The 57,671-nt window shown below is 62.4% G+C and carries 48 protein-coding genes, 1 pseudogene and 1 riboswitch (2 of these 50 cut by a window edge); of the genes and pseudogenes, 22 read left to right on the plus strand and 27 right to left on the minus strand.

Translation table 11 applies throughout. The features are described 5' to 3' along the window. The 5 genes from INQ47_RS03025 to INQ47_RS03045 form a co-directional block, all read left to right on the plus strand. Positions 1-702 carry the 3' portion of an amidohydrolase family protein gene (locus INQ47_RS03025; protein ID WP_404701051.1) on the plus strand. It extends 642 nt beyond the left edge of the window, so only the last 702 of its 1,344 coding nucleotides appear in the window; its start codon lies beyond the left edge, outside the window; it ends in the stop codon at positions 700-702. Positions 703-704: 2 nt separating this feature from the next. Further along, positions 705-1,148: a heme-binding protein gene (locus INQ47_RS03030; protein WP_049587911.1), complete on the plus strand. Its 444-nt coding sequence runs from the start codon at positions 705-707 to the stop codon at positions 1,146-1,148. Between the two features lie 225 nt (positions 1,149-1,373). Continuing rightward, positions 1,374-1,979, plus strand: a complete 606-nt coding sequence (locus tag INQ47_RS03035) for a transcriptional regulator (protein WP_104887618.1) — start codon at positions 1,374-1,376, stop codon at positions 1,977-1,979. Positions 1,980-2,072: 93 nt separating this feature from the next. After that, complete coding sequence (locus INQ47_RS03040; protein WP_404701052.1) at positions 2,073-3,062, plus strand: threonine/serine dehydratase; 990 nt, start codon at positions 2,073-2,075, stop codon at positions 3,060-3,062. Then, on the plus strand, positions 3,059-4,006 hold the full coding sequence (locus INQ47_RS03045; protein WP_404701053.1) for an ornithine cyclodeaminase family protein: 948 nt from the start codon (positions 3,059-3,061) through the stop codon (positions 4,004-4,006). The genes INQ47_RS03040 and INQ47_RS03045 overlap by 4 nt, the downstream gene beginning before the upstream one ends. 13 nt (positions 4,007-4,019) lie before the next feature. Here INQ47_RS03045 and codA read toward each other — a convergent pair whose 3' ends face one another. The 5 genes from codA to INQ47_RS03070 all read right to left on the minus strand — a co-directional run bounded on the left by codA (position 4,020) and on the right by INQ47_RS03070 (position 9,281). Then, positions 4,020-5,258: a cytosine deaminase gene (gene codA / locus INQ47_RS03050; protein WP_404701054.1), complete on the minus strand. Its 1,239-nt coding sequence runs from the start codon at positions 5,256-5,258 to the stop codon at positions 4,020-4,022. A 4-nt stretch (positions 5,259-5,262) separates the two neighbouring features. Beyond that, positions 5,263-6,480: a PucR family transcriptional regulator gene (locus INQ47_RS03055; RefSeq protein WP_404701055.1), complete on the minus strand. Its 1,218-nt coding sequence runs from the start codon at positions 6,478-6,480 to the stop codon at positions 5,263-5,265. Then, entirely contained in the window at positions 6,477-7,742 is a 1,266-nt protein-coding gene (codB, locus tag INQ47_RS03060; protein WP_404701056.1) for a cytosine permease, read from the minus strand. The genes INQ47_RS03055 and codB overlap by 4 nt, the downstream gene beginning before the upstream one ends. Before the next feature lie 229 nt (positions 7,743-7,971). Next, the gene (tenA, locus tag INQ47_RS03065; RefSeq protein WP_404701057.1) at positions 7,972-8,637 is read right to left on the minus strand and encodes a thiaminase II; all 666 of its coding nucleotides are present in this window, start codon (positions 8,635-8,637) and stop codon (positions 7,972-7,974) included. Then, positions 8,634-9,281 (minus strand): TenA family protein, encoded by a 648-nt coding sequence (locus INQ47_RS03070; RefSeq protein ID WP_404701058.1) that lies wholly within the window; start codon positions 9,279-9,281, stop codon positions 8,634-8,636. The genes tenA and INQ47_RS03070 overlap by 4 nt, the downstream gene beginning before the upstream one ends. A 78-nt stretch (positions 9,282-9,359) precedes the next feature. Then, positions 9,360-9,474, minus strand: a riboswitch (TPP riboswitch). Between the two features lie 252 nt (positions 9,475-9,726). On the opposite strand from INQ47_RS03070, the gene INQ47_RS03075 reads away from it, so the two are divergent. The 4 genes from INQ47_RS03075 to INQ47_RS03090 all read left to right on the plus strand — a co-directional run bounded on the left by INQ47_RS03075 (position 9,727) and on the right by INQ47_RS03090 (position 17,600). Next, positions 9,727-13,122 carry an Ig-like domain-containing protein gene (locus INQ47_RS03075; protein ID WP_404701059.1) on the plus strand — a complete coding sequence of 1,132 codons (3,396 nt, stop codon included), beginning with the start codon at positions 9,727-9,729 and terminating at the stop codon, positions 13,120-13,122. Positions 13,123-13,178: 56 nt separating this feature from the next. Next, positions 13,179-14,162 carry an SCO family protein gene (locus INQ47_RS03080; RefSeq protein ID WP_404701060.1) on the plus strand — a complete coding sequence of 328 codons (984 nt, stop codon included), beginning with the start codon at positions 13,179-13,181 and terminating at the stop codon, positions 14,160-14,162. Between the two features lie 81 nt (positions 14,163-14,243). Further along, positions 14,244-16,559, plus strand: a complete 2,316-nt coding sequence (locus INQ47_RS03085) for a putative bifunctional diguanylate cyclase/phosphodiesterase (protein ID WP_404701061.1) — start codon at positions 14,244-14,246, stop codon at positions 16,557-16,559. A 60-nt stretch (positions 16,560-16,619) separates the two neighbouring features. Then, a complete protein-coding gene (locus INQ47_RS03090) occupies positions 16,620-17,600 on the plus strand; it encodes a site-specific integrase (protein ID WP_252461333.1) in 981 nt (326 codons plus the stop codon). Here INQ47_RS03090 and INQ47_RS03095 read toward each other — a convergent pair. Next, on the minus strand, positions 17,590-18,636 hold the full coding sequence (locus INQ47_RS03095) for an SMP-30/gluconolactonase/LRE family protein (RefSeq protein WP_252461332.1): 1,047 nt from the start codon (positions 18,634-18,636) through the stop codon (positions 17,590-17,592). The genes INQ47_RS03090 and INQ47_RS03095 overlap by 11 nt on opposite strands. Positions 18,637-18,763: 127 nt before the next feature. On the opposite strand from INQ47_RS03095, the gene INQ47_RS03100 reads away from it, so the two are divergent. After that, positions 18,764-19,672 carry a LysR substrate-binding domain-containing protein gene (locus INQ47_RS03100; protein WP_404701062.1) on the plus strand — a complete coding sequence of 303 codons (909 nt, stop codon included), beginning with the start codon at positions 18,764-18,766 and terminating at the stop codon, positions 19,670-19,672. Between the two features lie 10 nt (positions 19,673-19,682). Here INQ47_RS03100 and INQ47_RS03105 read toward each other — a convergent pair whose 3' ends face one another. After that, positions 19,683-20,822 (minus strand): glycerate kinase, encoded by a 1,140-nt coding sequence (locus INQ47_RS03105; protein ID WP_404701063.1) that lies wholly within the window; start codon positions 20,820-20,822, stop codon positions 19,683-19,685. 141 nt (positions 20,823-20,963) lie between these two features. Then, positions 20,964-22,061, minus strand: coding sequence for a sugar diacid recognition domain-containing protein (locus tag INQ47_RS03110; RefSeq protein WP_404701064.1), 1,098 nt, complete (start codon positions 22,059-22,061; stop codon positions 20,964-20,966). Between the two features lie 260 nt (positions 22,062-22,321). Here INQ47_RS03110 and INQ47_RS03115 point away from each other — a divergent pair. The 3 genes and pseudogenes from INQ47_RS03115 to INQ47_RS03125 form a co-directional block, all read left to right on the plus strand. Beyond that, positions 22,322-22,585 (plus strand): annotated as a pseudogene (locus INQ47_RS03115) (MFS transporter); the annotation flags it as partial. A gap of 174 nt (positions 22,586-22,759) precedes the next feature. Continuing rightward, complete coding sequence (locus tag INQ47_RS03120; RefSeq protein ID WP_404701065.1) at positions 22,760-24,280, plus strand: FAD-dependent oxidoreductase; 1,521 nt, start codon at positions 22,760-22,762, stop codon at positions 24,278-24,280. Between the two features lie 72 nt (positions 24,281-24,352). Further along, complete coding sequence (locus INQ47_RS03125) at positions 24,353-25,363, plus strand: aldo/keto reductase (RefSeq protein ID WP_252461327.1); 1,011 nt, start codon at positions 24,353-24,355, stop codon at positions 25,361-25,363. An 88-nt stretch (positions 25,364-25,451) separates the two neighbouring features. Here INQ47_RS03125 and INQ47_RS03130 read toward each other — a convergent pair whose 3' ends face one another. From INQ47_RS03130 to INQ47_RS03185, 12 genes are all read right to left on the minus strand, one after another. Further along, a complete protein-coding gene (locus INQ47_RS03130; protein WP_404701066.1) occupies positions 25,452-26,144 on the minus strand; it encodes a TraX family protein in 693 nt (230 codons plus the stop codon). 3 nt (positions 26,145-26,147) lie between these two features. Beyond that, entirely contained in the window at positions 26,148-27,224 is a 1,077-nt protein-coding gene (locus INQ47_RS03135; RefSeq protein ID WP_404701067.1) for a metal-dependent hydrolase, read from the minus strand. Positions 27,225-27,297: 73 nt separating this feature from the next. Then, entirely contained in the window at positions 27,298-28,548 is a 1,251-nt protein-coding gene (locus tag INQ47_RS03140; protein WP_176684266.1) for an OprD family porin, read from the minus strand. A gap of 54 nt (positions 28,549-28,602) precedes the next feature. After that, positions 28,603-29,802 carry a benzoate/H(+) symporter BenE family transporter gene (locus tag INQ47_RS03145; protein WP_404701068.1) on the minus strand — a complete coding sequence of 400 codons (1,200 nt, stop codon included), beginning with the start codon at positions 29,800-29,802 and terminating at the stop codon, positions 28,603-28,605. Positions 29,803-29,947: 145 nt separating this feature from the next. Next, a complete protein-coding gene (catA, locus tag INQ47_RS03150) occupies positions 29,948-30,862 on the minus strand; it encodes a catechol 1,2-dioxygenase (RefSeq protein ID WP_404701069.1) in 915 nt (304 codons plus the stop codon). Positions 30,863-30,891: 29 nt separating this feature from the next. Next, the gene (locus INQ47_RS03155) at positions 30,892-32,220 is read right to left on the minus strand and encodes an MFS transporter (protein WP_404701070.1); all 1,329 of its coding nucleotides are present in this window, start codon (positions 32,218-32,220) and stop codon (positions 30,892-30,894) included. Between the two features lie 57 nt (positions 32,221-32,277). Then, a complete protein-coding gene (locus INQ47_RS03160) occupies positions 32,278-33,039 on the minus strand; it encodes a 1,6-dihydroxycyclohexa-2,4-diene-1-carboxylate dehydrogenase (RefSeq protein WP_404701071.1) in 762 nt (253 codons plus the stop codon). A gap of 193 nt (positions 33,040-33,232) precedes the next feature. Beyond that, positions 33,233-34,243, minus strand: a complete 1,011-nt coding sequence (gene benC, locus INQ47_RS03165; protein WP_404701072.1) for a benzoate 1,2-dioxygenase electron transfer component BenC — start codon at positions 34,241-34,243, stop codon at positions 33,233-33,235. Between the two features lie 72 nt (positions 34,244-34,315). Further along, positions 34,316-34,801 carry a benzoate 1,2-dioxygenase small subunit gene (gene benB / locus INQ47_RS03170; protein WP_404701073.1) on the minus strand — a complete coding sequence of 162 codons (486 nt, stop codon included), beginning with the start codon at positions 34,799-34,801 and terminating at the stop codon, positions 34,316-34,318. Then, positions 34,798-36,156, minus strand: coding sequence for a benzoate 1,2-dioxygenase large subunit (gene benA / locus INQ47_RS03175; RefSeq protein ID WP_404701074.1), 1,359 nt, complete (start codon positions 36,154-36,156; stop codon positions 34,798-34,800). The genes benB and benA overlap by 4 nt, the downstream gene beginning before the upstream one ends. A gap of 159 nt (positions 36,157-36,315) precedes the next feature. Further along, positions 36,316-37,272, minus strand: a complete 957-nt coding sequence (locus INQ47_RS03180) for an AraC family transcriptional regulator (protein ID WP_404701075.1) — start codon at positions 37,270-37,272, stop codon at positions 36,316-36,318. 300 nt (positions 37,273-37,572) lie between these two features. Next, positions 37,573-38,334 carry a hypothetical protein gene (locus tag INQ47_RS03185; RefSeq protein WP_404701076.1) on the minus strand — a complete coding sequence of 254 codons (762 nt, stop codon included), beginning with the start codon at positions 38,332-38,334 and terminating at the stop codon, positions 37,573-37,575. Positions 38,335-38,686: 352 nt separating this feature from the next. Between INQ47_RS03185 and INQ47_RS03190 the strand changes: the two genes are divergently transcribed. Further along, positions 38,687-40,072 (plus strand): hypothetical protein, encoded by a 1,386-nt coding sequence (locus INQ47_RS03190; RefSeq protein ID WP_404701077.1) that lies wholly within the window; start codon positions 38,687-38,689, stop codon positions 40,070-40,072. 73 nt (positions 40,073-40,145) lie between these two features. Here INQ47_RS03190 and hisN read toward each other — a convergent pair whose 3' ends face one another. Next, entirely contained in the window at positions 40,146-40,937 is a 792-nt protein-coding gene (gene hisN / locus INQ47_RS03195) for a histidinol-phosphatase (protein ID WP_404701078.1), read from the minus strand. Positions 40,938-41,062: 125 nt separating this feature from the next. On the opposite strand from hisN, the gene INQ47_RS03200 reads away from it, so the two are divergent. Beyond that, entirely contained in the window at positions 41,063-41,953 is an 891-nt protein-coding gene (locus tag INQ47_RS03200) for a universal stress protein (RefSeq protein ID WP_404701079.1), read from the plus strand. Between the two features lie 255 nt (positions 41,954-42,208). Next, positions 42,209-44,335, plus strand: a complete 2,127-nt coding sequence (locus tag INQ47_RS03205) for a TonB-dependent siderophore receptor (protein WP_404701080.1) — start codon at positions 42,209-42,211, stop codon at positions 44,333-44,335. 31 nt (positions 44,336-44,366) lie between these two features. On the opposite strand, the gene INQ47_RS03210 is transcribed toward INQ47_RS03205, so the two are convergent. The 3 genes from INQ47_RS03210 to INQ47_RS03220 form a co-directional block, all read right to left on the minus strand. After that, entirely contained in the window at positions 44,367-44,888 is a 522-nt protein-coding gene (locus INQ47_RS03210) for an acyloxyacyl hydrolase (protein ID WP_252461311.1), read from the minus strand. A gap of 254 nt (positions 44,889-45,142) precedes the next feature. Further along, positions 45,143-45,586 (minus strand): carboxypeptidase regulatory-like domain-containing protein, encoded by a 444-nt coding sequence (locus tag INQ47_RS03215; protein ID WP_404701081.1) that lies wholly within the window; start codon positions 45,584-45,586, stop codon positions 45,143-45,145. A 127-nt stretch (positions 45,587-45,713) separates the two neighbouring features. Next, positions 45,714-46,580: a putrescine utilization regulator PtrR gene (locus INQ47_RS03220; protein ID WP_028697444.1), complete on the minus strand. Its 867-nt coding sequence runs from the start codon at positions 46,578-46,580 to the stop codon at positions 45,714-45,716. 107 nt (positions 46,581-46,687) lie between these two features. Here INQ47_RS03220 and INQ47_RS03225 point away from each other — a divergent pair, with 107 nt between their 5' ends. After that, complete coding sequence (locus INQ47_RS03225; RefSeq protein ID WP_404701082.1) at positions 46,688-48,073, plus strand: aldehyde dehydrogenase family protein; 1,386 nt, start codon at positions 46,688-46,690, stop codon at positions 48,071-48,073. 37 nt (positions 48,074-48,110) lie between these two features. Here INQ47_RS03225 and INQ47_RS03230 read toward each other — a convergent pair whose 3' ends face one another. Both INQ47_RS03230 and INQ47_RS03235 read right to left on the minus strand, forming a co-directional pair. After that, entirely contained in the window at positions 48,111-50,021 is a 1,911-nt protein-coding gene (locus INQ47_RS03230) for an AAA family ATPase (protein WP_252461309.1), read from the minus strand. A gap of 78 nt (positions 50,022-50,099) precedes the next feature. Next, positions 50,100-50,999 carry a helix-turn-helix domain-containing protein gene (locus INQ47_RS03235; protein WP_252461308.1) on the minus strand — a complete coding sequence of 300 codons (900 nt, stop codon included), beginning with the start codon at positions 50,997-50,999 and terminating at the stop codon, positions 50,100-50,102. Positions 51,000-51,181: 182 nt separating this feature from the next. Here INQ47_RS03235 and INQ47_RS03240 point away from each other — a divergent pair, with 182 nt between their 5' ends. From INQ47_RS03240 to INQ47_RS03255, 4 genes are all read left to right on the plus strand, one after another. Further along, the gene (locus INQ47_RS03240) at positions 51,182-52,540 is read left to right on the plus strand and encodes a glutamine synthetase family protein (RefSeq protein ID WP_103444373.1); all 1,359 of its coding nucleotides are present in this window, start codon (positions 51,182-51,184) and stop codon (positions 52,538-52,540) included. A gap of 79 nt (positions 52,541-52,619) precedes the next feature. Further along, positions 52,620-53,708: a polyamine ABC transporter substrate-binding protein gene (locus INQ47_RS03245; protein ID WP_028697446.1), complete on the plus strand. Its 1,089-nt coding sequence runs from the start codon at positions 52,620-52,622 to the stop codon at positions 53,706-53,708. A gap of 13 nt (positions 53,709-53,721) precedes the next feature. After that, a complete protein-coding gene (locus INQ47_RS03250) occupies positions 53,722-55,017 on the plus strand; it encodes an NAD(P)/FAD-dependent oxidoreductase (protein WP_404701083.1) in 1,296 nt (431 codons plus the stop codon). 150 nt (positions 55,018-55,167) lie between these two features. After that, positions 55,168-55,845: a DUF3313 domain-containing protein gene (locus INQ47_RS03255; protein ID WP_252461305.1), complete on the plus strand. Its 678-nt coding sequence runs from the start codon at positions 55,168-55,170 to the stop codon at positions 55,843-55,845. 87 nt (positions 55,846-55,932) lie between these two features. Here the strand turns inward: INQ47_RS03255 and INQ47_RS03260 are convergent, their stop codons facing one another. Further along, complete coding sequence (locus INQ47_RS03260; RefSeq protein ID WP_404701084.1) at positions 55,933-57,309, minus strand: L-serine ammonia-lyase; 1,377 nt, start codon at positions 57,307-57,309, stop codon at positions 55,933-55,935. 146 nt (positions 57,310-57,455) lie between these two features. Here INQ47_RS03260 and INQ47_RS03265 point away from each other — a divergent pair, with 146 nt between their 5' ends. Next, positions 57,456-57,671, plus strand: partial view of a LysR substrate-binding domain-containing protein gene (locus INQ47_RS03265; RefSeq protein WP_404701085.1) — the start only. The gene runs 726 nt beyond the window's last position; the window shows 216 of its 942 coding nt (coding positions 1-216); it begins with the start codon at positions 57,456-57,458; its stop codon lies beyond the right edge, outside the window.

Below are 57,671 nucleotides of genomic sequence, written 5' to 3' on the forward strand. Positions count from 1 at the left end.
TACGAAGCTCATCGCCTCGGCTGCCGTGTGGCTACCCACGCCTATGGCCGAGAAGCGGTGATGTACGCGGCCAAGGCTGGCGTCGACCTGGTGTTCCACGCCTTCTACATGGATGACGCCTGCATCGAAGCGCTGCTTGAGGCTGGCAGCGTGCTCGCTCCGACCATGACCTTCCCGCAAAACACCGTGGACTTCTGCCAGCCCCATGACCCCGCGATCAGCACCGGCTACGCCGCCTACTGCGCCCGGACCCTCGAGCTCGGCGCGCCGGTACTCAAGCGCGCCAAGGCCGCCGGCGTACCCTTCGCCTGCGGCAGCGACAGCGGCTTTGCTGTGACACCCTATGGCGAATGGCACGCTCGCGAACTGGAGCTGCTGGTACGGCATCTGGACTTCACCCCGGCCGAAGCGTTATTCGCCGCAACCCATGTCGGCGCACGCTTGATGCCGCGCGGCGAGACGCTCGGCACCCTGGAACCGGGCAAACAGGCCGACCTGCTGGTGCTCGACGGTTCGCCCCTGGACGACATCCGCATCCTTCAAGACCGCGCTCGGCTGCAGGCGGTGTACAAGGCCGGCGAGCCGGTACGGCTGCAACGCACCGCCTACAACCCCAAGCAGGTGTCGGACTTCAATTCGCTGAAATGGACCGACCTCTACACCCGCGACCGCGTGTCCGAACTCGGCAAATGGAGCCTGTGAACATGACAACGCTCAACTTCGAACTGGCAGTGCAACTGGCCGTCGCGACCCTGCACCAGGCACGCGCTTTGAACCTCAAGCCTATGGCCGCAGCGGTGCTCGACAGCGCCGGCCACCCGTTGGCGGTGCTGCGCGATGAGCAGGCCAGCTTCCTGCGTCCGCAGATCGCCACCGGCAAGGCCCGCGGCTGCCTGGGCCTGGGCTTCGGCGGCCGCGAACTGGCGCGCCGCGCCCAGACCATGCCGGCCTTCTTCGATGCCATCAACAGCCTCACCGGTGGCGAGGTGATTCCGGTCGCCGGCGGCGTTCTTCTGCGCGATGCAGAAGGCCGCCTGCTGGGCGCCATCGGCGTCAGTGGCGATACCTCGGACAACGATGAGCGGTGCGCGCTGCTGGCCATCGAAGCGCTAGGGCTGATCGGCGACAGCGGCGATCTTCAGCCCTGAGCCAACGCCTTGGCCTGCTCCACCAGCAATTGGCGGAGCCAGGCCAAGGCGAGGTCGCCCCATGCTGCGGATGCCTCTGGAGGACCTGGGATGCTGCTGACGCAGTAATGGCCGAGGCGAGCGGCTCGCAGCCAGGACTTGATCCCGACCCGGTAAAGATCCGTCTTGTGCCCAGTATTCTCCAGGGCCACCATAGGCATTCTTCAACAGATCATTGGCTAATGCATGACACTGGAAAATTACCAGGCAATCGCTGAAAGCATTGCCCTGCTGCTGTACCCCCACGCGGAAGTCGTCATTCATGAGATACGCGGCCAGACAATCGTTCATATCGCCAATAATTTCTCACATCGCAAGCTCGGCGATGATTCAGCACTCGGTTCAGAACTGGGTGACCTTTTGAAGGGTACCAACCTTGGTCCCTACGAGAAGCTCAACTGGAACGGTCAGAAGGTCCGCTCGATCAGCACTGTGCTGCACAATCCGCAAGGCGAAGCCGAGTATCTGATGTGCATCAATCTGAACGTGTCGGTGCTGGAACAGGCGCGTGTGGCATTGGATGCGTTCTTCCAGATGAGTCGGCTGGAGCCGCAACCGGATGCGTTGTTCCGCAACGATTGGCAGGAGCGCATCAACACCTTCCTGCAAGCGTGGCTGCAAGCGCATAACCTGTCGCTGCAGACCTTGAAGATGAAAGACAAGCGCAACCTCGTACTGGCCTTACACGCCGAGGGTGCATTCGAGGGGCGCAGCGGCGCCGATTACGTTGCCAACGTCCTCAGCATGGGGCGGGCCACCGTGTACAAATACCTGAAGGAAGTCAGGGCCTAGGCGGTATTGCCTGGCTGTAGGCACACGCTCTTGCTGTTGGTGGAATATTATTCTATGGTGGACAAATTATCCATACACCTGCAAGGACCCGTCATGCCAGCCACCCCGTCCGTTGATGCCCAGTTCCTTGATACATTGCACCAAAACATTCAGGACGCCCATGCGGCGCTCCGTCCGGCCGTCAGCATTACCCCGCTCTTGCACAGCCCTCGTTTGTCGGCATTGACCGGCTGTGAAGTGCTGCTCAAATGCGAACACCTGCAGCACACCGGTTCATTCAAGTTTCGCGGTGCCAGCAACAAGATGCGCCTGCTGCCGGCCGAGGCGCGCAAGCAGGGGGTGATAGCTGCCTCTTCCGGTAACCATGGGCAGGCACTGGCCTTGGCCGGCAAGATGGCTGGCGTGCCAGTGAAGGTCTACACCACCACGGGCGCATCGGCATACAAAACAGAGGCAATGCGCGCGCTGGGCGCCGAAGTGGTCTGCCTGCCCACCGACCCGCTGAGTGCAGAGCTGGAAGCAGCCAGGCAAGCCAAGGCCCAGGGCGTACCTTTCGTGTCCCCCTACAACGACCTGCAAGTCATTGCCGGCCAGGGCACCATCGGCATGGAGTTGTTTGAGCAGGCGCCAGACCTGGACGCGGTGTTCGTTGCCGTGGGCGGTGGCGGGATGATTTCCGGCATCGGCGCCGCCCTGCGCGTCCTCAAGCCGGGCACTGAGATCATCGGCTGCTGGCCGGCAAATGACCCAACGCTGCAGCAATCACTCAAGGCCGGTGAAATCATCGAATTGGATGCCTGCGAAACGCTGTCGGATGGCACGGCTGGCGGCGTCGAGCCAGGCTCCATCACCTTCCCGCTTTGCCAGGCGCTGCTCACCGATACCGTGCTGGTCAGCGAGGACGAAATCCGCTGCGCCATGCGCGACATCGCCAGCAGTGAGCGCTGGATCATCGAAGGCGCTGCAGCGGTTGCGGTCGCCGGCATGCAGAAGCTCGCCGAACGCTATCAGGGCAAGCGTGTCGCGGTGATCCTGTGTGGCCGTAACATCCTGCTGGAGAAGTTCCTCGAGGCCGTTCAATGAGGGTCTTCAGCAAGGCGCAGATCATCGCTCGCTTCAACCCCGAGCTCGCGGTCAGCCAACTGGAGGAAGGCTTCATCGCCTACTCCGAAGGCAAGGTGCAGGTGCCGCCCGTGCAGGGCTTCGCATTCAAGGGCGCGAACGGTGACTGTTGCGTGAAGTCGGCCTACATCGAAGGTAGCCCGACCTTCACCGTCAAGCTTTCGACAGGCTTCTACGACAACCCGTCCAAGGGCCTGCCGAGCAATGATGGCTTGATGCTTGTGTTGTCTGCACACACCGGTCAGCCGCTGGCACTGCTGCAGGACCAAGGCTGGCTGACTGCCATGCGCACCGCGTTGGCCGGGCGTATCGCCGCTCGGCTGCTGGCGCCGGCCCAGGTCAAGGCCATTGGCATCCTCGGCACCGGCATGCAGGCGCAGATGCAGCTTGAGCAGCTTCGCGCGGTGACCGATTGCCGCCAGGTCATTGTCTGGGGCCGCAATGAACGCGGGCTTGCGGCCTATACGGCATTTGCCCGCGAGCTGGGCTTCGCAGTGCACAGCACGCAGGATGCTGCCGAGGTTGCGGGCGCTGCAAACCTGATCGTCTGCACCACGCCTTCTCGCCAGGCGCTGTTGCACAGTGATTGGGTCCAGCCGGGTACGCATATCACCGCCGTCGGTGCCGATGCGCCCGGCAAGCAGGAACTGGACCCGGCACTGGTGGCAAGGGCAGACCGCATCATCGTCGACGCCATCGCCCAGTGCAGCCAGTACGGCGAAGTGGCCCATGCCCTCGGCAGTGGCCGGATCGACGCTAACCAGCTGATCGAGCTGGGTACGCTACTGGCTGGCCGCGCCAAGGGGCGTGAGCACGACGGCCAGATTACCTTGGCGGACCTGACCGGTGTGGCAGTGCAGGATGCACAAGTCGCAAGCTACGCCTTGGCCGCCCTGTGCACCTGAGGCGACAACAGCGTCAGCGCAAACGTTGCACCTGCGCTGGCGTGCGCTGCATCAGTACCTTGCCATTGCGTACCGATACCAAAGCGTGCCCCTGGCTGCGCACCATCTCGTAATCATCCGGCGCCGACAGCAGCAACAGGTTCGCCGGCCGCCCCACCTCGATGCCATAGCGCTCGCCCAGGTTCAGGGTGCGGGCGCTGTTGTCGGTAATCAGGTCCAGGCAGCGCTGCAGGTCTTCATAGCCGAGCATGTGGCAGATGTGCAGGCCGGCTTCGAGAATGCGCAGGATGTTGCCATTGCCCAGCGGGTACCACGGGTCGACGATGGAGTCCTGGCCGAAGCACACGTTCATGCCGGCGCGGTCGATCTCGGCGACGCGGGTAACGCCACGACGTTTCGGGTAGTTGTCAAAGCGCCCTTGCAGGTGAATGCTCTCGGTCGGGCACGACACAAAGTTGATGCCCGACAGCTTGAGCAGGCGGAACAGCTTGTAGCAATACGCATTGTCATACGAGCCCATGGCCACGGTGTGGCTGGCCGTGACCCGGGCCCCCATGCCGCGTACCCGCGCTTCTTCGGCCAACACTTCGAGGAAGCGCGATTGCGGGTCGTCGGTCTCGTCGCAGTGCACGTCCACCAGGCAGCCGGTACGCTCGGCCAGGTCCATCAGGAACTTCACCGACGATACACCCTGGTCGCGGGTATTTTCGAAATGCGGAATGCCGCCGACGACGTCAGCGCCAATCGCCACGGCTTCAGTCATCAGCGCCCGGCCGTTGGCGTACGACTCGATGCCCTCCTGCGGGAAGGCGACAATCTGCAGGTCGATCAGCTCACGCACTTCGTCACGCACCTCGACCATGGCCTTGAGCGCGGTGAGTTTCGGGTCGGTCACATCGACATGGGTGCGCACATGCTGGATACCGTGGTCCACCAGCATGCCGATGGTTTTTTTCGCACGGGTCTTGATGTCGTCGTGGGTGGTGATTTCCTTGCGCTCCGACCAGCGCTCAATGCCTTCGAACAACGTGCCGCTCATGTTCCACTTCGGCTCACCAGCGGTCAGCGTGGCATCAAGATGAATGTGCGGCTCGACAAAAGGCGCGACCACCAGGTTTTGCCCGGCGTCCAGGTCATTCGTAGCGGGCGTCACGACGTCGGGCTGGGGCACGATGGCGGCAATGCGCTCGCCGTTCAGTTCGACGCGGAACAGGCCAGGCTTGCCGCGCAGGCGTGCGTTGATGATGTTCATGCTGTTACTCCTTGCCGTGGGCTTCGCTCATGCGCCATACCAGCATGGCGACCGAAGCATTCATGCGAAAAAGCGGGTCGTCCAGCGACTGCCCGCTCAGTTGTTCGATGCGTTGGATGCGCTGATTGATCGTGTTGCGGTGCAGCCCCAGGCGTTGTGCGGCCTTGAGCCCGTTGCCATTTTCCATGAGCAAGGCGTCGAGGGTATGCACCAGGGCATTGGCGTGTTTACGCCCGGGGGCGATCAGCGGGCCGAGGGTGCGACTGACGAAATCGTCGATCAGCGAGCGGTCGACAATACCTTGCAGCAGGCGCAGGACGCCAAGCTCGCTGAAGTTGCAATAGCCGTTGACCGGGCGCAGATGCTGCGCCACATCCAGCGCCTGGCGTGCCTCGTTGAGGGCCTGGCGGTAGTGCGCGCAATCGTCAGCGAGGCTCGACAGGCCCATGTAAAGGCCCAGCTCACCTGTCGTGGCTTGCAACTGCCGGTACAGCGCACCCAACGTCTCGGGTAAGTCGTGCGTATCGGCCAGCAGCACCACGAACAGGTCGCCTGGCAGTTGCGCTGTCACACTGTCAGGCCGCTGGCGGCACCAGGCTTCCAGCTGGTCTTCCAGGGCCTGCCGGGTGGCTTGCCAGGTACGCTCGCCGTGTGCAAGCCCGTGGCGCTCGAACAAGCCGTCCACGCCTGTCAGGCGCAACGCCAGCAGGCGCCGCGGTTTATCCAGGGCCAGTTGCAGGTGTACTGCCCGCTGCCGGGCAATCGCCAGGCTCGGGTAGTCGCCTGTGAGCAGTTGGCCAAGGATGTCGTTGCGCGAGCGGCGCACCTGGCTCATCTGCACCAGTGCAGTGCCGATCAGGTGAGTGACCACCACCATCTTCAGCGCGTAGGGTTGTTCGATCAGTGGTAAGCCCAGTTGCTCGGCGCGCGCGATTACGGACGCCGGGATGCTCTGGATGAAACTGCCGCCGGTGAGAATCACCATGCCGGCAATGCCCACGGCGTCGCCATCCTCCACCAGGCTCAGCAGGTTGGCTTCGCCGCGCGGGTGGTTGATGCCGGTGACGAACACCAGCTCACCGCCCATCACCCATTCGGCGATACCCTCGTTCTCCGCCACGTAAGGCCAGCGTACCCGCCGTTGCAGGTTGCGCGCCCCGGCCCGCACATGCATTTCGTGCAGGCCGGGCAAATGCAGGATCTCGTCCAGCGCCAGGCTCACGGCTCGACACCCGCCTGGCCTGGCGCCCGGCGGCGTGCGCCCAGCTCTAGAATGACGATGTAGCACACTGCCGAGGCGGCGATGCCCACCAGCGGCGCGACCCACGGTGAGGCATAGGCCAGTACAGCGCCCACGGCATAGGCAAACAGCCCGGTGAGGTTGTAGCGTGGCAGGTTTGCCGTACCCAGTGCCGGGTATTTGCCGCGATGGCGGTACCAGAAATCAGCCATGATCACCCCACCCACCGGCGGAATGATCGACCCCAGCAGCACCAGGAACGGGATCAGCATTTCGTACATGCCACCCATCGCCAGCACAATGCCAACCCCGGCCGCCACCAGCGTTGCCGTGCGCCGGCGCTCGCTGCGCAACAAGTGGCAGGCGGCGGCTGACACGTTGTAGATGGTCGGCCCCTGAATGGTCCACAGGTTCAGGCACAGCATCACCACCGCCGCGAACGACAGGCCCTGCAGCATCATCACGTCGACGATATCGGCCTGCTGGTAAACCATCGCGCACCACGCTCCGGCCACCACCATCAGGCCGTTGCCCAGGAGGAATGCCACCACGCTGGCGGTCACCGCTACCCGGCCACTGCGTGCCAGCCGTGTCCAGTTGGTGGCTTGGGTGGCGCCACTGGCGAAGGTGCCGAAAACCATGGTCACTGCCGCCGAAAAAGTCATGGTTTCATGCGGTACAACGGCAGCCAGGCCGGCAAAGCCACCGGCATCGCGGGTGGCGATGTACATGGACACCAACAGCAGCACGAACATCAATGGCACCGACACCCGCGACAACACATCCAGCCCCTTGAAACCGATGATGGCCGTAATGCTGAAACCCAGCCCGAACAGCACCATCAAAGGCATGCCGAAGCCATCCGCCAGCCCAAGCAGCTTGACCAGCACGATGGCCACCGTGGCCGTACCCCAGGCATACCAGCCCAGTTCGGCAAAACCCAGCAGAAAATCCGAGAGCCGGCTCCCTGCTTCACCGAAACAGAAGCGCCCCATCAGCACGGTGTTCAGCCCGCTGCGCGAGGCGATGAAGGCCAGCACTGCGGCATACAAGGCCAGCAGGCTGTTGCCGAGGGTGGCCACCCACAGCATGTCGACAAAACTGAATGCCATGCCCAGCTTGCCACCGGCGAACATCGTGCCGGTAAAGAAGGTGAAGCTGAACAAGACCATCGCGATCGGCAGCAGGCCCCTGCGGGCGGACTGCGGGGCTTCGCTGAGGGGGAATTCGCTGGGTGAGCTCATTGCACGGGGGCTCCGGGTTTGTAGTTGGGAGCTGAAAGAGCAATATGCGGGCCGCTTTTTTACTGCGCCGCCACCCGGAAAAATCGGGCTGGTCGCCCAGAAATCCATATGCACTATGCACATTAAAGCCGCGATCTGACGATTTGGAGTGTGCGGGACGACTTATTTTGAGGCGTTCATGCACCAAAGCGGGCTCAGGCTGGGTAGTAATCACCCAGCCCACGGCGGTTTACACGGCCCCGTCCAGCCCCATCTGCCAGAAATCAGCCTCCAGGCTGGATGCCTGGCCAAAAATCCCTGCCAGTTCGGCGAACCGCTGCTCGGTCATGCTGCGCGCCGCCAGTTCATCCAGGTGCTTGCGCGCTGCCGCTGCAACCCCTTGGTAGCCCTCCCCGGCATACTCGCCAATCCACTCGCGGTAGGGGTGATTGCTCAAGTCGCCAATGCGCTCGGCCAGGGTCCGGCCGATTTCGGCATAGCCGATCACGCAAGGTGCCAGTGCCACATGCAGCTCCAGCAGGTCGCCGGCTGCGCCGCAGTCCAGCACATAACGGGTGTATGCCACCGTGGCCTGGTGCTCTGGCGCGGCTTCGATGTCTGCCTGGGTCAAGCCCCAGCGCGCGCACAGGCGCAAGTGCAGCTCTGTTTCATCCAGGATCGCCGCCAGCCCGGCCTGCGCCGAGCGAATGTCGGTCGGGCGGCGGCTCTTGTAGGCGGCCAGCGCCCAGGCGCGGGCGAACTGGATCAGGAACAGGTAATCCTGCACAAGGTAGGTTCGGAACGCTTCCTCGCTCAGCGTGCCCTCGCCCATCTGACGCACGAAGTCATGGTCTACGTAGCTGTTCCATTGTGGCGTGGCGGCGGCCTTGAGGCGCTCGAAGATATCCATGCTCATTTGCCCTCCGGGTACACTGCATCGAAGAAAGCCAGCTCCAGCGCCACGGTGCGCTGGTAGAAGCCACTGGCCAATGCGGCCTCCTGCGGGCCGACGCGGTCCAGTTCGGCCTGCAGGAAAGCGACGAATGCCTGAAATGCCGGGTTGTCATGCAGGGTAATCCACTCGGCATGAACGAAGTTGTCCGGCATCGGTTTCGGCGCCTTGAGCGCCCAGTCCAGATACAGGCCTTCGGCAACGTTCAGCACCGCCAGTGCCGCTGCGTAGGAACGGGTGGCTGCCGCTTCGCGCATGATCGCCTTGAAACCTGCGGTAGGCGCGGTATCGGCCGGTTCACTGCGTTGCGCCGGGCCGACACCCAGGGCCTCGAAGGCACGCAGGAAATAGGTGTTCTCGTCACTGGAGATCATCCCGGCAAAGCGGCCGAAGCGCAGGCGGGCTTCAAACGTGTCAGCGGTGGCGATCGCCGCGCCCAGCAGGGTCAGGAAGCTGTCGAGAAAACGGTGGTCCTGAACCAGGTAGCTGACCATGATCGGGTCAGGCAGGCTGCCGTCGCACAATTGGGTCACGAAACGGTGGCCAACGGCCGCCGACCAGGTCGGCTCGCACTGGCGGCGCAGGGACTGGCTGAAGCGTTCGGTCATGTTGCTGTCCTTGATGAGGGTGACAGCGAGACCGTGGCAATTGACATGGACTGGCCTCGCAGTGAGGCCGGCAAAAAGGCAGGTTACAAGCCCCATCCCTTCGCCGGCATGATCCGGATCAGGTTCGAAGGGTCACCGCGCTGTAGCGTTCAGCGGTTTCTCAGCCCATTGCCGGGCTCCCCTTGGTGGCGCTCAGGTATACCCGAGGGCGCCGCGCCTGTCACTACTCTCCAACTCCCCAAACTGTGGGCAATGGTGACCCGCTAATGGGTATCTGCCCCCATTCTTGACGCGCCATCGTTTAGTGCACGCCAGGCGCTGCAAGGTTTTGTATGTCAAAGCATTACTGAAATATCTGTTGGCATAGCTGTTGCTGATGGCCATTTAACGGGCAAAACGCCATTGATGGCTTAAGGCCGTAAGGCCGCAAAAGAGGCTTTAGCCAATGAAAACATCCGCCATGAGCCACGCGTCCAGGCGCGCGTTCCATCTGTCCTCCGTCACTGCGCTGATGATCAGCCTCGGGTTGATCACGGCCATGGCATCCCCCCTCGACGACAACAGCATGCCACCGCCGACCGACCCGTCGGCCTACACCGACCAGCCGGACGACCCGACCGCTGCCTTGCTTGAGCTGAAAACCTTGCCCGAGGCCAACGAGGGCGCGCTGGAGCTGACCGATGGCGTGTATGGCGACCGCAGCACGGTACGCACCGACAACGTGCTGCCGCCTGCCCTGCAAACGTCGGACAAGTACCCTACCAACGGCAAACCCAGCCCGTTGTTCGGTGCGCAACCATTCACCCAGCAACTGTTGCTGTTCGAAGAATTCGGGCCAGAGAAGCTCGACCCGACCACGCCGGCGCCCGATCTGACCTTCCCGGTCCCCACCCTCGGCGCGGCCCCCGCGCAAGACCCCAACGTGGTGGCACGCAGCGGCCCCAGTGGCAGCGCACTGGAAGCGTTCCTCAAGCAGCCCGGCCTGTACCCGTTCCCGACCCAGTACGCCAACGTGCTGGACCGCAACCCATGGAAGGCGCAGATCGAGATGTTCCTCAACCGCCAGCCGGTAGGCTCGCCCGCTGAAGGCCGGCCACCAGGAAAAGGCTGGTCGCACCAGCGCTGGAACGAGTTCTACCCGCAGGCAGCGTTCAAGACCGCCCAGGCCGGAGCGCGCATCAACCTCGGTCTGCGCGACCGCAAGCAACTGCACAACTATGCCGTCGGTGAATTCGCCCCGGGAGGCCTGTACTACCAGACCTCCGACATTCCGACCACGCTGGGCACCACCAAGGGTATCGACATACGCTTCCACCCAAACATGCCGCTGCAAAACCACAAATCGTTGTGGACCTTCGACGGCACTTTCCCGCCCAAGCTGCTGATGGTGCGCTACGGCCAGCCAATCCTGATGCGCCATTACAACGCCCTGCCGATTGACCCGTCGGCCAACGGTGGCTTTGGCCTGCATACCATCTCGACCCACGAGCACAACGGCCACTCCCCGGCCGAAAGCGACGGCTTTGCCAACGCGTACTTCTTCCCCGGCCAGTACTACGACTACCGCTGGCCGGTGCAACTGGCGGGCTACGACACCATCAACACCCGTGCCCAGGACCCGCGTGCAGCTTTCCCCTGCTCGCCGGGTGAAACCTTGTTCGTCAACGATGGCACACCGGGCCTGAAAACCTGCGAGAACGGCAGCATCAAGATTCGTGGCGACTGGCGCGAAACCATGAGTACCCACTGGTTCCACGACCACATGATGGATTTCACGGCGCAGAACGTCTACAAAGGCAACGCCGTAATGATGAACTACTACAGCGCCCTGGACCGCGGCAACGAGGCCCTGCAGGACGGTGTCAACCTGCGCTTCCCAAGTGGTTCAGCCATGCCTTGGGGTAACCGTGACTATGACGTCAACCTGGTGATAGCCGACAAGGCCTGGGATGCAAACGGCCAGCTGTGGTTCAACCCGTTCAACACTGACGGCTTCCTCGGTGACCAGATCCTGGTCAACTGGCAGTACCTGCCCAGGCTCAAGGTGCGTGCGCGCAGTTACCGTTTCCGTATCCTCAACGGTTCGGTTTCACGCTACTTCAAGTTCGCCGTGGTGCGGGAAATTGCCGGTAACAGTGGCGAGTTCAAAGGCCCGTCCGGCTCCAACGTGTCGTATGCGCGGGTGCCGTTCCACATGATCGCCAACGACGGCAACATCATGGAACACGCGGTGCCATTCGACGGCACGATGGACCTCAATGGTGACGGCAACCTGCAAGACAACAACGGCATCCTGCCACTGCAGGGCATTGCCGAGCGCTACGACATCATCATCAACTTCGCCAAGAACGGTATCAAGGCGGGCGACAAGCTGTACTTCGTCAACCTGATGGAGCACGACTCCGGCAAAGGTCCAAAGCAAGCTATCCCGTTGGCCGACGTGCTGTCGGAAAAATACAAGGCGGTGATCAAGCAGACCAGCAAAGGCCCGCAGTGGGACAAGGGCGATCCGGCAGTCGGCAAGTTTCTGCAACTGTGGGTGCAACCGTACACCGGCCAGGACCTGAGCATGGACCCGGTAGCCTATGAGCCGGCCAAGCCAGGCAAGGCTGCAGGCCTGAAAATGCTGCCCCTGCCAATTGACCGCGACGCCGCAGCCGACCAGGCCAAGCTCAAGGATGCCCGCCACCGCGAGTTCATCTTTGGCCGCTCCGACGGTACGGACACCACCCCGTGGACCATCAAGACCGACGGCGGCTTTGGCTACAGCATGGACCCACGCCGCATCAGTGCCGCACCGCAACTGGCCAACCAGTCTACCGACGCTGGTTTCAGCGGCGACGGCACCCTGGAAGTGTGGAAAATCGTCAACGGCGGCAATGGCTGGAGCCACCCGGTACACGTGCACTTCGAGGAAGGCGTGATCCTTAGCCGCGACGGCAAGGCCCCGCCAGAATGGGAAAAATGGGCGCGCAAGGATGTGTACCGTATCGGGCAGGAACCTGATTCGTCCATCGAGGTGGAAATGGCCATCCGCTTCCGCGAGTTTGCCGGCACCTACATGGAGCACTGCCACAACACACAGCACGAGGACTCTTCGATGCTGCTGCGCTGGGATATTGAACACCCGGGGCAGTTCCAGGTGATGCCGACCCCGCTGCCGGGATGGGATGGCGTGCATTACATGGCCTCGGTAGGCCTGCCAACGTTCCGCACCAAAACCCACGACGACAATGACGACCCGGCCAACAAACCACCCGTCGCGGCCAATGACAGTGCCGCAACGACGGCTGGCACGCCGATCACCCTGAACGTGCTGGCCAACGACAGTGACCCGGACGGCAATGTTCCGCTCACGGTAACCGGCCTCAGCCAGCCGGACTCCGGCCAGGGTGCCGTCAGCACCGACGGCACCACCGTAACGTACAGCCCGCCCGCTGCGGTCGCCACGCCATTCACGGCCAGCTTCAATTACACGGCGCGTGATACCAAGGGGGCCGAGTCGGTGGCCCCGGCCACGGTCAGCATCGCCGTAACCGCAGCAGCGGCGGCCGACGAACTCAAGGTCACCAGTGCCACGGTGCAGGAACGCAGCGGCAACCGTTTCACCTGGGATGTGCAGGGGACTACCACGGTGGCCACGGGCAACAGCATCAGCGTGACTGCAGCAACCACCGGTGGTCCGGTAAGCCTGGGGAACGCGACGCTGACTGCCACGACTACGGGGGCCCGTTGGCGGGTAGCGGTGACCACCACCGGCTTTGGCCCGGCCACGCCAGCGACGGTCACGGTGAAATCGGTACTGGGCCAGACGGTGACAGCGCCAGTCAAATACAAGTGAGTGCAAAGCGGGGGCCGCTATGCGGCCCCGCTCAGCCAACCCACGAGGACCGCATCATGCCCGGCTCATGGCGTTTCCTGCTGGTACTTGCGTTGTTCGCCGCCAGCATTCCGTTCTGGCCACTGCACCCCCAACAAAAGGTGGCCGAAGCAGCTGCCTCTCCCTGGGGGGCCAACTACTTCCCCAACATCCCCCTGCTCACCCAGGATGGCGAAAAAGTGCATTTCTTCGACGACCTTATCAAGGACAAGGTGGTTGCCATCAACTTCATCTTTACCGGCTGCTCCGATTCCTGCCCAGTGGAAACCGCACGCCTGCGCCAGGTACAGAAAATCCTCGGTGACCGGGTCGGCAAGGATATCTTCCTCTACTCCATCAGCATCGACCCCTATAACGACACCCCTGCCACCCTCAAGCGCTATGCCGAAAAGTTCGGCATCGGCCCAGGCTGGACCTTGCTGACCGGCGAACCCGACGATATCGAGCAACTACGCCGCAGCCTGGGGCTATGGATCGATGGCCTGGAAAACGGCCGCTCCAAAGACCATAACCTGAGCCTCATCATCGGCAACCAGGCCACCGGCCGCTGGATGAAAGCCTCGCCTTTCGAAAGCCCGTACATCCTCGCCGACCGCCTCGGCAACAGCTTGCACAACTGGAAGCAGGCCAGCGCCATGACCAATGACTACGCTCAAGCGCCGCAGATGCGCGCACCCAGCAGCGGCGAGCAGATCTTCCGCACCCGTTGCTCGTCCTGCCACACCTTGGGCAACACCGAGCCAGGCCCGCCAGGCATCGGCCCCGACCTGCTGGGCGTGACCCGTCAGCGTGACGCCAACTGGCTGACCCGCTGGCTGAAGGCGCCCGACCAGATGCTGGCCGAGAAAGACCCCCTGGCCATGCTGCTGTTCGAGCAATACAACCGCCTGGCCATGCCCAACATGCGCCTGGGCGATGCCGAAGTCAGCGCATTGATAAGCTACCTCGAAGAAGAAACGGCACGCCTGCAGAGACCCGTTGCAAATAGGGGAACCCCCTAAAGGCTATTGGCCATCAGTCATCAGACTGTCATCTCGCTGTCGTATTTTTCGAGCATCACCCAGGGTCGGGAACCATCAGCAGTGATTCGCCGTTCGCTTTCCTCATCCAGCCTTCTGCGACTGCTGATCCTGATGCTCTGTGCAGCGACCCTGGCCTTTCTCTGGGGGCTGCACGTCACGCAGAAAGCCGCCGCTCGCCAGGATGCACTGTCGGCCAAAGCCACCGAGCACCTGAACCTGGCCAACATCGTGGGCGCAAGCCTGCGACAGCTTGTCGACCGCGCCCAGGCGGTGGGCCGTGTTACCCAGGACGATAGGAAAGCGCTGCGTCAGGGCAACTTCAGCCTGGCCGCAGACCCGGTGTTCAAGCGCACGAGCCTGTACGACCGACAAGGCCGGCTGCTGTCGGCCAACCATACCGATGAGGCCGCCGAGTTGCCGGCAGACTGGTTGCGCCAGCTGCAGCGGCACATTGACCGCTACGGTTTCAAACCTTTCCTGCCCAGCATTCAGCCCCTTGGCCAAACCTCGGCCCTGCCCACCAGGCACCTGACCTTCCTGCTGCCGTTGACCAACTCGACCGGCCAGGAAATCGACACCATTTCGGTGGTGCAACTGGACATCGGCTACCTGGCGGAGCTGTTTCAACATATCGACCTGGGCAACAGTGGCCTGGTGCGTCTGCTGCAGGATGACGGCCTGGAGCGGCTGCGCGTCGATACCCGCGGCGTGGCGATTGCCGGCGACCTATTGCAGCCCCCGCTGCCGGTATTCGACAGCGAAGCGGGCAGGCTGACCCAATACGTAGCGGGTGATGCCTACCAAAGCCTGTACCGCCGTGTACCCGAGCGAGGCTTCAGCGTGGTGGTCAGCCAGCGCCAGGCAGAAATCCTCGCACCCTGGACGCAGGCCTATTCCCGGCAATTCTGGTTGAACCTGAGCATGACCCTGATGATCCTGGCCAGCCTGCTATGGACCTTGCGCCTGCTGCGCAAGCGCCAGGAGGCCTTCGACGCGCTGGAACATGCCCAGCAGGTCAATCAGCAGCTGATCGTGCGCCTGGAGGACGAACACCAGCGCAGCAGCCACGCCGCCGCCACCGACCACCTCAGCGGCCTGCACAACCGCCGCCAGTTCGTCGAGGTGGCCAGCCAGGCGTTGACTCGGCAACGTGGCAAGCGCCGACTGATGGCGATTCTGTTCATCGACATGGACCGCTTCAAGTCGATCAACGACTCGCTCGGGCACAAGATTGGTGACCTGCTGCTACAGGCTGTGGCCGGGCGTATCCAGCGCCTGCTGGAGCCGGGCGATGAGGCTTCGCGCTTTGGCGGCGACGAGTTCGTGGTGTTGTTGGCCGGCGAGCGCAGCGAGGAGCAGATCAACGCCTGGGTCCACGAACTGGTGCAGAAACTGTCAGCCACCTACGCCCTGGATGCCCAAGAGGTCAACACCAGCCCCAGCGTAGGGGTGAGTATCTGCCCGCGCGACGGCCAGGACATCGACAGCCTGATACGCAGTGCCGATGCTGCAATGTACTCAGCCAAGCAGGCAGGGCGCGCGCAGTATCGCTTTTTCGACCCCTCGCTGAACCTGGCCGATATCCAGGCGTTCACCCTTGAACAAGCGTTCGGCAGTGCCTTGGCCGAACGCCAGTTCGTGCTGCACTACCAGCCACAGATTCGCCTCGATACCCACCAGGTGATCGGCTACGAGGCGCTGGTGCGCTGGGACCACCCTGAGTTCGGCCTGCTATACCCGGACCGCTTCATCGACCTGGCTGAGCGCAGTGGTTTCATTGTCGAACTGGGTTGGGAGGTACTGCGGCTGGCCTGTGAAGCCTTGTCGAGCTGGGAAGCTTCTGGCCGGGAAACACGTCTGGCGGTCAATGTCTCCGCACTGCAGCTGCGTCAGGCTGACTTCGCTGCTCGGCTGCTGCGCAAGTTGCAGCATCACGGGATCGCACCACAGCGGCTGGAGCTGGAAATTACAGAAACCACCATCCTCGACCCTGAAGGCATGGCGGTTACGCACCTGCATGCCTTGCGCGGCGCGGGCTTGGGCATCAGCCTGGACGATTTTGGCCGTGGCTACGCCGGTTTTGCCCACCTGCATTCGCTACCGTTGAGCAAGCTGAAGATCGACCGCTCGCTGATCGCGGCGCTGTCCAACAGCCATGACGACAGCCCTATCGTGTCCTCCACCATCATCCTGGCCAAGCGCCTGGGCCTGCAAGTGGTGGCCGAGGGTGTGGAAACCCGTGAACAGGTGGTGTATCTGAAGCTTGCCGGCTGCGATATTGCCCAGGGCTACCACTTCAGCCGGCCTCTGTCGCTACCGCAGCTGTGGGTTTACCCACCCTTCAACGGCATCGAGGACAAGGCATGCGTGTATTGAACATAATGGCACGCCTGCCGATGGCGTTAGGCAAGGACAGGCAACGCATTTCGGTTTATCGTGTACCGATCACACACCGACACCCGCACCATGACCGATATCGAGCGCTACCTTCGCGCCGCCACCCGTGACAACACCCGGCGCAGCTACCAGGCCGCCATCGAACATTTCGAAAGCCACTGGGGCGGTTTTCTCCCGGCCACCGCCGAGAGTATCGCCCGCTACCTGGCCGATCATGCCGACCAGCATGCAGTCAGCACCCTGCGTCAACGCCTGGCCGCGCTCAGTCAATGGCACGTCGCCCAAGGCTTCCCCGATCCGACCAAGGCGCCGTTGGTGCGTCAGGTGCTACGCGGCATCCGCACCCTGCACCCGACGCCACCCAAACAGGCCGCCCCGCTGTTGCTGCAACACCTGCAAACCGCTGTGACGTGTTTTGAAGAAGAAGCCCGACAAGCCCGCGAGCACCATGATTTGGCAGCCCTGCGCCGGGCTCGCCGTGACAGCGCCTTGCTGTTACTGGGTTTCTGGCGTGGTTTTCGCGGCGATGAGCTGGCACGCCTGCGCATTGAACACATCCAGGCCGAAGCCGGTGTCGGCATTACGCTTTTCCTGCCACGCAGCAAGGGCGACCGCGAAGCCTTGGGGGTGCAGCACCGCACCCCAGCCCTCAAGGCCTTGTGCCCTGTCACTGCCTACCTGCAATGGCTTGAAGTCGCGGGTATTGCCCACGGGCCGGTGTTCCGCAAACTCGACCGCTGGGGCAACCTTGGTGACAGCGCGCTCAACAGCAACAGCCTGGTCGGCCTGCTGCGGCGCATGCTGGAACGTGCCGGGGTGCCGGCGGCGCTGTATACCGGCCACTCGCTACGGCGTGGCTTCGCCACCTGGGCAACCGCCAATGGTTGGGAACTGAAATCGCTGATGAGCTATGTGGGCTGGAAAGACGCCAAGTCGGCGCTGCGCTATATCGACTCGGCGCAACGCTTTGGCGAACTGGCTGTGCTACCGGCCAGTCAGGTGCAATCGCTTATTCCTTGAAGCTGTGCCTGGCGACGCCACCCGTTTCCGGGCGGATGGCATACAGGTCGCCAGCGTCCGGATAATGGTGCAGGTCTTCTGGCATCATGTCGTAACGCGCGGTGCTGATGTACAAGGTGTTCATCCCGGGCCCGCCAAAGCAGCAGCTGGTGGGGCACGGTACTGGCATCAACACCTGGTCGGTCAGGTGCCCGTGGCGGTCGTAGCGCAGCAGGCAACTGCCATGGTACTGACACACCCACAGCCCGCCTTCGCGGTCCAGCGCCAGGCCATCCGGCCGGCCCAGTTCGGCGGGAGTTTCGGCAAACAGCGTAACAGCGCCCAGCCGGCCTTCGATGAGGTACTCGGCGCGGTAGATCGCACGCGCCGCCGAATCGACGAAATACACCGTGTGGCCGTCCTGCGACCAGGCAAGGCCGGTGGGCAAGGCCATGTCATCGTGAATCACCTGGTCGCTCAATTGCCAGTCAAAGCGAAAAAGCGCCCCGGTATTGCCACTGGGGGCCTCGTCCATCAGGCCGGTGACGAAGCGTCCCTGCGGGTCGCAGGCGCCATCGTTGAAGCGGAAAGTCGAGCGCGGATGAACCGATGCCGAATGCTGGCGGACCTTGCGCGTTGGCACATCGAAGATGGCCACGCTGGCATCCTCGGTGAAAATCAGGTTGCCCCGGTCGGTCAGCGCCAGGGCGCCAATGCGCGCGGCAGACTCGTAAAGGCAATCGACCTCGCCATCAGGTGCCAGGCAGTTGATGCGCCCGCCAGAGATATCGACAAAGTACAGCACGCCACTGCGTTCATCCCAGACCAGGCTTTCACCAAGGTCCGCGCGTGCGTTGGCAACTTTGACTGGCACGTAGTTGCATTCCTTGATGCGTCTCCTACGCTCGGCCACCTGCGGCAGGTCGCTGGCCTGCGCACGGCCGAGGTCAAGAGGGTAGCTGACGCCGCTGTTTTTGTTGAAGCGCGTGGCGGTGTACTGGCCATCGCTGTCATGAGTGTGATGGCACAACGCACCGGCCAGGTGAGTAACGGGCATTTCTGGCTACCTTCAATTCTCCTTTTTTACGATATCAACAAAAAAAACAATGACTTAATATTAAAAGCATTCAACCTTGATATCCCATGGGTATCACCGCCGAGCCGCCGCGCTGCAGGAATGCTGGATGATCGAAACACGTTTGCTCAGGCAGTTCATCGCCGTGGCCGAAGAGCTGCACTTTCACAAGGCCGCCCAGCGCCTGCACATGGCGCAACCGCCGCTGAGCCAGGCGATCAACCGGCTTGAGGAAAAGCTCGGCTTTGGCCTGCTTCTGCGTAACAAGCGCGAGGTGCGTCTGACCGCAGCGGGTGCAGCGTTTCTCGACACCGCCTACCGCACGCTTGCTGAACTGGAACAAGGGATCGAGTACGCGCGCAACGTTTCTGCGGGGGTCAGCGGCAAGTTGACCATCACGGCCATTTCCATCGCCTATTACGACTCGCTGCTCAACCGCTTGCGCCGCTTTCGGGAAACTTATCCGAACGTGCAACTGACCCTCCGCGAGATGCCATCCGCCGCTCAGGCCAAGGCCTTGCTGGCCGGTGAGGCGGATATCGGCTTCATGCGCAGGCTTCCGCTACCAGCCGGCACCCTGGAGGCACGCTTGCTGCTTGACGAGCAGATCGTCATGGCGCTGCCTGCCAGCCATCCCAAGGCGCAGCACGAGGCCGTCGACTTGCGCGAGTTTGCCGATGAGGACTTCGTGTTCACCCCGCAAGCGCTGGGCGGGGGCTACCACGCGCAGTTGGTTGCGCTGTGCCGATCGGCCGGGTTCTACCCCAAGGTCGTGCAGGAGGCGGCGCAGATCCACACCTTGCTTGGCCTGGTGGCCTGCGATTTTGGCGTGGCCCTGGTGCCGGAGTCGTTCGCCCGCTCGACCCCGCGCGAACGCGTGCAGTTTTGCCCGATCCAGCCTATCGATGACCAGCCTGCCCCAGGGCTTGGGTTGTACATGAAATGGAGCGCCCAGAATGCTTCGCCAGCGCTGGCCAACTTCATTGCCATGTTCCAGACGCAGCCTAAGGCCACTTGAACAGTGGTGTTCAGCCTCGCTTCGCGCAGCGCCACAACCGACCAATATCACAAGCCCTGGCCTGCAACAGCTCGGCAGCATTTGCACATGCCTGCTCCAGGCTCATCGGTCCGCTGGCCAGGGCAAATGCAGCATCGACCCCATGGGCATACAACTGCTGATACCCCTCCCCCAAGGTCCCGGCCAGTACCACCACCGGCACGCCATGGCGCTTGGCAACCCGCGCCACCCCCATCGGCGTCTTGCCGCGCAGTGTCTGGGCATCGAAACGCCCCTCGCCCGTCACCACCAGATCTGCCCCCTGCGCCAGGGCGTCAAGGCCAGCCAGCTCAGCCACGACTTCCACCCCGGGGCGGAACTGCGCGTCCATGAATGCCCGGGCAGCGAAGCCCATGCCACCCGCCGCGCCACAACCAGGGTAATCGCGCACATCCTCGCCCAACAGCAGCGCACAATGGTCGGCAAAATGATTCAGCGCGTGGTCCAGCGCCTCCACTTGCTGCGGGTTGGCACCTTTCTGCGGGCCGAAGATCGCCGATGCGCCGTTGGCGCCACACAAGGGGTTGTCGACATCCGCTGCGACTTCAAACTGCACCCCGGCCAGGCGCGGGTCGAGGCCGCTGGCGTCGATATGGGCCAGCTTGGCCAAGGCCAGGCCGCCCTCTTCCAGCGCTTGCCCGTCAGCATCCAGCAGGCGCAGGCCAAGCGCTCGCAACATGCCACTGCCGGCATCGTTGGTGGCGCTGCCACCGATGGCCAGCACCACACGCCGAGCGCCGGCGTCGAGGGCTGCGGCAATCAGCTCACCGGTACCCCAGGTGCTGCTACGGCAAGCATCGCGCTGGCCTGTTGGCACCTGTTGCAGGCCACTGGCCTGGGCCATTTCGATGATTGCGGTGCGACTTTGCGGCAACCAGCCCCAGCCAGCCTCGACGTGCTGCCCCAATGGCCCGCGCACGGCCTGGCGGCGCAATTCACCGCGGCTGGCGGCCAGGATCACCTCCATGGTGCCTTCGCCACCGTCGGCCATTGGGCACTCGACCAGTTCAGCCTCCGGCCACGCTTCGCTCAGGCCCGCAGCGATGGCGCGGGCGACACCGGCAGCATCGAGGCTGTCCTTGAACGAGTCGGGGGCAATGACGATTTTCATGGGGTTTCTCCTGTCCTGATGAGCGGCATGCTGACAGGTGGCTGGCCAGGTGGCCTCAGTCAAATGCACAAAACGCCGGCCGGGTTGTTTGGGCAGATGCCTTTTTGCCTGTTCTGGCCCAATCGCCGGCAAGGGAACACTTCAGTCAGCTGGCAACAGCTGCAACCCCAGATACAAGCTGAGCATCCCTTCCAGGCGCAGCGGGTCGACCTCACCCAGCTCGGCTATGCGCTCCAGTCGATAGCGCAGGCTGTTGCGGTGGATGCCCAGGGCATCGGCACAGGACTGGCTCTGGCCGTCATGGGCACACCAGGCGCGCAGGGTGGCGAGTAACTGGCCACTGCTGTCCTTGGCGCGGATGCGCTGCAACGGCTCCAGCAGCTCGTCCAGCGCGTCGTCGTTACGGTGGCGCCACAGCAGCGCCGGCAGCCGGTAGCGCTGCAGGCTGAGCAATCGTTCGCTGGGCAATACCTCGCGGCCGTAGGCCAGCAAGTCACGCACCCGGCGGTAACCACGGCGTAACTGCTCCAGGCTCTGCGCTGCACTACCCAGGGCCAGTCGCTCAATGTCCCAGCCGTGGCGTTGCAGGCGTTCCAGCAAGCGCAGTTCATCCAGTGCCACGCCTGCCGGGCGGCACCACAGCAACGACTGGCGAGCCGGGCTGACGCACCAGCTATCCGGATAACGGTTCATCAACCATGCGGCCAGCGCCTCGGCAGGTGGCCCGGAAGTAATCTCGAACAGGCACGGTATCCGCGGTAGCTGAGGTTTCAGGCCCAACTGACGGGCTTCGTCCAGCAAGCGCGGCGAGTTACCGCTGCCGCCGAGCAGTAGCGCCAGCAGGTCGTCACAGCGCTGCCTTCGCCATTGCTGGTCAGCCTGTAAATTGCGTTGGGCCAGCAGCATTTCGGCGGTCATGCGCACCAGCTCGCCATAGGTGCGCACCTGCTGCGGGTCGCCGGTCAGGCCCAACACGCCCATCAGCCGCCCATCGAGCATCAATGGCAGGTTCACGCCGGGCTGCACGCCCTTCAGGCACTTGGCCGCGTCGCTATCCAGTTCGACGATCCGGCCATTGGCCAAAACCAGCTGCGCCCCCTCGTGACGGGTGTTGATGCGCTCCGGTTCACCACTGCCCAGGATCAACCCCTGGCTGTCCATGACATTGACGTTGCAAGGCAAGATGGCCATTGCCCGGTCAACGATATCCTGTGCCAGGTCATGGTCGAGTTCGAACATTGCGTGGTCCTTTAGGTGTTTGGCTTTTGGGCTCGGGCACAGCAGCCTGGGCCAAGCGCTGTGCAAAAGCACAAAGACAGGCTAGCCGCAGTCCCCGAGACTCGTCAGGGCGAGCGCCGAAACAGGCGACGCGGCAAAAACCATAACAACAGAGAACCCGATCATGGCACACAGCCCCGCCCCTGACCAAGGCACGGACACCACCCGCAACGCGCTGTACCGGCGTATCACCCTGCGGCTGATTCCGTTCATTTTCATCTGGCGCGCTTACCGGCCTGCCGATGTTCTGGCCAATGCCCACCGCGCTGCTCAGTGCCGGAGCCGCCGTGGCAGGTCTGGCGATCATCAATTCGGTAGGCCAGATGGCAGGGTTCCTCAGCCCGTACCTGGTCGGGTTCATCAAGGACCAGACCGGCTCAACCGATGCCGCACTGTATTCGCTCGCGGCGTTGATCGTAGTGGGTAGCCTGGTGGCCTTGCGTGTAACGCGAGCGGGTTCGCTGAGCACTGCACGGGCGAGTTGAGGCATTCGCGGGCTTGCCCACTCCCACAAGTTTCAAGCCTGTGGGCGGGCAAGCCCGCGAAGAGGCCCACCCAAGCCATACGAAATTCAAACCCTCCACCGATCGTCAGCTCAACGCATCCCCTCCGCGCCCCAGGCGTCAAATGGTTCCAAAGGCCCCTTTGGAGAAACCTCGATGACCCAATACGCCGTGGCACGCTTGGCTCAGCTCGACGAACACCGCCCCCTGCGCGTCCAGGCCGGCAACGAAGAACTCATCCTCATCCGCCAAGGCGATCAGGTACATGCCTACCAGGGCAACTGCCCCCACGCAGGCGCCCCCCTTGATGAAGGCGTGGTTTGCAGTGGCCTGCTGGTCTGTCCTTGGCACAAAGCTGCCTTCGCGGTTGACGACGGGATGGTCTGTGAGCCACCTGCGCTGGCCGACCTGCGCCGCTACAAGGCATGGATCAAGGGCGATGAAATCTGGGTCGATGACCAGCCCCTGCCGGTAACCGAACCGCCCAGGCACAGCGATGCCCGCTGTTTCGTGGTGGTCGGCGCCGGTGCCGCCGGCAGCGCCGCCGTCGCCACCTTGCTGGCACATGGCTTCGCTGGCCGGTTGGTATGGATCGATCAGGAGCGCCAGCCGGCCTACGATCGCACAGCACTGAGCAAATTCGTGATTGCCGGGCAGATGCCACCCGATGAGGTCCCTGCGCTGCTCGAAGCCTGCGCCCTGCGCAAGGGTCAGCTGGAGCGCAAGTACGGCAAGGTGCGCACCCTGAACAGCCAAAAGCGCCAGGTCACCCTCGCCGATGGTCAGCAGATCGATTACGACGCCTGTCTGCTGGCAACCGGCGGCAAAGCACTGCGCCCAGACATTTCCGGCGCCGATCTGCCCGGGGTGTTCACCCTCCGCTCACTGGAAGATGCTGCACAGTTGCTCGACGCAGCCGAGCCTGGCCAACCGGTGGTCATCGTCGGCGACGGCTTCATCGGCCTGGAGGCAGCCTCGGCATTGCGCAAGTATGGCTTGCAGGTGCATGTGGTCACGCGCCACGAAGTCCCTCTGGCCCGACAATTGGGCGAGCGGATCGGGCGCTGCATTCGCGAGTTGCATGAACGAAAAGGGATCACCTTCCACGGCCCTACCGAGGTCGAGCGGATCGAGGGGCTGGAGAAGGTCGAAGCGGTGCAACTGGCCAATGGTGAACGCCTGCCGACGCCCTTGGTGGTGCTCGGCACCGGGGTAAAACCCGCCACAGCTTTCCTTCAAGGCGTGCCACTCAGCGAAGACAAATCAGTGAGGGTCGATGCAGAAATGCGCGCAGCTGATGGTTTGTGGGCCGCAGGTGACATTGCCACGTTCCCGCTTACGGGGCGCCCGGTGCGCATCGAACACTGGCGCCTGGCCCAGCAACACGGGGTTATCGCCGCGGCCAACATGCTTGGCGAACAGCGTCGTTATGCCGATGTACCCTTCTTCTGGACCTACCAGCACGGCCGTACCTATGAAGTGCTAGGCCATGCCAGAGACTGGAACCGGATCGAATTCGTCGGGGAGCCGGAAAAAGGTGATTTCGTTGCACTGCAGTGTGTGGATGAACGCGTCGAGGCCGTTATCGCCAAGGGTTATTGCGATGCCATGGCGACGCTGTCGCAACGCCTGAAGCGCCCGTTGGGCCTGCAGGAGGCTTTGGCGCTCATTGGCTGAGGGGTGCCTTTCAATGCATCCCGGTTGTGTGTAAAACAGGCAGGTCAGCCGACAGCATAAGGACCCACGCGCATGATCTACCGCCCTCTCGGCCACAGCGGCCTGCAGGTTTCCGCCCTTACCCTGGGCAGCATGATGTTCGGCGAGCAGACCCGTACCGAGGATGCCCTGCGCATCATCGACAAGGCCTGGGACCAAGGCATCAACTTCATCGACACCGCCGACGTGTACAACGCCGGGCGCTCGGAAGAAATCGTCGGTGAAGCCGTGGCGCGCCATCGCCATGACTGGGTGGTCGCCAGCAAGGTCGGCTTCGGCCCGGCCGACGGCCTGCCCAACCGCAGCGGGTTATCGCGCAAGCACATCTTCAATGCCCTGGATGCCACGCTGACGCGCATGGGCATGGACTATCTGGACATCTACTACCTGCACCGCGAAGACCACAAGGTACCGCTGGAAGAGAGCGTGCAGGCCATTGGCGACTTGCTGCGCCAGGGCAAGATCCGCTACTGGGGTGTGTCCAATTTCCGTGGCTGGCGCATTGCCGAGGTCTGCCATATTGCCGAGCGCCTTGGCGTACCCAAGCCGATAGTCAGCCAGCCGCTGTACAACATCGTCAACCGTCAGGCCGAGCCAGAGCAACTCACTGCTGCTGCCGCGCACGGTCTGGGCGTGGTGCCGTTCAGCCCGCTGGCGCGAGGTGTGCTCAGTGGCAAGTACGCACCGGGTGCAGTGCCGGACGCTGGCAGCCGTGCCGGGCGCCAGGACAAGCGCATCATGGAGGTGGAGTGGCGCCAGGAATCGCTGACGATTGCCCGGCAGATCCAGGCCTATGTCGAGGCCAAAGGTGTGGGAATCGTCGAGTTCGCCATTGCCTGGGTATTGAACAACCAGCTGGTGAGTTCCGCTATCGTAGGGCCTCGCACCGAGGAACAGTGGGAGACCTATGGGGGTGCGCTGGCGGTGAAGATCACCGCAGAGGACGAGGCGTTCATTGACTCACTGGTGACGCCGGGGCATGCGTCGACCCCAGGGTTCAATGATGTCGCGCATTATGTGAGTGGGCGGTTGGCACGCAGCTGAGCGTCTTGCTGTACTGGCCTCTTCGCGGGCAATGGGGGCCCGACGCCGGGCTCCCGCCCCCCTTGTTCACCGCGGCCCGATACCTGGCTCATGACAGGACCTTGATGACCAGCAAATGCAGCGGATAGAACAGGTAACCCCAGCGCCCCACCACGGGCACCCGCCATTCATCATGCCGTAACAACAGCACCCCGAGCGGAATCGCCAGAATTGCAGCAGTCAGTGTCAGCACCGTGAACGGCGCCAACAGGTGCTCGCGCAACCAGCTATTGGTCAGATTGCCGCCCGCAGCCAACAGACAAGGCAACAACCCGACAATCCCACCTTGCCTGCGCGCCATCAACCAGGCGCCCGGCAGCAACACCCCCGGCAACCCATACATCAGTTGCTCATGCAACAACCAACCCGCCAGCAGGCCGGCGATGCCGAGCACGCGTGCCGATATCAAGGGGTGATGCACACCCCAGGCAACCACCAACCCCAATAACAAGGTCGGCATCACGCTGAATGTCTGCGAGCCACTGTCCAGCCAACGATACGCAGGCTCGGACAGCACCGCGAACATCAGCATCAGCGCCAGGTAGCGCAGGTTGCCACGGGTATACAGCGCCCCCGCACGGGCTCGCCCCACATTCACTGCAATCGCCAGGCAGAACAGCGGAAACGCCAGCCGCCCCAACACGAACAGGCTATCGGCCTCGGGCCACAGAAAACGCAAGTGATCGACGACCATGGTCAACATCGCCGTCCATTTGACCAGATCCAGCCCGGCCGAGCGCAAGCGCTAGCGCTCGCGCTCTACGGGGCTGACGCCTAGGTAGCGTTCGGTCCACACTGCCAAAGGCAAGGGTGGTTGCTGTTCGATAATGCGCCGCCAGATCAATGCCAGGTCAGCACCACTGAACATCGAACCTGGGCCAGCGCCCTGGAACATCGATGGCACATCGACAATCCAGCGCCCCTGGTTGTCACGGTGGGCCATGTTGAAACGGAAGGTGTAGTTGCCTGGAATACCCATACGCAGGTCGGTAACCACCAGCACATCACCGATCTGGTCGTATCGCAGCCAGTCATCGGTGAACCAGCGCAACCGCTGGTGCAGGGGATCATCGCTCAGCGCTTGGGCAAGCTGCAGGTTACGTGACAAGCGCTGCATCTCTGGCGCTTGTCGGTCGAATGCACTGCTGATGCCTTCGTAGTAATCCCCTTCCGCAGTCTTGGCCAGCACCCGCCAGACCAGGCTGTTGAACGCGATCGGCACGGCGCGGACCTCGTTGGTAGCGATACCGCGCTGGTGCAGCGCCGCCTCGAAGCGCTGCTCGGCCGCCATGCGCCCGGCAAGGCCAAACCCCAGGTATGCGGTACTGAATACCAGCGCCAGGGCCAATAGGCGTTTAGCCCTGGCAGTCACGCCCTTGGCGAGGGCGTAGATGACCGCCAGCAGCAGTGGCACGGTATAGACCGGATCGATGATGAACACCGCCGCCCAGCTTTGCGGGGTGCCTTGCAGTGGCCAGAACAGCTGCGTGCCGTAGACCGTAAAGGCGTCCAGCAGCGGGTGGGTAACCAGTACCAGCCAGAATGCGAGGAACAGTCGTGGCAAGGTATAGCCCTTGCCAGGCCAGCATTTGTTGACCAGCCAGGCCAGCAGCAAGGCCAGCCCCGTTAGCACGAACAGCGAGTGGGAAAAACCACGGTGGTAGGTCATCTGCGACACCGGGTCGGCGTAGCGAATGATCACATCCAGGTCCGGCAACGTGCCCAGTGCTGCACCATACAGCAGCGAACGGCGGCCCTGGATGCGCCCGAGCACGGTCCCTTGCAGCGCCGCGCCGAGTACGGCTTGGGTGATGGAGTCCAAGAGGGGATTCCTGAAAGAGTCGTTTCCGCAAGCTACCCTCATACACCCCTGATGCGCAATTCTCCTGGATGGCTTAGAACAGCTGCCAGGTGTACACCAGCGTCAGGCGGTTCTCGTCGATATCACTGCGGTAGTTGGAGCGCGCCATGGCGTTCCTCACCCGTATCCCCAAGCCTTTCAGTGCCCCGCTCTGCACCGCATAGCCGATATCCAGATCACGCTCGCGGTCACGCCCCTCGTAACCCAGCCCGGTATCGACATTGTTGCCGGTTATGTAGCGCACGGTCGCTGTCAGGCCCGGCACGCCCATGGCGGCGAAGTTGTAGTCGTAGCGCACCTGGTAGGAGCGTTCGTCGGTGTAGGCAAACTCATAGGTCGGCACCTCGTTGCCCAGCGGCGAGATGTTGGCGAATACCCGTGGGAACGGGCTATCGCCATAAATGCCCTGGTAGCCGGCATGGAAGCTGTGACCGCCATGCCGGGCAGTGAACAGCGAGAAGAACGCCTGGTTGTCGATGTTGCCCAGCAGCGCATCGCCTTCCTCACGCGCGGTGAAATAACCCAGGTTGGCGCTGAGCACCCAGTCCCCGACCGGTTTGCTGTGCTTCAGGCCAACAAAGCCCTGTTGGTAGATGTCCTCCAGCTGACCGTACCAAAGGCTGAGGCTGCTCTGGTTGGCATTGAACGCATAGTCCCCACCCACATAGTTGAACGCGTCGCTTTCGGCCTGCCGCATCGGCACATGGCCAAGCATCGCGTTCATCTTGCCGTCACCACCTTCGTTGCGCAGGTGGGTGCTTTTCAAGTGCCCGGCCTGCATGGTCAGCCCGTCGATTTCCGACGAACTCAAACTCACGCCCTGATAGGTGGGTGGCAACAGGCGAATATCACTGAAGGTCAGCACCGGCAGGTTCGGTTGCAGTTCACCTGCACGCAGTTCGGTTTTTGATATCCGGGCCTTGAAGGTCGGCGCCAGGCGGCTGTACTCATCGGCAGCACGGCCGTCGCCATGCACCGGCAACAGGCCGGTATTGGCGCGGTCTGGACTGCTGTCCAGCTTGATCCCCAGCAAGCCCAGGGCGTCCACGCCAAAGCCGACCGGGCCCGGGGTGTAGCCACTTTTGAAGTCGAGGATGAAACCCTGGGCCCACTCCTCGGCCTTGGACTGTTTGTTGGCCCCGACAATGTCGGAGAAATCGCGGCTGAAGTAGTAGTTACGGGCACTCAGGGTGGCCTTCGAATCCTCGAAGAAGCCGCCTTCGGCAGCCAGCAGTGGCTGGCTGAGCAATGTCAGGCCCAGGGCAACGCAAGGGGTGTGGTTCATTCCGAAGCTCTCTTGATCTTGTTTTTATGGGTAAAGCGTTGGAAACACGGCAGTTCATGGTGTACGGCGCAGCACCTCCCGGGCACGTGGTTGGCGCAGCCTCAGCAGCGCGTGCGCCAGCAGGCCGAACAGCAGCCCCCAGAACGCCGCCGACAGGCCCAGGAAAGCCACCCCCGAAGCGGTGACCAGGAAGGTGAACAGCCCGGCGTCGCGTTCGGCCGGCTCCGCCAGGCTGCGGACCAAGGCTTCGCTGATGGCGCCATACAGGGCCAAACCGGCCAGGGCCGCGATCAGTACGGCGGGAAAGGCGGCGAACAGCGACATCAAGGTGGCCCCGGCAATGCCCAGTAGCAGGTACAACACACTGCCAGCCACCGCTGCCACATAACGCCGTTGGGGGTTTTCATGGGCTTCCTGGCCGGTGCACAGGCTGGCGGTAACCGCCGCCAGGTTCAGCCCGTGGCAACCGAACGGCGCCAGTAGCGCCCCAGCCAGGGCACTGGCGCTGATCAGCGGGCTGGCCGGCGTGACGTAGCCAGCGTTGCGCAGTACTGCCATACCCGGCATGAACTGCCCGGTCAGCGCCACCAGCACCATCGGCAACGCCAGGCTGAACACTGCCGGCAGGCTGAACTGGGGGGTGATCCACTGGGGTGAGGCCAGTTCCAGCACCAGTGCCTCGCTGCGCAACGTACCGCTGGCCACGGTCACCAGCACGCCCACGCCCAGCACCGCAGCCACTGCATAGCGCGGCTGCACCCGGCGCATCAGCACGTAGGTGACGAACATCGCCAGTACCAGCAGCGGTTGCACCGGCAAGGCGCGGAACACCTCGATGCCAAAGCTGAACAGGATCCCGGCCTGCATGCCGGCAGCGATAGAGCCTGGCAGGCGCGCGATGATGCGGTCGAAGGCCCCGCTGATGCCGATCAGCAGCAGGACCAGGTTGGCCACCAGGTAGGCACCCACAGCCTGTTCCAGGCCCAGTTGCGGCAAGGCGGTGACCAACAGGGCCGACCCCGGGATCGACCAGGCGATCACTACCGGCACGCGGTAGCGCAGGCTGAGCAGCGCACCGAGCACGGCACTGCCCATGGACACGGCCCAGACCCAGGATGACAACTGCTTGTGCGACAGGCCGGCCGCTTCGGCGGCGTGGAAAATGATCACCAACGGGCCGGCGTAGGAGATCGTCGTGGCAATGCAGCCGGCGACAATGGCCGATACAGAGCAGTCCTTGATCAGCGTTTTCATGAAGCGTCTCGCAAGGCAGCGGCCGGCCTTTGTGGCGGGCTCTTGTTTGGGCGTTGGCTGATTCGCGGGCTTGCCCGCAGTCCAACGATTGCACAGGCTTCACCTGTGGGAGCGGGCAAGCCCGCGAAACAGCCCACTCGGTCGATCAGGCCTCCTGCAAAGCCCGCGGCCGCCCGCTGCGCTGCTCATCGGCACCGCCCTGGGCCTGCTGCAACTGGAAGTCGAACTTCAACTCGGCATGCCGACCCTCCGGCCCTTCGACGAACACCACCTCCCCGACCAGCCCATCCCGTGTGGCATAGGCAAAGTCATCCCACAGGTACTTGTCCCCCGACAGGTTTATCTGTGTGGTCAGGTGCCGGTACCCTGGCGCCGAGATGAAGAAGTGCACATGGGCCGGGCGCTGGCCATGACGGCCCAGCAGGTCCAGGCATTCCTGGGTTGGCCCCTGCGGGTCGCAGCCATACCCCGATGGCACGATGGAGCGCGCGCGGTAGCGCCCCCGGGCATCGGTAACGATGCGCCGACGCAGGTTGTACGCCGACTGGCTTTGGTCGAAGAACGAATAGGTACCACGGGTGTTGGCATGCCACAGGTCGACCGTGGCACCCGGCAGCGGGTGTCCGTGCGGGTCCAGCACCTGGCCTTCCAGGAACATCACCGTGGCGACGCCCTCCTCGCTGCCGTCGTCCATGCGCACTTCACCTTGGGCAATCGGTGCGCCAGCCACGTACAACGGGCCTTCGATGGTGCGTGGGGTACCGCCAACGCGTCCTGCCGCCTGGTCCTTGGCATCCTGCAGCAGGTCGAGGAAGTGTTCGAGGCCCAGCCCCGCCACCAGCAGCCCGGCTTCGCCGCGACCGCCCAGGCGGTTGAGGTAGTCGACGGCGTGCCAGAACTCGTCTTCGCTGATGTCCAGGTCTTCGATCAGCCGCGCGGTGTCCTGCAGCAGGCGCTGCACGATGCGTTTGAGGCGTGGGTTGCCGGCCGCATTACCAAAGCCTGCGGCATCCTCGAAGAACTGCTGTACCTCGGCAGTATGGGAAATGTTCACGGTCATGGGGGTTACCTCGTCTTGTTCTGTTCGGTTCAGGCCTGCGCGGCAAGGGTTTGAGCGTGGCGCCGACCACTGGCCAAGTGCACGGCCATGGCCAGCGCGGCGATGGCGCCAGGAATGGCGAAGGCGATGAAATTGAGTTGCAGTGGCAGGTTGATGCCCATCAACGCACCGCCCAGCAGCGGGCCGACGATGGCGCCATTACGGCCGATGCCCGAGGCCCAGCCCAGACCGGTAGAGCGCACCGACAGGCCGTACATCTGCGCAGCGCCTGCATACAGCAGGATCTGCGTACCAATGGTGGTGGCGCCGGCAATGAAGATCAGCAGGTACAGCACCGGCATCGGGCTGTTCACCCCCAGCAGGCTGATCGACAGTGCGGCGGCAATGAAGAACGCCACCTTAACCTTGACCAGGTTGTAGCGGTCGCCCAGCCAGCCGCCGAGGATCGCCCCGGCCATGCCGCCAAAGTTCAGTGCCAGCAGGAATGACAGGCTTGAGCCCAGGCTGTAGCCGGCGTTGGCCATCAGCTTGGGCAGCCAGGAGCTCAGGGCGTAGACCATCAGCAGGCAGCAGAAGAACGCAACCCACAGTGCCAGGGTGCGAATCGCCAGGCCATTGCGGAACAGTTCCAGCACCGAAGCGCCGCCGGCTTTACGATCAGCCGCTTGCAAGCTGTCATCGGCCTGCACGTCGCAGTTCGGGTCCAGCCGCTTGAGCAGCGTGCGTGCTTCCTCGATACGGCCTTGGCGCACCAGAAAGCCGATGGATTCAGGCAGGTAGTAGAGAATCACCGGTAACAGCAGCAGTGGCACCGCTGCGGCGAAGAACATCGACTCCCAGCCAAAACGCGGCAGCATGAAGATGCCGACACCTGCCGACAGCATGCCGCCCAGCGAATAGCCACTGAACATGATCGCCACCAACGTGCTGCGCAGGCGCTTGGGCGCGTATTCGTTCATCAGTGCCACGGCGTTGGGCATCAGGCCGCCACAGCCCAGGCCGGCGATGAAGCGGTAGATGCCAAACTCGCTCGGGCTGCTGGCAAAGCCGTTGAGGATGGTCGCCCCCGAGAACAAGGCGAAACAGATGGCAATGCCCTTCTTGCGCCCGATGCGGTCGGCCAGGCTGCCGAAGGCCAGGGCGCCGAACATCATGCCGAACAGCGCATAACTGCCCAGTGCACCGGCCTGCAACGGGGTCAGGCCCCACTCTTTCATGATGACCGGCAGTACCACACCGTAGATGAACAGGTCATAGCCGTCGAAAATCAGCAGCAGGCCGCACCAGGCCATGACCATCCAGTGAAACGAGGTAAAGCGCGCATTGTCGATGATCGGGTGTACGTCAAGGGTTCGCATGGCATCTGTCGCTCTTGTTTTTGTTTTGGAAGAAAACTTTTGCCTTGAGGTTGCAGTTCAGCCGAGATCGCCGCCCCCTACCGGCAGGGTCACGCCGGTGATGTACGAGGCTTCGTCGGAAGCGAGGAACAGAATGGCCCCCACCTGCTCGTCGATGCTGCCGTAGCGGTGCATCAGGCTGCTGTCGAGGGTCTGGTCGACGATCTGCTGGTACCAGTGCTTTTCCTGCTCGGTTTGCTCTGCACTGTTGCGCGGTACCCGCCGGGGCGGCGCTTCGGTGCCGCCGGGCGCGGTGGCGTTGACACGGATCCCACGGCCAGCCGTTTCGAAGGCCAGGCAGGCGGTGAGCGCATTGACGCCGCCTTTGGCCGCGCCATAGGGCACACGGTTGACGCCACGGGTGGCGATGGAAGAAACGTTGACGATGACGCCGTTGCCACGTTCAAGCATGTAGGGCAGCGCGGCATGGCAGCACCACAGTGTCGGGAATAGCGAACGGCGCACTTCGGCCTCGATCTGCTCGACATCGTAGTGCTCGAAGGGCTTGGCCCAAATGGTCCCACCTACGTTGTTGACCAGAATGTCGAGGCGCCCAAAGGCTTCCACCGCGCTGGCCATGACCCGGGCGCAATCGGCGTGCTGTTCCAGGTCGGCGGTGAGGGTGAGCATGCCTTCACCAGCCAGTTCGTGGACCAGCTCGGAACGGTCTACCGCGACCACGTGTGCGCCTTCGGCCTTGAGCCGCCAGCACACGCCCCGGCCGATGCCTTGGGCGGCACCGGTGACCAGAGCGACCTTGCCTTGGAATCTGTTGTTCATATGCAAATCTCCAGTTCGCGAGAGACCCTGTGGCTGCAACTGTCTTGCTCAAAGCCTGAAAGGCTGCGCGATCACTGTGGGAGCGGGCTTGCCCGCGAACACGGGCGAAGCCCGTGCCATCCACCGCGCAACCTGCTTCGCGGGCTCGCCCGCTCCCACAGGGTCGGCGTATTGCTTTGAATCAGAGGGGCTGTCAGGCCGCAGCCGCAAACTTCTCGTAGTAGAAGTTGGCCGGGGTAATGCCCTGCTCGCGCACGTACTGGCTGACCGCTTCCACCATGGGTGGCGGGCCGCACAGGTACACATCCACATCGCCGTCATTGAGGTGGCGTGGCTCGATGTGCTGGGTGACATAGCCCTTCTGCGGGTACTGGCTGTCCGGGTTGGCGACGCAGGCGCTGTAGGTGAAGTTGGGGATACGTGCCGCCAGCGCTTGCAGGCGGTCGAGTTCGACCAGGTCAAAGTCGTTGGTCACGCCATAGATCAGGTGCAGCGGATGCTCACTGCCCTGCTCGGCGATCTTCTCCAGCATCGCGGTGAACGGCGCCAGCCCGGTACCACCGGCCAACAGCAACAGCGGGCGCTGGATCGGCCGCAGGTAAAAGCTGCCCAACGGCCCGGCCAGGCTCAGGCTGTCGCCGGCTTTGGCAAGGTTGGTCAGGAAGCTGCTCATCAGCCCACCCGGTACGTTGCGGATCAGGAAGCTGACTTCGCCGTCCTTCTGCAGCGAGCTGAACGAGTAGGCCCGGCTCTGCTCGCTGCCCGGCACCTTGAGGTTGACGTACTGCCCCGGCAGGAAGGCCAGACGGCTCAGGGCCTCGCCCTTGATCGACAGGGCAATGGTGCTGACCGACAGCTGGCGCACATCGCTGATGGCGGCCTCGAAAATGGCCTGCTCGGTCTTGCACAGCTGCGACGAAGCCGGAATGCGGATGACGCAGTCGCTTTCGGCGCGCATCTGGCACGTCAGCACGTAGCCTTCGGCGATTTCGTCTTCGCTCAAGGCGTCTTCGATGAAGTTGTCGCCAAGTTCATAACGACCGGACTCAGCCTTGCACTTACAGGTCCCGCAAGCGCCGTCACGGCAGTCCAACGGAATGTTTATGCCTTGACGGTAAGCGGCGTCGGCCACGGTTTCTTGACCGGTGGCTTCAATGAAACGGGTAACCCCGTCTTCGAAATTCAGTGCGATCTGGTAGCTCATGTTGCACCTCGCGGGCGAGCCGGGCCGCGGCGCGTCACAAGACGCACCGGGCAATGCTCGCAAAACCCTGTATCAGATGTGGTAGATGTCGATGACCTGGCGGACGTAGTCGTTCTTCAGCACCACCTTCTTGGCCTTGATCAGCGGCTGCTCGCCGCGCAGGTCGAGGGTGTAGAAGCTGGTGCCGAAGTAACTGTCGGTGGTCTTGTAGCGGAAGCTCAGGGTGTGCCAGTTGAAGCGCACCTGGCAGCTGCCCTCGCCCTGCTCGACGATCTCGATGTTGCTGATGTTGTGCGAGGTGCGGGTGTCGGGCACGGTCGCACTGGAGCGCTCGGTCTTGATGCGGAACACGCGGTCTTCCAGGCCGCCACGGTTGCCGTACCAGATCAGCGAGATTTCGCTTTGTGGGTCTTCGGTGAGGGTGTCGTCATCGTCCCAGCTCGGCATCCAGAAGCTGGCATCGCTGGCGTACAGTTCCAGCCACTGGTCCCACTCGGCATCGTCCAGGTAGCGCGCTTCGCGGTAGAGAAAGTCGCGCACAGTTTCATACAGGCTCATTGCACGGCCTCCACGGGGATCAGCTGCTGTTCGTCCTTGAGGGCCTGAATCATGGTGTCCTGCCAGTACTTGTGCTGCAGCACGAACAGGCCTTCGTCCTCGGTGCGCACGCCCGACAGCAGGGGTTCGAGTTCAATCTCCTTGGCCGCCTCATCGGCACCTTCGACCCAGTGTTTGGCGCCACGGGACATGTCGTTCCAGCCCGTGCCGCCACCATAGCCGGTCTGGCACGAGCGGAATTCTTCCAGGTCGTCCGGGGTGGCCATGCCGCTGACGTTGAAGAAGTCTTCGTACTGGCGGATACGCTTGGCGCGGGCATCGGCGCTCTCGCCTTTCGGCGCGATGCAGTAGATGGTGATTTCGGTCTTGTTGACCGAAATCGGCCGGGCAACGCGGATCTGCGAGCTGAACTGGTCCATCAGGTACACGTTCGGGTACAGGCACAGGTTGCGCGAATTTTCGATCATCCAGTCGGCGCGCGCCTGGCCGAAGTCGGTAGCCAGTTGGTCGCGGCGCTCGTAGGCCGGGCGGTCTTCCGGGTTGGCCCAACGGGTCCACAGCAGCAGGTGGCCGTGGTCGAAGGAATAGAAACCGCCGCCCTGCTTGGCCCAGGCGCCAGCACTCATGGTCTTGATCTCGTCACCCGCTTCGCGCTGCTTGCGCTGGTTCTGGGTGGCGGCGTAGTTCCAGTGCACGGAGCTTACGTGGTAGCCGTCAGCGCCGTTTTCGGCGGTGAGCTTCCAGTTGCCTTCGTAAATGTACGAGCTGGCACCGCGCAGCACTTCCAGGCCTTCAGGCGACTGATCGACGATCATGTCGATGATCTTCGCCGACTCGCCCAGGTGCTCGACCAGCGGCTTCACATCGGCGTTCAGGCTGCCGAACAAAAAGCCCCGGTACGACTCGAAGCGTGCCACCTTGGTCAGGTCGTGGGAGCCGTCGCAGTTGAAGCTGTCGGGGTAGCCGGCGTTGCTGGGGTCTTTCACCTTCAGCAGTTTGCCGCTGTTGTTGAACGTCCAGCCGTGGAACGGGCAGGTATAGCTGGAACGGTTGCCGCGCTTGTGCCGGCACAGCATGGCACCGCGGTGGCTGCAGGCGTTGAGGAAGGCATTGAGCTCACCGTCCTTGTTGCGCGCGATGAAAATCGGCTGGCGCCCCATGGTCAGGGTGAGGAAGTCATTCTTCTCGGGGATCTGGCTTTCGTGGGCCAGGTAGATCCAGTTGCCCTCGAAGATGTGTTTCATCTCCAGGTCGAACAGCCGTGGGTCGGTGAACATCTCCCGCTTGCAGCGGTAGATGCCCTTTTCACGGTCGTCCTCGAGCATGGCATTGAGGTAGTCGAATCCCAGGGACATGGCCAGGGTCTCCCTTGTTATTGTTTAGACCTGGTCAGGTTAGAGGCTGGGATTGGGTCGCAATATCCGGTTTGTGCGGGGTGCTATCCGTTTTGTGCAGGTTGAGGTGACAGGTTCAAGCGTCTCTTCGCGGGCGTACCCGCGAGAGACCAGTACGGTTCATCGCCGGTTGCGCAAGGTTTCGGACGGCAATTCGCCAAACTGCTGCCGATACACCTCGGAAAAACGCCCGAGGTGCAGGAAGCCATAATCCATGGCCAGTTCGGTCACGCTACGTACCGAGCAACTGGCATCGGCCAGGCAGGCACGCACCTGTTCCAGCTTGCGTTGTCGCACGTACTGCTTGGGTGTGGTCTGCAGGTGCCGGTCGAACAGCGCATACAACGAGCGCAGGCTCATGCACGCCTGCTCCGCCAGCGCCTCCGCTGTTAGCTCGAACTTAAGGTTGCGGTCGATGTACTCGATGATCCGCTCCAGGCTTGCACCCGGTGAGCTGAGGCTCTCACGGCGAATATTGGTGCTCATCAGGGTCAGCAACTTGCTGGCGACGATCTGGCTGTAATGGCCCTGCACCCTGGGCAGTGAATCGCCCACTTCCGCCTCATGGCAAACCATGGCCAGCAGGTTCACGAAGCCATCCAGCTCATCCAGCCGGTAATGATTGCGCAAGAACCGCACGCCCCCATCAGGCCGCTGCCAGCGCTGTTCATCGCAGATCGAGTCCAGCAGCCGGGTTGGCACCTTGAGGATGAACTTCTCGCAGTCTTCCGAATAGGTGAGGTCAACCGGGTCGTCCGGGTTAATCAGCAGCAGCTCGCCCGGTACCAGGTGCTGCTCGCGCTTGTGCCCGCGCCACAGGCAGTTGCCATTGAGCAAGACTTGCAGGTGGTAGATGGTTTCCAGCGCGGGCGACGTCACGCGAACACTGCCGCCATAGCTGATACGGCACAGGTCGAGCTCGGCGAACTTGCGATGGCTGAGGCTGGCCTGGGGGTGGGTGGTGCGGGACAGACCGATGCAATGCTGGCCTACATGCTGGTTCACATAATCGGACACAGCGTAAGGGTCGGCGTGGTGAAACACGCTACTGCGCTCGCTCAGCAGGCGGCTTTCCATAGGCAAGGCACTCGGTATCGTTATTGTTCTGGTCGCCGCGCCCTACCGCCTTGTCGGCTGTGGTTGCGGTCATCACGGTCATTCTATCGGGCTGGCTGCGCGTCGCAGGGGCAGGCGACAGCCGGCGGATAGGGGACACTACAGCAAAAAGGCGGGGGTTGGGCAATGCAACGATGGGATTGGCTGGGCGGATAGCGGACAGGTCCGGCGTCATGCTTGTTCGTTAATCGAACAGTATCTTCCGGTACTCGCGTAGCCTGCACATGGCGGCGGACCAAGCGCTCCTGCAACGACCGTCATTCACTGCACCGGTAGGAAGTTCATCAGCAACAGGCTCTGCGCGTAGTTCAAGCCTATGCGCCGATAACGCTCATCCAGCAACTCGGCCAGCAAGTCCAGCCGCGCGACGATCTTGCCGAACTCAACGGCAAAACTCAGGTTGCTGCCCTCCTCCGAGATCTCGTTCGAGAACAGCAACAGCACCCCGTTGGCATCTTGCCGCTGACTGAGCATCCATGTCGCCTTCTCGATATTGCGCGCAGCGTTGTTGATGAACAGGGGGTCGATGGTATCGGTCATGTAGAACTCGGTACGCCCGCCATGCGCGGTGATCAGCATGCTGCCAATGGCGTAGATGAAGGCGCCGACCCGGTCCCCGCGAAACTCGGGGCTCAGGGCGTAGCTCAAGGCTGCAAGGTCACGGCGGTTGCCCAGTTGCGGCAGCGGCCGGCGCTGTTCGATGGCGATGCGGATCTGTCGCTCGGCGGTGGCGGCATCAAGGTAGCCAGACACCTTCCACTGGTTGGGGTTGCGCAGGTACAGCTTGTTCATCAGCAGGTACAGGCTTTGCAAGTTGTCGCGCATCGACAGCGTGGCCAGGCGGTCGACGCTGGTCTGGAACAGCTCGCTGGGTTTGCCGTTGCCGAGCTGGTTGACCATGTCACGGCCTTGCTGCTGAGTACAGGCGCACAGGCATGCGAGGGCGCCTGTCAGTAGCAGGCGGGGAAAGAAATTTGAGTCGTTTGAAGCCATCGGCACAGGTTCTAGATTCGGCGGCCACATTGGAGATAAATAGGGCCTGGCCAAGCATAGAGCCCGGAAAATGGAAAAAGTGCAGTGCGGTAAGAAACAATGAACCTGACGTTGATAGCACGCCCCGATTCAAGCCCTGATGCAGCCAGGCGTCCCCCTGGACAGTTAAACCTGCTCACCTGATACGTGGGTGGTCCGGGTCAGGTAGGTCCAACACATGTTGAGTGTTTCGTTGAAACCAGGGGATCTGAAAGTACGAATTATATAAATTACCCTGCTGTTACACCTTAGCACACCGGGCAGCGAGCATCACCTGACAGATTTGATAGTACCCAGGCCTGCCAGAATGAGTTGATACTCTGCATTTCTCGGAGGAAACATCATGAGCGAGCTTGATAATAAAGCGGGCACGTTGGATCTGAAGTTTGGCGACCAGGGCTATGCCGATCTACCTAAACCTGAGAATGCCCAAACCATCCCAACTTCCTATTCCTGGAAAATTGACGCAGCGGGCCGAATGATATGGATCGCCGGAACCGTCGTTGATAACAAGATCTATAGCTATTGGACATCACTGGATGCACAGGGCAAACCCGAACCAGTCTTCGTCGAAATCGAAGATTCCCCTTTAGACCCTGAGCTGAGAGATGAAAGAGAAATCCGTTTCATCACGATTGCAAAAATCGACGGAAGTTTGAGGTTCATCACCCACTCTAAATGTGCCACATTTAAAAATAACGACTGGTTATATCACGCCGTCGTTGGCCACTTTCAAAGCAATTACCTCCCCCTTGAAGGCTTCGGCACGAAGGGCATGATACGGGTCCAACCCGAGGACGAGTCGTCCACGCCAGCTGCATCCAGCGCTATCTCTGAATACCAACGTTCAGAAGCAGATGCTTCGAAAAAAACAAGCAATTCAGACCAACTGCAACAGGCAGAAGTCAAGGAGGCCGCCGTCTCGGGAGCAGCCTCCCGTAGCGTATTAGTCGGCAAGACGATCAAAACCTTGTACGCTTCTTCGCACTTTTTGCAACCGAACAGTCAGAAGCTCTGGCTTGCCTTGCATGATGCTCAGACCGGTGAGCCAGTGGCCGGTCTCGGCCCGAATGAAGACAAGAGCCAGTGGCAGATTAAAGATTTTATCGGTAGTGATGGCCCATTCGTACCTACGGACGCCCATTTCTTCGAGGACGGCGGGTTTGCCCTGACAGGCATGGAGGAGACCGAGAGCTTTGTCGCCAGGTACAAAAGTAATGGGCAACTGGATCTCGATTTCAACAAAATCGGGTACCTGAATTTTGGTAGCCACAACATTCAGCTTGGCGCAGATGAGCACATAATCGTCGTCGCGCTGGGCAGCATTCTATCGAACGATTCCGTGAAGCTGTTGGTCAAGGTCTGCGACAAGCACACAGGCGAGCCGGATACTGCGTTCAACGGAACCGGCACCCTTAGTATCGACCTTGACATAGACGCGAAGATCAGGGCGTTTCATGCAGGAACGGTCATCATCGGTCCAACCGGTGCCATCTACATTGCGGGAAACCTATATATACTTGACGGCGACTCGATTTCGCATAGAGGCATCATTTACAGAATTACCCACGACGGGAAACCGGATGTAAGTTTCGGGTCGGGAGGGCGCTATCTGGTGCCCGATGAGGTGACGAGAATATCCGATGCGCAGTTAGGGCCCAACGGCCTCCGATTCGTTGCAATGCGCAATGACAACAGCGGTTATTGCGCCATGCAACTCTTGATCTGAGCCCCGTTAAAGCCAGTGACAAGCCATTGCATGAACGCAGGGCTCGTCACATGCCGCGGTCATTCCAGCGATTTCATTGTGCCTGGCGCAGCATGTCCAGCACCTGCGCATGCAGCACCGGGTCACCGCAAGCCACCACGCACCCGCCATTCTGCGCCGAACTGCCATCCCACGCCGTAATCACGCCACCCGCCCCTTCGATGATCGGCATCAGCGCCTGTACGTCATACGGCTGAAGGCTCGCTTCGACAATCACGTCGACAAAGCCCGAGGCCAGCATGCAGTAGGCATAGCAATCACCGCCATAACGCATCAGCCGCGCCTTGCCGGCGACCGCTTCGAATGCCGCCTTGCGCTCGGCGGTGTCGAACATGTCCGGCGTGGTGCACATCAGCGTGGCGGCAGACAGGTCGGCGCAGGCACGTGTCTTCAGGGGCGTGCCACTGCGCCAGGCGCCTGCCGGGGTACCCACGAAACGTTCGCCGGTGAACGGTTGGTTCATCACGCCCAGCACGGGGCGGGTGCCGTCATTCAGGGCAATCAAGGTGCCCCACAGCGGCAAGCCGGTAATGAAGGCGCGGGTGCCATCGATCGGGTCCAGCACCCAGGTCAACGGGCTGCTGCCCACTGCAACGCCGGCCTCTTCGCCAAGAATGCCGTGCTCGGGGTAACGTGCCTGGATCAACTCACGCATGGCGTCTTCGGCGGCCTTGTCGGCCACGGTCACCGGGTCGTACAGACGCCCGCCCTTGTCCTCGACATCCAGGCTGGCGCGGAAGTACGGCGCGATCGCTGCAGCGGCAGCATCGGCCAATTGCTCGGCAAAGGCGCGATACTCAACGATCTGTTCAGCACTCAGGGACATGGGACGGGCCTCGTGACAATGATGGGGCACGCATCATACCCGACACATCGCCCCGGTGTACGCTGCGGCAGACTAGACTGAACATGACCAAATCACTGGGGGGCTGCCACACGTGGAGGTGTGCGATGAGCCAGTTCAAACGTCTGTTCGTCATGCTGGGCCCGCAAATGCGTCATACGCCTGCGCTGCAACGCGCTGCGGCGTTGGCGGAATCCAGCGGTGCCCTGCTGGATATCAATGTGTTCGTCGACGACGTCGACACCTTTGGCTTGATGAGCGATGGTCGTGAGCGTGAGCGGCTGCTCAGCGACAACCGCCAATGGCTGGCGGATGAGGCCGAACAGCTGAGCGATGCCGGCGTGGACGTGTCCACCGAGCTGTTGTTGACCCGCGACCCGCTGGGCAGCGTACTGGAACGGGTCGAACGGCTGGGCTGCGATCTGCTGGTCAAGGACGTGCAGCACGAGCCCGTTCTCAAACGCCTGCTGGTCACGCCGCTGGACTGGCAGTTGCTCAAGGACAGCCCGGTCGCCGTACACCTGATCAGTGACATTCGCCTGCCCCTGCCACGGCAGATCGCTGCCGCGGTGGACCTGAACAGCCACGGCGCTGGCGAGCACCTGGACGAGCAGGTAATTCACTGCGCCCATGACCTGGCCCTGCAGTGCAACGCCGAACTGCACCTGCTGCATGTATGCGACGCGGCCAAGACCCACATCGCCGACTTCGGTGCCGGTGCGGTCACCATGCCCGGCTTCGATGGCAGCGTGCGTACCGCGCAGCGGGCGGCGTTCAACCGCCTGGGCGACCATCACCAGATTCCGCTGGAGCGCCGGCACTTCCTCGAAGGGGCTGCGACCAGGGCAATTGCCCAGTTCGTCGGCCACAACCGGGTGGACGTGATAGTCATGGGCAGCCATCGGCATGACGCCATGCAGACATTCCTGGGCGGGACAACAGCGCATGTGCTGGAACACCCGCTGTGCAATGTGTTGGCGATCAAGGCGGTTCGCTGAGCTTCAGCAGCCTGCCCCGGGGCCAGGCAGGAATAACCTTGTACTGTGAAGAGGCACTTCCAGCCACGGAGCAGCTTATAACCTGTCGGCCCCTCCGCAGTTCCTGCCGGCACTGTTGTCACTGACGCTTTATCTGCGTTGGTTTCTGGTACACCAGTGCCACTAAAAATGAATGCATTTGATAATGATTCGTAGTATGTTCGCGGCATTTACCGACCTAGCCCCTCAGCGCCCTATTCAAGGATCGTACCGTCGATGCGCCGCACGTTCGTTTCGCTTTGTGTGCTTCATGCTGTCTCCCCGCTGGCCTTTGCCGAGCCTGAACCGCTCAGCGACCCTGCCCAGATCGAACTCCAGGCCCTGAGCATCACCAGTACTGCCGACAGCGAACGCGCCGACGGCCCGGTCGAAGGTTACAAGGCCAGCCGCTCGGCCAGTGCCACCCGCACCGACACGGCGCTGCACGAAACCCCGCAATCGGTCAGCGTGGTGCCCAAGGATGTGCTGGTAGACACGGGCGCCACGCGCCTGCAGGACGGCCTGGACTACGCCGGTGGTGTCGGCCGCGCCAACAACTTCGGCGGCCAGGGCCTGACAACCTTCACCGTGCGTGGCTTCACGACCGGTGAGTTCTACCGCAACGGCTTTCCGATCAACCGCGGCTACCCCAATGCCCCGGATGCCAACACCGTCGAGCGCCTGGAGGTCATCCGTGGCCCGGCCAGCAGCCTGTACGGCCGTGGCGACCCTGGCGGTACGTTCAACGTGGTCAGCAAGCAGCCGTTGCCCGAGTCCAAGGTCACCCTTGGCAGCCAGTTCGACGACCAGGGCATGCACCGTGCCACCCTCGATGCCACCGGGCCGCTGAGCCAGGACGGCTCGCTGGCCTACCGCCTGAACATACTGGGTGAAGGTGGCGACAGCTTCCGCGACGATGTCGAAAGCGAACGCTACGATGTCGCCCCGGTCATCAGCTGGCAGGTCAATGACGCCACGAAGATCACCTTCGAAGGCGATTTCATGCGCAACAACCACCCCCTCGATCGCGGCCTGACCCGCTACCCCACCCAGACCGGCAGCGCCTCGCGCGATACCTATATCTGGGAAAAAGGCAGCGACAACCTGCTGCATAACGACAACAACATGGCGCAGCTGCGTTTCGAGCACCTGCTCAATGACGACTGGACTTTGGCAGGTGGGTTCCAGTTCCTTGATGGTTCGCTCAAGGGTAATGCAGTCGAGGGGAGCAATTTACTGCCAGACGGCCGCACCCTGCAGCGGAACTTCAACTACCGCAAGCTGGAATGGACCGACCGTGACTGGCAATTGAACCTGACCGGGCATTTCGATACCGGTACGCTCAGCCACACTTTGCTGACCGGTGTCGAATACGAGAACTACGACTACAACTCGATCATCCAGCGTTCCTCGGCAGCCTACCCGATCGACATCTACAACCCGGTACTGGGCCAGCCGCGCCCGGCACTGGACCGCACCACCACCTGGGACAAGGAAAACCTGCAGACGTGGGCGTTCTTCATTCAGGACCAGGTAGCGCTGACCGAGCGATTGAAGGCGCTGGCGGGTGTGCGCTTCGAGCGTTTCGAACATGACTATGACAACAAGCTGAACAATGCCGGCGATTTCAGCAAGGGCGAAAACGGCGTTACACCCCGCCTTGGCTTGATCTACGACCTGACCGATACCCTGGCGGCCTACGCCAATACCGCACGTTCGTTCAAGCCCAATACGGGCACGCCGGCCAGTGGCGGCGGTTTCGACCCAGAGAAAGGCAAGTCCTACGAGCTGGGTGTGAAATGGGAGTCACTCGACCGCCAGTTGAGTGTCGACGCGGCGATCTACCACATCGTCAAGGAAAACGTACTGGCCAACGACCCGAGCGACCTTACTGGTACTTACAAGATCGCGGCCGGCGAGGTGCGCAGCCGTGGCCTGGACATCAACATCGCCGGCAACCTCACCCCCGAATGGCGCGTGATCGGTGGCTATGCCTACGTGGACGCCGAAGTCACCAAGGACACTACCCTGCCCAAGGGAACGCGCCTGGCCAATATCCCGCGCAACACCTTCAGCCTGCTGAACACCTACGAGTTCCAGGATGGCCTGGCCAAAGGCCTTGGACTGGGCGTAGGCGTGAAGTATGTCGACGACCGTGCGGGGCAGACATCGGCAGCCACTTACACGATGGAACGCTACAGCGTGGTCGACCTGTTGAGCTTCTACAAGGTCAACGAACACGTGCGGTTGAACCTGGACGTGAAGAATGTGTTCAACAATGGGTATGACGAGGGGGCGTTCAACAGCTACGTATACCCCGGCGCACCGCGCACGGTGCAGGCCGGCGTTTCGTATACCTTCTGAATTGCCGGGGCCGCGCCGCGGCCCCGTAATGTCAGAACGCTGTGCTGTAGAACAGCGAGTACGACTCGATGCCGTCGTTTGGCTGCTTTATCCCGGCGTTGGAGTAGTGCATGGCACGGATGCCTACCTTCTGTTCTCCCGGCAACTTCAGGCCAAAGCCGATGCGGTCTTCGAAGTTGACCGACGACCCCAGGCGCTGGTCCCCCACGTCGGTCTTTGAAAACGCTGCCAGGCCAATACCTGCCTCGATGTAAGGCGTGTAGGTAAAGCCGCTGAACTCATACGTGAACACCGGGCTGAACGACAGCGAATGCGCACCACTGGCATCGCCACCTTCCCAATAGGTATAGGCCGCATCCCAGTAACCGCTCACATGGCCGGCGCTGCTTTCCAGCCATGTCTTGTCCCAGTCGAACGACATGCCGATACGGTAGGTCATGTCACCTTGGCCAGTGGCGCCCACGGCGCCTGATATCTGCGCAGCCTGAACCAGATCGGCCCCGGCAAAGGCCAGCACTGCAACGGCCAGCGAAGCGGCTAGACGGGTTTTCATCAACGACTCTCCTGATGGTCTACACGGCAAGCGGGGGCTTGGGCCCCTCGATGTTTTGCGCTGACCGGTGCATCCAGACCGGTCATACGAAGTAATACTTCTCTGATTATTGTCCAGATAATCAGAAAGTTGGAAGTGTATTGCCACTATTGACTAAAACACTTGGTAACGATGTGCCTTGCCGGGCACAGGAATTCACGAGGCGTGACTCTACCTCAGGCAGGAGTACATCCGTACTCCTGCCCACCCCTTCATCAACGCCAATTAAGGTTAACGGTCGTGGGGGCCTTGCCCGTCACGGCCGCCCACTGCTGCACCGACTGACCTTGGGCATTGCCAATGACCTTGTATTTGCCGGGCGGCAGCTGCACATACAGCAGTGGCCCGGCATCGCTGACGCTGAGTACGGGCTGGCCCTGGGCATTCTGGATATCGACCGAAGCCCCGCTCTGGAACTTGCCTTCCGGACCGGTCGAAAGCTCTACGTGCAGGTCATAACCCGCGGTCTTGCGCAGGGCATTGGCCTCGTCCTGGCCGATACCGCCCTGCAGGTAGCGCACGCCATTCTGCTCTTGCGGTTGCAACTGCACGGCCTGCATGTCGATGGGGGCATTGAGGTCGGCAGCGGCGGCCAGGGTCCATGGCAGGGCCAGGCTAATCAGCAAGGCAGCGCCGAGCGCATAGTGATGGTTACGCATGGTACGACCCTCCTTTTCGAGGATGGCTTACCTGTTATTTGATCCTCCCAGCGAAGGGGTGTTCGTGCTGATGCCTGGTCATGTAGATGAAATTCACTTCAGATAATCAGGTTATCGAGCGAAAACATCAGCTTGCGCGACCTTCTTCAAGCAATTTCACGAACATGCTCAAACTGCGCGAGACCGTACCCCGTCGCCATACCAGCCAGGTTTTCAGGTAACGGAAGTCCTCCGACATTGGCCAGGCGCTGACGGTGCTGCACCCGGGCATATTGTCGAGCATGCTGCGCGGCAGCATGGCCAGGCCGGCGCCAGCGCTGACGCATGCCAACATGCCGTGGTACGACTCCATTTCGTGGATCTTGCCCGGTACCGCCTGGTCTTTTACGAACCAGTTTTCGAAGTGATGGCGGTATGAACAGTTGGCGCGGAAGGCGTAGATGCTTTCACCGTTCACGTCCTGGGCGCGGGTTACCGGTGTATGGTTGAGCGGCGCAATGACCATCATCTCTTCCTCGAACACCGGTATGCCCTCCAGCGTCGGGTGCAGCACCGGGCCGTCGACGAACGCAGCCACCAGGCGACCAGACAGCACGCCTTCGAGCATGGTCCCGGAGGGCCCGGTGGACAGGTCAAGGTCAACCTTGGGGTAGCGCTGGTTATAGGCCGCCAGCAACGCGGGGATGCGCACCGCCGCCGTGCTCTCCAGTGATCCGAGGGCAAAGGTGCCCTGCGGGTCTTCACCCGCCACGGTCAGCCGCGCCTCATGGACCAGGTCGAGGATGCGCCGGGTATATTCGAGGAAGTTCCAACCCGCAGGCGACAGGCGCAGGCGGCTCTTCTCGCGAATGAACAGCTCTACCCCCAAGTCCTCCTCCAGTTGCTTGATGCGCGTGGTCAGGTTCGACGGCACCCGATGGATGTGCTGCGCGGCGGCGCTGATGCTGCCCTGCTCTGCCACAGCCTTGAAGATCTCCAGTTGCACCAGGTCCACAGCCATTCTCCAAACGTGAATGTTTCGCTCATTATTATTCAGTTTTCATTAAAGCCATAGCCCACTAGTCTGGCCTCACTGATTAACAACAACGAGAGTGTCCCGCCATGAGCGCGATCAGCAGCCTGACCCACGCCATCTCCCTCGACCCGTACAGCGGCGAGCAGATCGGCGCCTACCCGTTCGACACCGACGCCGCACTGGAAGCGGCGCTGCAACGTGCCAAGGTTGGCTACCGCCAGTGGCGCCAGGTGTCGCTGGGTCAGCGCAGCGAGTACCTGCTGGCCCTGGCCGGCACCCTCGAAGCCAAGGCTGAAGCTTTCGCGCACATGATCAGCCGCGAAATTGGCAAGCCGATCGCCCAGGCTCGCGGTGAAGTCAGCAAGTGTGTGGGCCTGTGCCGCTGGTACGCCGAGCACGGCCCGGCCATGCTTGCCGCCGAGCCGACCCAGGTCGAAAAAGCCCGTATCGAATACCGCCCGCTAGGCCCGATCCTGGCCGTGATGCCTTGGAACTTCCCGGTCTGGCAGGTGCTGCGCGGCGCCGTGCCGGCGATTCTGGCGGGTAACACCTACGTGCTCAAGCATGCACCGAACGTGATGGGCAGCGCCTACCTGATGGCTGAGCTGTTCAAGGATGCCGGCCTGCCGGAAGGCGTGTTCGAAGTGCTGAACGTGACCCCGGATGGCGTCACCCGCGCCATCAACGATCCGCGCATCGCCGCCGTGACCCTGACCGGCAGCGTGCGTGCCGGCATGGCGATTGGTGCACAGGCCGGCGCCGCGCTGAAGAAGTGCGTGTTGGAGCTGGGTGGCTCCGATCCCTTCATCGTGCTGGCCGATGCCGACCTGGATGCCGCCGTCCAGGCCGCGGTGATAGGCCGCTACCAGAATACCGGCCAGGTGTGCGCCGCCGCCAAGCGCCTGATCGTGGAAGCCAGCATCGTCGACGCGTTCACCCACAAGTTCGTTGAGGCCACTCGCCAGCTGAAAATCGGCAACCCGCTGGAGGACGACACCTATATCGGCCCGATGGCCCGCTACGACCTGCGCGACGAGTTGGACGGCCAGGTTCAGGCGACGTTGGCCGAAGGCGCCACGTTGCTGCTGGGCGGCAACAAAGTCGAAGGCGTGGCCAACTTCTACGCACCGACCGTGTTCGCCAATGTCACCCCGGACATGACCGCGTTCAAGCAGGAGCTGTTCGGCCCGGTAGCGGCGATCATCACGGCACGCGATGCCGACCATGCCGTGGAACTGGCCAACGACAGCGAGTTTGGCCTGGCCTCGACCATCTACACAGCCGACTATGCGCTGGCCGAACGCATGACCGCTGCACTGGATACCGGTGGCGTGTTCATCAACGGCTACTGCGCTTCCGACCCCCGCGTGGCGTTTGGTGGCGTGAAGAAGAGCGGTTTCGGCCGTGAGCTGTCGCACTTTGGGGTGCGCGAGTTCACCAATGCCCAGACGGTGTGGCTGGACCGTAACTGATTCATGACCCTGGGGCTGCTTTGCAGCCCCATCTGCGTCAATCCCGAACCTGGTCCTTGACCCAGTCCAGCATCCCCCCCGGCACGATCAGTTCATGCCTTGCCCGCGAACAGGCGGTATACAACCCCGCCAGCATACGCGCCCGTTCATTGCGGTTACCCGCCACCTGTGGCGCCACCATCAGCTCCGGCGACACCATCACCCGGGCAAACTCCATGTTCTTCACATCCCGTACACGCCCCAGGAACAATTTCGGCGCCTTGTCCCAGCGGTAACGGCTCTTGGCCTTGGCAAAGTGCTCCGGCGTGTAGCCCTTGCGCAGCATGTTGGCCACGGCGACAAACGCTTTGTCATCGCCCTTGTCCTGCTCCAGCGCCTGCCAGCTGGCATAGCGGAACAGCATCGGGTGGCGCGGCCGCGTGCCGTAGCGGTACAGCTCGATGCAGTCCTCGACGAACAGTTCAAAGTCCTTGCGAGCGCTTTTCAGCAACAAGAACGGCACCCCCTGATGCGTCAGGCGCTGGAACCAGCCAAACAGGCCCCATTCATCATCGACGATAAGCGCCGTGGGCTGTTCCGGCACCATCACCGTGTCGAAGAAGCTGACCCGGGTGTAGTGCTCGGCATTGCCACTGAAGGCTGCCTGGATCGTGGCCGGGTGCGCCTGGATCAGCGGGTTGAGCACATTGTCCATTGCCGGCCCGGCGCGCAGTGAGTGGTCAATGCAGCGTTGGCGGATGAAGCTGCCATGGTGCGGGCTGAGGCCGTTGAGGTTTTGCAGTTCGTCACCCAGGGTAATGATCGACTGTGGACTGCGATCGAGTACCGCCAGCATCGGTGCCGACAACTCGTGGGCCTCGTCGACGATGACATGGGTGTAACGGCTGTCGATCACATGTTCGGTCAGCGACAGCAGCTTGACCCGGTGGTAGTCACGCACCGGCAGCTGAATGTCCCGCGCCGACGGGCGAATCAGCTCTTGCCAGTACAGGCGCGCCTTTTCCAGCAGCACCTCCTGATCCAGCGGCGAGGTGCCAGGCCCGGCCCAGGGCAAGTGGTGCAGTTGAAGCTGGGTATCGGCACTGTGGCAGAACGTGCGCACGGCGCGGATGCACAAGGCAACCACGTCACGCGCTGCGAGCGGGCCGATATCAGGGATGGCCAACCAGCGCACCACTTGCGCTTCCTGGGGGCGCCAGGACAGCTTGGTGCGATACGGATCGCGCAGTCGCCAGCCGTTGCTGGTGAGGTCGCGGTTGAGCAGTTCGTCAGCCAGTTGGCCGAAGGTCAGCGCGGTATAGGCGGCAGCGTCCTTGACCCGCGCCTGCAGTGCGCGCAACTGCCCTTCGGTCAAGGCCAGCAGCAATGTGCGCTGCGGCTCCAGCAGCCGGGCGAACTGGTGAATCAGGAAGGTCTTGCCGGTGCCGGCGAAACCTTGCACAGCCACAGACTCGTCGACGCCACTGAGGAATTCACGCAGCAGGCGGTTTTGCTGGTCGCTGAGCATCAAGTCGCTGGCCAGCGATGGCAGGTACACAGGGTGCAGCGGCGTGGCCCGTTGGCGGTAGCGGTCGGCGAACTGGAAGTTCCACTGGCCTTCGTCATCCAGCAACTCGTCCGCCTGGTACTCCACTTCGGCCGACAGCAGTGCAATGCCATTTTCGCCCAGCATGCCCAGGCCCATGGCGAACGCTTCGCGATCGAAGTGCTGCGCTACCTGGCCCTGGAAGCGCCCGGGGGCAACACCTTCGACTTGGTTGGCGATGCGCACGATTTCGGCGAAACGACGCTCCTGCGCGTCGGCCGAGGCGGTGGCAGGTTGGCGTGGCAGGTTTTGCACGAACAGCACGGCGGCGGCATCGAGCACACTGGCAGTGGTGAAGAATTCGGTTACAGCCGCGCTGGCGAGGCGGTCAGCCTGGTCGCTGGGCAAAGGCAGGTAGAACATCAGCACCTCGGGTGAAATCAGGGCGGCACGATAGCAACTTTCGGCACGAGATGCTGGGTTCAGTTTTGGCGTGCCCCCTCAACCCCTGCCCCGCCTCAACGTCTCGCTCGGAAACTCCTTGAACAACTGGCGGTAACTCTCTGAAAACCTTCCCAAATGCCAGAACGACCAACGCATCGCCACCTCGGCGACGGTCACTCCACCTCCCCGCAAAAGATCGCGCCGCGCGCCGTTCAACCGGCGCAGCCGCAACCAGTGCGCAGGCGGCATGCCGGTGAATGCTTTGAACGCCTGCTGCAACTGACGCAGTGAAACCCCGGCAACCTCCGCCAGCTCCACCAGGTTCAGCGTTTCTTCCGGGCAGTCGGCCGCCCATTCGCTGACCCGGTGCATGATCGCCCGCTCCTCGTCACGTCGCCCCAGGGCCACCCCCTGCAAGCGCTGGCACGCGTTGTCGAGTATGAACAGGCAGTCCTCCAGCAGTTGCTCTGCCAGGGCCGGCCCCTGCAGCGGGCTGCCGGCCTCGGCCAGGCGCGTCAGGGTGGCGCTCAGCCAACTGCCGAACAAGGCATTCTGGCCGCTACCCAATGGCACCATGAACAACCCCTCCAGGCGCTGCGGGTCCAGCCCATGGCGGGCCAGGAAGGCCTGGTCGAACACGACCGCCACCTCGTGGTAGTTCTCCGGCGTGATCCAGATATTGCGGCTTTGTTCGTTCAGCAGGTACAGGCTGTTCTCGCTGCGGTCGAAGCAAAACGCCAACGCGCCGCTTGGCGCGCGAAAAAACTGCTCCACCCGGGTGTTCAGGCGCTCTTCGTACACCTCCACGCCATCCAGCCCCAGACAACGCAGCTCACCGCTGAAGTACCCGGGTGACATCTGCCGGTACTGCTGCTGCCAGCCAGGGGTGGCGCGCACTTGCTCGGTGACGTCAGTGGTATGAAAAGCCTGGACCTTCAACGCATTGGCGGTTGTCACACATCATCCTGTATGCACTCTTTTGGTGCATTCGATACTGAAGAAAGTGGATAGATCGCCCCGGGGGCTGCGCCCAAGATAGTCTCCAGCGCGTCACCTGGGAAGCGTAACGCCTTCGCAACTGTTGAACGGTTTTCGCAAGCGCCCACGCTCCCCCACTAAAACCCAACCAAGAGGTCTGTATGAACGCCCCCTTCGATCAGCTGTCCACCTGGCTGAAAGAACACCGGATCACCGAAGTCGAATGCGTGATCAGCGACTTGACCGGCATCGCCCGCGGCAAGATTGCGCCCACCGCCAAGTTCCTACATGAGCGAGGCATGCGCCTGCCAGAAAGCGTGCTGCTGCAGACGGTCACCGGCGACTACGTCGACGATGACATCTATTACAACCTGCTCGACGCTGCCGACATCGACATGGTCTGCCGCCCCGACCCCTCCGCCGTTTACCAGATCCCGTGGGCGATCGAGCCAACCGCGATCGTGATCCACGACACTTTCGACAAGCAAGGCAACCCCATCGAGCTTTCGCCACGCAACGTGCTGAAGAAGGTGCTCAAGCTGTACGCCGACAAGGGCTGGCAGCCGATCGTCGCGCCCGAGATGGAGTTCTACCTGACCAAGCGCTGCGAAGACCCGGACTTGCCACTACAGGTGCCACTGGGGCGTTCCGGCCGTGCTGAAAGTGGCCGTCAATCGTTCTCGATCGATGCCGCCAACGAATTCGACCCACTGTTCGAAGACGTCTACGACTGGTGCGAGATCCAGGGCCTGGACCTGGATACGCTGATCCACGAAGACGGCCCGGCGCAGATGGAGATCAACTTCCGCCACGGCGACGCGCTGGACCTTGCCGACCAGATCACCGTGTTCAAGCGCACCATGCGCGAGGCAGCGCTCAAGCACAACGTGGCCGCCACGTTCATGGCCAAGCCGATCACCGACGAACCCGGCAGTGCCATGCACCTGCACCAGAGCGTGGTCGACATCGCCACTGGCAAACCGATCTTCGCCAACGAAGACGGCAGCATGAGCCCGCTGTTCCTGCATCACATCGGTGGCTTGCAGAAGTACATCCCCAAGCTGCTGCCAATGTTCGCGCCCAACGTCAACTCGTTCCGCCGCTTCCTGCCGGATACCTCGGCTCCGGTCAACGTCGAATGGGGTGTAGAAAACCGCACCGCCGGCCTGCGCGTGCCCACGTCCAGCCCCGAAGCGATGCGGGTGGAAAACCGCCTGCCGGGCGCCGATGCCAACCCGTACCTGGCCATCGCTGCCAGCCTGTTGTGCGGCTACCTGGGCATGGTCGAGCAGATCGACCCTAGCGCAGCAGTGCAGGGCCGTGCCTATGAACGACGCAACCTGCGCCTGCCGATCACCATCGAAGATGCGCTGCAGCACATGGAAGACTGCGAAACCGTGCAGCAGTACCTGGGCAAGCAATTCGTCCAGGGCTACGTGGCGGTCAAGCGCGCCGAACACGAGAACTACAAGCGCGTCATCAGCTCGTGGGAGCGTGAATTCCTGATGCTGAGTGTCTGATCCACTGCGGGGGTGCTTTGCACCCCCGCACAGGCAAGCCTGCTCCGAACTCGAAGAACAAGACCAACGAGGTGTTCCCATGCGTCATCTGCAAGCCCTGATCCCCGCTGCATTCACCCTGCTGTTCGCCACCACCACCCAGGCCGCACCCACGGTCAGTGTGTACAACTGGACCGACTACATCGGTGACACCACTCTGGCCGATTTCCAGGCCAGCAGCGGAATCAAGGTGGTCTATGACGTGTTCGACTCCAACGAAACCCTCGAAGGCAAGCTGTTGGCCGGGCGCACAGGTTATGACGTGGTGGTACCGTCCAACCACTTCCTCGCCCGCCAGGCCCAGGCCGGGGCCTTCCTGCCGTTGGACCGCAGCAAGTTGCCGAACTGGCAGCACCTGGACCCCAAACTGCTCAAGCAACTTGAACAGAACGACCCCGGCAACCAGTACGCCGTGCCTTACCTGTGGGGCACCAATGGCATCGGCTACAACGTCGACAAGGTCAAGGCGGCACTGGGTGTGGACCATATCGACTCGTGGGCGGTGCTGTTCGAGCCCGAGAACCTGAAAAAGCTCAAGCAGTGCGGCGTGGCATTCATGGACTCGCCCGACGAACTGTTCCCGGCCGTGCTCAACTACCTGGGCCTGGATCCGCGCAGCGAAAAACCGGGCGATTACGCCAAGGCCGAGGCCCGCCTGCTCGAACTGCGCCCCTACATCACCTACTTCCACTCCTCCAAGTACGTCTCGGACCTGGCGAACGGTAATGTCTGCGTAGCGTTCGGCTACTCCGGCGACGTGTTCCAGGCCGCCAACCGCGCCGTAGAAGCGAAGAACGGCGTGAAGGTCGCCTACAGCATTCCCAAGGAAGGCAGCAACCTGTGGTTCGACCTGCTGGCCATCCCCAAGGACGCCAACAACCCCGAGCAGGCCCTGGCGTTCATCAACTATCTGCTCGACCCCAAAGTGATCGCCAAGGTCAGCGCCACGGTCGGCTATGCCAATGCCAACCCGGACGCCAAGGCCTACATGGATGCATCGCTGGTGAACAATCCCGAGATCTATCCACCCCAGGAGGTGCTGGACAAGCTGTACATCTCCAGCACCCCGAGCCCGAAAATCATGCGCGTCATGACCCGCTCCTGGAGCAAGATCAAGTCCAACCGCTGAGTCGAGAACGCTCATGTCTTTCAATACCCAACACACCGCCTCGTACTACGCCGCCACAGCGCGCGACGCGGCAACCTACCCCAGCCTGGACAGTGAACTGACGGCCGACGTATGCGTGATCGGCGGCGGGCTGACCGGGGTCAATACCGCCCTGGAGCTGGCCGAGCGCGGCCTCTCTGTGGTGCTGCTGGAAGCCCGTCGTATCGGCTGGGGCGCCAGTGGGCGCAATGGCGGCCAGCTGATTCGCGGCATCGGCCATGATGTCAGCGGCTTTGCCCGGCATGTCGGCCAGGACGGTGTGCGCTACCTGAAACAGGCCGGCATCGATTCAGTGGAACTGGTGGCCGACCGTATCGCCCGCTACGGCATTGCCTGCGATCTGCGCTGGGGCTTCTGCGAACTGGCCAACACCGAGGCGCAGTTCGCCGCCTTCAAGGATGAACAGGACGACCTGGCCGCCCTGGGCTATCGCCATGAAACACGCCTGGTCGGCGCCGGGCAGTTGAACGAGATCGTCGCCAGCGACCAGTACGCTGGCGGCCTGGTAGACATGGGCTCGGGCCACCTGCACCCGCTGGATCTGGTCCAGGGCGAAGCCCGCGCGGCCCACAACCTGGGCGTGCGCATTTTTGAGCAGAGCCCGGTCCTGCGCATTGAGCACGGGCCCAGGTTGACGCTGCACACGGCGCGCGGCAAGGTGCGCGCAAACAGCCTGGTGCTGGGCTGCAACGCTCACCTCGATGAACTGGAACCGCGCCTGAGTGGCAAGGTGCTCCCGGCCGGCAGCTATGTGGTGGCCACCGAACCCTTGCCCGAAGCGCTGGCCAGCAGCCTGATCCCGCAGAACATGGCGCTGTGCGACCAGAAGGTCGGCCTGGACTACTACCGTCTCACTGCAGACCGCCGCCTGCTGTTCGGTGGCGCCTGCCACTATTCCGGGCGCGACCCTAAAGACATCGGCGCGTACATGCGGCCGAAGGTATTGAAGGTGTTCCCGCAACTGGCCAACGTGCGCATCGACTACCAGTGGGGTGGCATGATCGGCATCACCGCCAACCGGTTCCCCCAGGTCGGGCGCCTTGGCCAGCACCCCAACGTGTATTACGCCCAAGGCTATTCCGGGCACGGGCTGAACGTGACGCACTGGACGGCGAAACTGCTGGCCGAAAGCATCGCCCTCGGCCATAGCCAGGGCCTGGATGTGTTCAGTGCCGTGCCGCACCTGACCTTCCCCGGCGGCAAGGCCCTGCGCTCACCCCTGCTGGCACTGGGCATGTTGTGGTACCGCTTGCGTGAGGCCCTGGGTTGAGTGGGCAACAACGTTTGCAGCGCCACTCAGGGCGAGCGCGTCCCGGTCACGCATTCTGTACTTTTCAAAGAGGATTGCCCCGTCCACTGGCCAACTGCCTCGCACCTGCTAGCGTTGTTGAGGCCGACCTCTCATGGATGCCTTTTCATCATGAAATCATTGCCTCGCATTACCCTGTTGTGCGCCGCGCTGCTTGCCGTGGCCGCCTGCTCCAGCAACCGCGTGGACCCCAAGGATTACTCCGGCTTCCTCAAAGACTACAGCCGGCTGCAAGAAGCCAAGAGCCCTTCGGGTGACCCGGTGATGCGCTGGATCGATCCCAAGGTCAATATCAACCAGTACAGCCAGGTGTTCGTCGAGCCAAGCCAGTTCTACCCCAAGCCGCAGCCCACAGCGGTTATCTCGCAGCAGACGCTGCAGGAAATCACCCGCTACTTCAACGAGGCCCTGCGCCGGGAAATGGGCAGCGTGATGCCTTTGGCCAAGGGGCCTGGCCCGGGCGTGATCGTGATACGCCCGGCGATCACGGCAGTGTCGACCAGTAACGAAGGCCTCAAGCCTTACGAAGTGATCCCTATCGCGCTTATTGCGGCAGGTGTGAATACCGCCATGGGTGGCCGTGACCAGGACGTGGATGTCGGTGTGGAGGCAGCGTTCCTGGACGGTGCCAGCCAGAAGGTGCTGGCCCAGGTGGTCCGCAAGGGGGCGGGCCAGGAACTGGAAAACGACACGCAGAAGCTGACCTTGAATGACGTCAAGCCAGTGCTCGATGGCTGGGCCAAGGACATGCGTGCGAGCTTCCTGGCAGCCAAGCAGAAAGGCCGCTGATTCAGTTCTGCCCAAACAGGTCAACGCAACCTGATTCAGGAGCGGCCCATCGAGACACAAGGCCGCTCCAGTTGACCGCGTTAAAAGTCAGCACTCGACGAAAGCGACCGCCAAACCGCCGCGCGAGGTTTCCTTGTAATTGGCATGCATGTCCGCCCCGGTATCACGCATGGTGCGGATCACCCGATCGAGCGAGATGAAGTGCTCGCCATCCCCCCGCAGCGCCATCTGCACGGCATTGATCGCTTTTACTGCAGCGATTGCATTGCGCTCGATACAGGGCACCTGCACCAGGCCACCCACGGGGTCGCAAGTGAGCCCGAGGTTGTGCTCCAGGGCAATCTCGGCCGCGTTTTCCAGCTGCGGCGGCGTCGCCCCCAGCACCTGGGCCAAGCCGGCGGCAGCCATCGAGCAGGCCGAACCCACCTCGCCCTGGCAGCCTACCTCTGCCCCCGAGATCGACGCATTTTTCTTGCACAAAATACCGACCGCCGCAGCCGCCAGCAGGAAATCGACGACATCGGCATCACAAACGGTCGGGTTGAACTTCATGTAGTAATGCAGCACAGCCGGGATAATGCCAGCGGCACCGTTGGTGGGCGCGGTAACCATGCGCCCGCCCGCGGCGTTCTCCTCATTGACCGCCAAGGCGAACAGGTTCACCCACTCCATGGCGCTGAGGGTTGAGCCGATCACGTTGGGCTTGCCCAACTCCTGCAGGCTGCGGTGCAACCGCGCAGCGCGGCGCTTGACGTGCAAGCCGCCCGGCAGGATGCCCTCGTTGCGCAGGCCGTTCGCCACGCACTCACGCATCGCAGCCCAGATGCGCAGCAAGCCCTCACGCACCTCGACCTCCGGGCGCCAGGCGCATTCATTGGCCATCATCAGTTGTGCCACGCTCAGGTTGTGGGCTTTGCACAAATCCAGCAACTGAGCACCACTGTCAAACTCATAAGGCAGCATCACGGCATTCGTTTCGCTTGCCGGCGCATCGATCTCGGCTTGTTCGACGATGAAGCCGCCGCCCACCGAAAAATAGGTCTGGCTCAACAGGCTGTGCTGCCCGTCCATGGCTTCCAGGCTCATGGCATTGGGGTGATAAGGCAGGCTCTCGTCGAGCAGCAGCATGTCACGGCCATAGTCGAAGGCCAGCGGATGGCTACCGTCGAGCATCAGGCAGTCTTCCTGCAGCACCTGGCCAATGCGCGACTCGATGGTGGCCGGGTCGATACGGTCCGGCCACTGGCCCATCAAGCCTAGCAGGCACGCGCGGTCGGTGGCATGGCCAACCCCGGTCGCCGACAGCGAGCCATACAACCGCACTTCCACGCGCGTTACCCGCGCCAGCAGCCCCTGCTCACGCAGGGCCTGGGCAAAGGTAGCCGCCGCCCGCATCGGGCCGACGGTGTGGGAGCTGGAAGGCCCGATGCCAATTTTGAAAAGGTCGAAAACACTGATAGCCATGCTAATGCCTGACCCTGCCCTGACATGCATCCAAGGTAGGGTTGTCTGGAGAAATTGAGCGTTATTGCGATTTTGCGCGATACTGACGCGCTGGCTCACGGATGACCAACGAAACTTCCTAAGCAAGCCTTTAGTAGTACTAAACGATGCGACGACAACTCAATGGTCAGATGTTCGTCTGGCTGCATGTATTTGCCTGCGCAGCCCGGCACTTGTCCTTCACCCGCTGTGCCGAAGAGCTGCATATCACCCCGGGCGCGGTCAGCCAGCAGATGCGCCAACTGGAAGAGCGCCTGGGCTACCGGCTGTTCCTGCGCCGGGCGCGCGGCGTGGAGCTGAGCGCCGAGGGGCAACGCCTGGCC

Source organism: Pseudomonas sp. 3HC3 (genome assembly GCF_044904505.1).
Classification (GTDB): domain Bacteria; phylum Pseudomonadota; class Gammaproteobacteria; order Pseudomonadales; family Pseudomonadaceae; genus Aquipseudomonas; species Aquipseudomonas putida_Y.

What these genes read in the sequence shown, in the direction of transcription:
- INQ47_RS03030 (WP_049587911.1), top strand. Translation starts at nt 705, where the DNA reads ATGACAACGCTCAACTTCGAACTGGCAGTGCAACTGGCCGTCGCGACC.
- INQ47_RS03035 (WP_104887618.1), top strand. Translation starts at nt 1,374, where the DNA reads ATGACACTGGAAAATTACCAGGCAATCGCTGAAAGCATTGCCCTGCTG.
- INQ47_RS03040 (WP_404701052.1), top strand. Translation starts at nt 2,073, where the DNA reads ATGCCAGCCACCCCGTCCGTTGATGCCCAGTTCCTTGATACATTGCAC.
- INQ47_RS03045 (WP_404701053.1), top strand. Translation starts at nt 3,059, where the DNA reads ATGAGGGTCTTCAGCAAGGCGCAGATCATCGCTCGCTTCAACCCCGAG.
- codA (WP_404701054.1), bottom strand. Translation starts at nt 5,258, where the DNA reads ATGAACATCATCAACGCACGCCTGCGCGGCAAGCCTGGCCTGTTCCGC.
- codB (WP_404701056.1), bottom strand. Translation starts at nt 7,742, where the DNA reads ATGAGCTCACCCAGCGAATTCCCCCTCAGCGAAGCCCCGCAGTCCGCC.
- tenA (WP_404701057.1), bottom strand. Translation starts at nt 8,637, where the DNA reads ATGAGCATGGATATCTTCGAGCGCCTCAAGGCCGCCGCCACGCCACAA.
- INQ47_RS03070 (WP_404701058.1), bottom strand. Translation starts at nt 9,281, where the DNA reads ATGACCGAACGCTTCAGCCAGTCCCTGCGCCGCCAGTGCGAGCCGACC.
- INQ47_RS03075 (WP_404701059.1), top strand. Translation starts at nt 9,727, where the DNA reads ATGAAAACATCCGCCATGAGCCACGCGTCCAGGCGCGCGTTCCATCTG.
- INQ47_RS03080 (WP_404701060.1), top strand. Translation starts at nt 13,179, where the DNA reads ATGCCCGGCTCATGGCGTTTCCTGCTGGTACTTGCGTTGTTCGCCGCC.
- INQ47_RS03095 (WP_252461332.1), bottom strand. Translation starts at nt 18,636, where the DNA reads ATGCCCGTTACTCACCTGGCCGGTGCGTTGTGCCATCACACTCATGAC.
- INQ47_RS03100 (WP_404701062.1), top strand. Translation starts at nt 18,764, where the DNA reads ATGATCGAAACACGTTTGCTCAGGCAGTTCATCGCCGTGGCCGAAGAG.
- INQ47_RS03105 (WP_404701063.1), bottom strand. Translation starts at nt 20,822, where the DNA reads ATGAAAATCGTCATTGCCCCCGACTCGTTCAAGGACAGCCTCGATGCT.
- INQ47_RS03110 (WP_404701064.1), bottom strand. Translation starts at nt 22,061, where the DNA reads ATGTTCGAACTCGACCATGACCTGGCACAGGATATCGTTGACCGGGCA.
- INQ47_RS03120 (WP_404701065.1), top strand. Translation starts at nt 22,760, where the DNA reads ATGACCCAATACGCCGTGGCACGCTTGGCTCAGCTCGACGAACACCGC.
- INQ47_RS03125 (WP_252461327.1), top strand. Translation starts at nt 24,353, where the DNA reads ATGATCTACCGCCCTCTCGGCCACAGCGGCCTGCAGGTTTCCGCCCTT.
- INQ47_RS03140 (WP_176684266.1), bottom strand. Translation starts at nt 28,548, where the DNA reads ATGAACCACACCCCTTGCGTTGCCCTGGGCCTGACATTGCTCAGCCAG.
- INQ47_RS03145 (WP_404701068.1), bottom strand. Translation starts at nt 29,802, where the DNA reads ATGAAAACGCTGATCAAGGACTGCTCTGTATCGGCCATTGTCGCCGGC.
- catA (WP_404701069.1), bottom strand. Translation starts at nt 30,862, where the DNA reads ATGACCGTGAACATTTCCCATACTGCCGAGGTACAGCAGTTCTTCGAG.
- INQ47_RS03155 (WP_404701070.1), bottom strand. Translation starts at nt 32,220, where the DNA reads ATGCGAACCCTTGACGTACACCCGATCATCGACAATGCGCGCTTTACC.
- INQ47_RS03160 (WP_404701071.1), bottom strand. Translation starts at nt 33,039, where the DNA reads ATGAACAACAGATTCCAAGGCAAGGTCGCTCTGGTCACCGGTGCCGCC.
- benC (WP_404701072.1), bottom strand. Translation starts at nt 34,243, where the DNA reads ATGAGCTACCAGATCGCACTGAATTTCGAAGACGGGGTTACCCGTTTC.
- benB (WP_404701073.1), bottom strand. Translation starts at nt 34,801, where the DNA reads ATGAGCCTGTATGAAACTGTGCGCGACTTTCTCTACCGCGAAGCGCGC.
- benA (WP_404701074.1), bottom strand. Translation starts at nt 36,156, where the DNA reads ATGTCCCTGGGATTCGACTACCTCAATGCCATGCTCGAGGACGACCGT.
- INQ47_RS03180 (WP_404701075.1), bottom strand. Translation starts at nt 37,272, where the DNA reads ATGGAAAGCCGCCTGCTGAGCGAGCGCAGTAGCGTGTTTCACCACGCC.
- INQ47_RS03185 (WP_404701076.1), bottom strand. Translation starts at nt 38,334, where the DNA reads ATGTGGCCGCCGAATCTAGAACCTGTGCCGATGGCTTCAAACGACTCA.
- INQ47_RS03190 (WP_404701077.1), top strand. Translation starts at nt 38,687, where the DNA reads ATGAGCGAGCTTGATAATAAAGCGGGCACGTTGGATCTGAAGTTTGGC.
- hisN (WP_404701078.1), bottom strand. Translation starts at nt 40,937, where the DNA reads ATGTCCCTGAGTGCTGAACAGATCGTTGAGTATCGCGCCTTTGCCGAG.
- INQ47_RS03200 (WP_404701079.1), top strand. Translation starts at nt 41,063, where the DNA reads ATGAGCCAGTTCAAACGTCTGTTCGTCATGCTGGGCCCGCAAATGCGT.
- INQ47_RS03205 (WP_404701080.1), top strand. Translation starts at nt 42,209, where the DNA reads ATGCGCCGCACGTTCGTTTCGCTTTGTGTGCTTCATGCTGTCTCCCCG.
- INQ47_RS03210 (WP_252461311.1), bottom strand. Translation starts at nt 44,888, where the DNA reads ATGAAAACCCGTCTAGCCGCTTCGCTGGCCGTTGCAGTGCTGGCCTTT.
- INQ47_RS03215 (WP_404701081.1), bottom strand. Translation starts at nt 45,586, where the DNA reads ATGCGTAACCATCACTATGCGCTCGGCGCTGCCTTGCTGATTAGCCTG.
- INQ47_RS03225 (WP_404701082.1), top strand. Translation starts at nt 46,688, where the DNA reads ATGAGCGCGATCAGCAGCCTGACCCACGCCATCTCCCTCGACCCGTAC.
- INQ47_RS03230 (WP_252461309.1), bottom strand. Translation starts at nt 50,021, where the DNA reads ATGTTCTACCTGCCTTTGCCCAGCGACCAGGCTGACCGCCTCGCCAGC.
- INQ47_RS03240 (WP_103444373.1), top strand. Translation starts at nt 51,182, where the DNA reads ATGAACGCCCCCTTCGATCAGCTGTCCACCTGGCTGAAAGAACACCGG.
- INQ47_RS03245 (WP_028697446.1), top strand. Translation starts at nt 52,620, where the DNA reads ATGCGTCATCTGCAAGCCCTGATCCCCGCTGCATTCACCCTGCTGTTC.
- INQ47_RS03250 (WP_404701083.1), top strand. Translation starts at nt 53,722, where the DNA reads ATGTCTTTCAATACCCAACACACCGCCTCGTACTACGCCGCCACAGCG.
- INQ47_RS03255 (WP_252461305.1), top strand. Translation starts at nt 55,168, where the DNA reads ATGAAATCATTGCCTCGCATTACCCTGTTGTGCGCCGCGCTGCTTGCC.
- INQ47_RS03260 (WP_404701084.1), bottom strand. Translation starts at nt 57,309, where the DNA reads ATGGCTATCAGTGTTTTCGACCTTTTCAAAATTGGCATCGGGCCTTCC.